This is a genomic window from Chloroflexaceae bacterium (assembly GCA_025057155.1).
Taxonomy (GTDB): Bacteria; Chloroflexota; Chloroflexia; order Chloroflexales; family Chloroflexaceae; genus JACAEO01.
Genome location: JANWYD010000003.1, coordinates 114,575 through 172,245, shown reverse-complemented (window position 1 = coordinate 172,245; position 57,671 = coordinate 114,575). Strand labels below are relative to the sequence as shown.

The 57,671-nt window shown below is 66.1% G+C and carries 48 protein-coding genes (2 of these 48 running past the window's edge); 15 read left to right on the top strand and 33 right to left on the bottom strand.

Translation table 11 applies throughout. The features are described 5' to 3' along the window. Nucleotides 1-412, top strand: the 3' portion of a protein-coding gene (locus NZU74_03385; GenBank protein ID MCS6880353.1) for a TlpA family protein disulfide reductase. 149 nt of this gene lie to the left of the window's left edge; only the last 412 of its 561 coding nucleotides appear in the window; its start codon lies off the left edge, out of view; it ends in the stop codon at nt 410-412. After that, nucleotides 409-1,257 carry a DUF2085 domain-containing protein gene (locus NZU74_03380; GenBank protein MCS6880352.1) on the top strand — a complete coding sequence of 283 codons (849 nt, stop codon included), beginning with the start codon at nt 409-411 and terminating at the stop codon, nt 1,255-1,257. Before NZU74_03385 ends, NZU74_03380 begins: the two co-directional genes overlap by 4 nt. 56 nt (nt 1,258-1,313) lie before the next feature. Here the strand turns inward: NZU74_03380 and NZU74_03375 are convergent, their stop codons facing one another. From NZU74_03375 to NZU74_03365, 3 genes are all read right to left on the bottom strand, one after another. Then, nucleotides 1,314-1,754 (bottom strand): Rrf2 family transcriptional regulator, encoded by a 441-nt coding sequence (locus NZU74_03375; protein ID MCS6880351.1) that lies wholly within the window; start codon nt 1,752-1,754, stop codon nt 1,314-1,316. A gap of 243 nt (nt 1,755-1,997) precedes the next feature. Continuing rightward, nucleotides 1,998-3,422, bottom strand: coding sequence for a VWA domain-containing protein (locus tag NZU74_03370; GenBank protein MCS6880350.1), 1,425 nt, complete (start codon nt 3,420-3,422; stop codon nt 1,998-2,000). A 21-nt stretch (nt 3,423-3,443) separates the two neighbouring features. Next, nucleotides 3,444-4,415 (bottom strand): MoxR family ATPase, encoded by a 972-nt coding sequence (locus tag NZU74_03365; protein ID MCS6880349.1) that lies wholly within the window; start codon nt 4,413-4,415, stop codon nt 3,444-3,446. Nucleotides 4,416-4,769: 354 nt separating this feature from the next. Here NZU74_03365 and NZU74_03360 point away from each other — a divergent pair, with 354 nt between their 5' ends. The 3 genes from NZU74_03360 to NZU74_03350 all read left to right on the top strand — a co-directional run bounded on the left by NZU74_03360 (nt 4,770) and on the right by NZU74_03350 (nt 7,083). Beyond that, complete coding sequence (locus NZU74_03360) at nt 4,770-5,426, top strand: HAD family hydrolase (protein MCS6880348.1); 657 nt, start codon at nt 4,770-4,772, stop codon at nt 5,424-5,426. An 83-nt stretch (nt 5,427-5,509) separates the two neighbouring features. Then, nucleotides 5,510-6,049, top strand: coding sequence for an NUDIX domain-containing protein (locus tag NZU74_03355; protein MCS6880347.1), 540 nt, complete (start codon nt 5,510-5,512; stop codon nt 6,047-6,049). Further along, nucleotides 5,995-7,083 (top strand): ABC transporter ATP-binding protein, encoded by a 1,089-nt coding sequence (locus NZU74_03350; GenBank protein ID MCS6880346.1) that lies wholly within the window; start codon nt 5,995-5,997, stop codon nt 7,081-7,083. Before NZU74_03355 ends, NZU74_03350 begins: the two co-directional genes overlap by 55 nt. Nucleotides 7,084-7,209: 126 nt before the next feature. On the opposite strand, the gene NZU74_03345 is transcribed toward NZU74_03350, so the two are convergent. The 7 genes from NZU74_03345 to NZU74_03315 all read right to left on the bottom strand — a co-directional run bounded on the left by NZU74_03345 (nt 7,210) and on the right by NZU74_03315 (nt 13,312). Then, a complete protein-coding gene (locus tag NZU74_03345; protein MCS6880345.1) occupies nt 7,210-7,425 on the bottom strand; it encodes a hypothetical protein in 216 nt (71 codons plus the stop codon). A gap of 45 nt (nt 7,426-7,470) precedes the next feature. Then, on the bottom strand, nt 7,471-8,247 hold the full coding sequence (locus NZU74_03340) for an MBL fold metallo-hydrolase (protein ID MCS6880344.1): 777 nt from the start codon (nt 8,245-8,247) through the stop codon (nt 7,471-7,473). Next, nucleotides 8,244-9,293, bottom strand: coding sequence for an ABC transporter ATP-binding protein (locus NZU74_03335; protein MCS6880343.1), 1,050 nt, complete (start codon nt 9,291-9,293; stop codon nt 8,244-8,246). Before NZU74_03335 ends, NZU74_03340 begins: the two co-directional genes overlap by 4 nt. After that, entirely contained in the window at nt 9,290-10,090 is an 801-nt protein-coding gene (locus NZU74_03330) for an ABC transporter permease subunit (protein MCS6880342.1), read from the bottom strand. The genes NZU74_03335 and NZU74_03330 overlap by 4 nt, the downstream gene beginning before the upstream one ends. A 66-nt stretch (nt 10,091-10,156) precedes the next feature. Continuing rightward, nucleotides 10,157-11,056, bottom strand: a complete 900-nt coding sequence (locus tag NZU74_03325) for an ABC transporter permease subunit (protein MCS6880341.1) — start codon at nt 11,054-11,056, stop codon at nt 10,157-10,159. Nucleotides 11,057-11,102: 46 nt separating this feature from the next. Then, a complete protein-coding gene (locus tag NZU74_03320) occupies nt 11,103-12,200 on the bottom strand; it encodes an extracellular solute-binding protein (protein MCS6880340.1) in 1,098 nt (365 codons plus the stop codon). 110 nt (nt 12,201-12,310) lie between these two features. Continuing rightward, the gene (locus NZU74_03315; protein MCS6880339.1) at nt 12,311-13,312 is read right to left on the bottom strand and encodes a LacI family transcriptional regulator; all 1,002 of its coding nucleotides are present in this window, start codon (nt 13,310-13,312) and stop codon (nt 12,311-12,313) included. 340 nt (nt 13,313-13,652) lie between these two features. Between NZU74_03315 and NZU74_03310 the strand changes: the two genes are divergently transcribed. Both NZU74_03310 and NZU74_03305 read left to right on the top strand, forming a co-directional pair. Then, nucleotides 13,653-16,082: a 3-hydroxyacyl-CoA dehydrogenase NAD-binding domain-containing protein gene (locus NZU74_03310; protein ID MCS6880338.1), complete on the top strand. Its 2,430-nt coding sequence runs from the start codon at nt 13,653-13,655 to the stop codon at nt 16,080-16,082. A gap of 197 nt (nt 16,083-16,279) precedes the next feature. Next, complete coding sequence (locus NZU74_03305; GenBank protein MCS6880337.1) at nt 16,280-17,461, top strand: acetyl-CoA C-acyltransferase; 1,182 nt, start codon at nt 16,280-16,282, stop codon at nt 17,459-17,461. 81 nt (nt 17,462-17,542) lie between these two features. On the opposite strand, the gene NZU74_03300 is transcribed toward NZU74_03305, so the two are convergent. Beyond that, complete coding sequence (locus NZU74_03300; GenBank protein MCS6880336.1) at nt 17,543-18,766, bottom strand: L,D-transpeptidase; 1,224 nt, start codon at nt 18,764-18,766, stop codon at nt 17,543-17,545. A gap of 410 nt (nt 18,767-19,176) precedes the next feature. Between NZU74_03300 and NZU74_03295 the strand changes: the two genes are divergently transcribed. From NZU74_03295 to NZU74_03280, 4 genes are all read left to right on the top strand, one after another. Then, the gene (locus NZU74_03295; protein ID MCS6880335.1) at nt 19,177-19,584 is read left to right on the top strand and encodes a cobalamin B12-binding domain-containing protein; all 408 of its coding nucleotides are present in this window, start codon (nt 19,177-19,179) and stop codon (nt 19,582-19,584) included. A 22-nt stretch (nt 19,585-19,606) separates the two neighbouring features. Then, nucleotides 19,607-20,545, top strand: coding sequence for a methylmalonyl Co-A mutase-associated GTPase MeaB (gene meaB, locus NZU74_03290; protein MCS6880334.1), 939 nt, complete (start codon nt 19,607-19,609; stop codon nt 20,543-20,545). Nucleotides 20,546-20,949: 404 nt separating this feature from the next. Beyond that, nucleotides 20,950-22,455 carry a cell wall metabolism sensor histidine kinase WalK gene (locus NZU74_03285; protein ID MCS6880333.1) on the top strand — a complete coding sequence of 502 codons (1,506 nt, stop codon included), beginning with the start codon at nt 20,950-20,952 and terminating at the stop codon, nt 22,453-22,455. Between the two features lie 155 nt (nt 22,456-22,610). After that, on the top strand, nt 22,611-23,486 hold the full coding sequence (locus NZU74_03280) for a nucleoside hydrolase (protein ID MCS6880332.1): 876 nt from the start codon (nt 22,611-22,613) through the stop codon (nt 23,484-23,486). A gap of 23 nt (nt 23,487-23,509) precedes the next feature. Here NZU74_03280 and NZU74_03275 read toward each other — a convergent pair whose 3' ends face one another. After that, nucleotides 23,510-24,286 carry a tryptophan-rich sensory protein gene (locus NZU74_03275; GenBank protein MCS6880331.1) on the bottom strand — a complete coding sequence of 259 codons (777 nt, stop codon included), beginning with the start codon at nt 24,284-24,286 and terminating at the stop codon, nt 23,510-23,512. Nucleotides 24,287-24,819: 533 nt separating this feature from the next. On the opposite strand from NZU74_03275, the gene NZU74_03270 reads away from it, so the two are divergent. Together NZU74_03270 and NZU74_03265 are read left to right on the top strand one after the other, a co-directional pair. Then, the gene (locus NZU74_03270; protein ID MCS6880330.1) at nt 24,820-26,187 is read left to right on the top strand and encodes a dipeptidase; all 1,368 of its coding nucleotides are present in this window, start codon (nt 24,820-24,822) and stop codon (nt 26,185-26,187) included. 608 nt (nt 26,188-26,795) lie between these two features. Beyond that, a complete protein-coding gene (locus NZU74_03265) occupies nt 26,796-27,671 on the top strand; it encodes a GGDEF domain-containing protein (GenBank protein MCS6880329.1) in 876 nt (291 codons plus the stop codon). A gap of 3 nt (nt 27,672-27,674) precedes the next feature. Here the strand turns inward: NZU74_03265 and NZU74_03260 are convergent, their stop codons facing one another. The 8 genes from NZU74_03260 to glpX form a co-directional block, all read right to left on the bottom strand. After that, nucleotides 27,675-29,132 (bottom strand): galactosyldiacylglycerol synthase, encoded by a 1,458-nt coding sequence (locus tag NZU74_03260; GenBank protein MCS6880328.1) that lies wholly within the window; start codon nt 29,130-29,132, stop codon nt 27,675-27,677. A gap of 511 nt (nt 29,133-29,643) precedes the next feature. Continuing rightward, on the bottom strand, nt 29,644-30,648 hold the full coding sequence (locus tag NZU74_03255) for an NAD(P)/FAD-dependent oxidoreductase (protein MCS6880327.1): 1,005 nt from the start codon (nt 30,646-30,648) through the stop codon (nt 29,644-29,646). Nucleotides 30,649-31,069: 421 nt separating this feature from the next. Continuing rightward, nucleotides 31,070-31,996 (bottom strand): DUF4349 domain-containing protein, encoded by a 927-nt coding sequence (locus NZU74_03250; GenBank protein MCS6880326.1) that lies wholly within the window; start codon nt 31,994-31,996, stop codon nt 31,070-31,072. A 509-nt stretch (nt 31,997-32,505) separates the two neighbouring features. Continuing rightward, entirely contained in the window at nt 32,506-34,779 is a 2,274-nt protein-coding gene (locus NZU74_03245; protein ID MCS6880325.1) for a hypothetical protein, read from the bottom strand. Between the two features lie 97 nt (nt 34,780-34,876). Continuing rightward, nucleotides 34,877-35,563, bottom strand: coding sequence for a response regulator transcription factor (locus NZU74_03240; GenBank protein MCS6880324.1), 687 nt, complete (start codon nt 35,561-35,563; stop codon nt 34,877-34,879). Between the two features lie 241 nt (nt 35,564-35,804). Beyond that, nucleotides 35,805-36,938 (bottom strand): DNA polymerase III subunit beta, encoded by a 1,134-nt coding sequence (dnaN, locus tag NZU74_03235; GenBank protein MCS6880323.1) that lies wholly within the window; start codon nt 36,936-36,938, stop codon nt 35,805-35,807. A 273-nt stretch (nt 36,939-37,211) separates the two neighbouring features. After that, a complete protein-coding gene (locus NZU74_03230) occupies nt 37,212-38,693 on the bottom strand; it encodes an O-antigen ligase family protein (GenBank protein ID MCS6880322.1) in 1,482 nt (493 codons plus the stop codon). Nucleotides 38,694-38,698: 5 nt separating this feature from the next. After that, nucleotides 38,699-39,679, bottom strand: a complete 981-nt coding sequence (gene glpX / locus NZU74_03225) for a class II fructose-bisphosphatase (protein MCS6880321.1) — start codon at nt 39,677-39,679, stop codon at nt 38,699-38,701. Nucleotides 39,680-39,963: 284 nt separating this feature from the next. Between glpX and NZU74_03220 the strand changes: the two genes are divergently transcribed. Beyond that, nucleotides 39,964-40,488, top strand: coding sequence for a hypothetical protein (locus NZU74_03220; protein MCS6880320.1), 525 nt, complete (start codon nt 39,964-39,966; stop codon nt 40,486-40,488). A 12-nt stretch (nt 40,489-40,500) separates the two neighbouring features. On the opposite strand, the gene NZU74_03215 is transcribed toward NZU74_03220, so the two are convergent. From NZU74_03215 to NZU74_03155, 13 genes are all read right to left on the bottom strand, one after another. After that, nucleotides 40,501-41,916, bottom strand: coding sequence for an LCP family protein (locus NZU74_03215; protein ID MCS6880319.1), 1,416 nt, complete (start codon nt 41,914-41,916; stop codon nt 40,501-40,503). A 280-nt stretch (nt 41,917-42,196) separates the two neighbouring features. Continuing rightward, nucleotides 42,197-44,788 (bottom strand): hypothetical protein, encoded by a 2,592-nt coding sequence (locus tag NZU74_03210; protein ID MCS6880318.1) that lies wholly within the window; start codon nt 44,786-44,788, stop codon nt 42,197-42,199. Next, nucleotides 44,785-46,026 (bottom strand): anaerobic glycerol-3-phosphate dehydrogenase subunit C, encoded by a 1,242-nt coding sequence (locus tag NZU74_03205; protein MCS6880317.1) that lies wholly within the window; start codon nt 46,024-46,026, stop codon nt 44,785-44,787. The genes NZU74_03210 and NZU74_03205 overlap by 4 nt, the downstream gene beginning before the upstream one ends. Before the next feature lie 268 nt (nt 46,027-46,294). Continuing rightward, nucleotides 46,295-47,536 (bottom strand): glycerol-3-phosphate dehydrogenase subunit GlpB, encoded by a 1,242-nt coding sequence (gene glpB, locus NZU74_03200; GenBank protein MCS6880316.1) that lies wholly within the window; start codon nt 47,534-47,536, stop codon nt 46,295-46,297. A gap of 308 nt (nt 47,537-47,844) precedes the next feature. After that, complete coding sequence (gene glpA, locus NZU74_03195) at nt 47,845-49,485, bottom strand: anaerobic glycerol-3-phosphate dehydrogenase subunit GlpA (protein ID MCS6880315.1); 1,641 nt, start codon at nt 49,483-49,485, stop codon at nt 47,845-47,847. A 48-nt stretch (nt 49,486-49,533) separates the two neighbouring features. Further along, a complete protein-coding gene (gene glpK / locus NZU74_03190) occupies nt 49,534-51,024 on the bottom strand; it encodes a glycerol kinase GlpK (GenBank protein ID MCS6880314.1) in 1,491 nt (496 codons plus the stop codon). A 206-nt stretch (nt 51,025-51,230) separates the two neighbouring features. Next, on the bottom strand, nt 51,231-51,875 hold the full coding sequence (gene dhaL, locus NZU74_03185; GenBank protein MCS6880313.1) for a dihydroxyacetone kinase subunit DhaL: 645 nt from the start codon (nt 51,873-51,875) through the stop codon (nt 51,231-51,233). Nucleotides 51,876-52,093: 218 nt separating this feature from the next. Next, complete coding sequence (dhaK, locus tag NZU74_03180; GenBank protein MCS6880312.1) at nt 52,094-53,095, bottom strand: dihydroxyacetone kinase subunit DhaK; 1,002 nt, start codon at nt 53,093-53,095, stop codon at nt 52,094-52,096. Between the two features lie 176 nt (nt 53,096-53,271). Next, a complete protein-coding gene (locus NZU74_03175; GenBank protein ID MCS6880311.1) occupies nt 53,272-53,613 on the bottom strand; it encodes a DUF86 domain-containing protein in 342 nt (113 codons plus the stop codon). Continuing rightward, a complete protein-coding gene (locus NZU74_03170) occupies nt 53,603-53,902 on the bottom strand; it encodes a nucleotidyltransferase family protein (protein MCS6880310.1) in 300 nt (99 codons plus the stop codon). Before NZU74_03170 ends, NZU74_03175 begins: the two co-directional genes overlap by 11 nt. A gap of 154 nt (nt 53,903-54,056) precedes the next feature. After that, entirely contained in the window at nt 54,057-54,869 is an 813-nt protein-coding gene (locus NZU74_03165; GenBank protein MCS6880309.1) for a ZIP family metal transporter, read from the bottom strand. Between the two features lie 657 nt (nt 54,870-55,526). After that, nucleotides 55,527-56,597, bottom strand: coding sequence for an agmatine deiminase family protein (locus tag NZU74_03160; GenBank protein MCS6880308.1), 1,071 nt, complete (start codon nt 56,595-56,597; stop codon nt 55,527-55,529). Further along, a complete protein-coding gene (locus NZU74_03155) occupies nt 56,594-57,481 on the bottom strand; it encodes a carbon-nitrogen hydrolase (protein ID MCS6880307.1) in 888 nt (295 codons plus the stop codon). The genes NZU74_03160 and NZU74_03155 overlap by 4 nt, the downstream gene beginning before the upstream one ends. 145 nt (nt 57,482-57,626) lie before the next feature. Between NZU74_03155 and NZU74_03150 the strand changes: the two genes are divergently transcribed. Continuing rightward, a protein-coding gene (locus tag NZU74_03150) for a VWA domain-containing protein (protein ID MCS6880306.1) crosses the window boundary here: on the top strand, nt 57,627-57,671 show its 5' portion. 1,359 nt of this gene lie beyond the right edge of the window; only the first 45 of its 1,404 coding nucleotides appear in the window; it begins with the start codon at nt 57,627-57,629; the stop codon falls past the right edge of the window.

Sequence of the window (57,671 nt, the reverse complement as noted above, 5' to 3'; positions counted from 1 at the left end):
CGCGAGCGGGGACCCGGCGCCCGATTTCAGCTACACGCTCCCCGATGGAGCGACGGTGCGCCTCAGCGACCTTCGCGGCACGCCGGTCGTACTCAACTTCTGGGCCACCTGGTGCCTGCCCTGCGTGGAAGAGATGCCTATCCTGCAGGCAGCCTACGAAGCCGCTGAAGGGGACCTGGCGGTGCTGGCGGTAAACCGCAATGAATTGCCGGCGGCCATTGCCCGTTTTACAGCAACGACGCCTGTCACCTTTCCGCTCATCGCGAACATCGGTGGTGACATCGGCGACCGCTACGCGGTCACCAGCCTGCCGATCACATATTTTATCCATCGCGACGGCACGATCAGCGCCCGGCACATCGGGGCGCTGAACGAGCGCGCGCTTGCGGAACAGATCAAGGCCATCCAATGACGTCTCCTTCTTCCGATTGGCAGCGCATCGGCGAGCGTCATAGCGCCGATGCGCGCATCGAGGCGCGTAGCGAACGGCCCTGGCGCTGGTTCCTCGGCGCGCTCGTCGCCGTGCTCCTGGCGGCGCTGTTCTTCTGGCCCGGCGCGCCCCTGGAATGGAAGATGTATGCTGTAGTTCACGGCGTCTGCGCTCAGCAACACAATATCTTCCTCGGCGATCTACAGTTTCCCCTCTGCGCCCGCAACAGCGGCATCTACCTGAGTTTTATGCTCACCATGCTTTATATCTACTCCATAGGCCGCGGACGCGCCGGGGGCCTGCCGCCCTGGTCCATTGTGGCGACCCTGCTGCTCTTCGTGGCGATTATGGCTGTGGACGGCTTCAATTCGCTGTTTGTGGACCTGGGACGGCCGCACCTCTACCCGCCGGACAATTTTCTGCGCACGCTGACCGGGATGGGCATGGGCATCTTCATCGCCGTGCTGCTGCACATCATCCTGGTAAAGACCCTGCGCAGGGACGTGGATGACCAGCAGCCAGTGCTGCGGAACTGGTGGGAACTGGGGGGCATCATCGCCGTCAATCTGCTGGCCCTGGCGGCCATCTACGGCAATCTGCAGGTGATGTTCTGGCCGCTGGCCTTCCTGGCCTTCTTCGGCATCACCGGCGTGCTCTACCTGATGGCCCTGTTATTGACCAGTCTGGTAATGGGCTATGAAGGCTCGGTAACTGACCTGCGGCAGCTCGCCCGTCCGGGGGTGGTAGCGATTGTTCCCACGCTGCTCATGCTGGGGAGCATGTCGTGGCTGCGCTTCTGGCTGGAGGGGTTGGGGCTGGGGTTGTGATGCAATAGCCGGGTGCAACCCGGAGGATTGCACCCCAGGCATAGTCTGCTTCCACCTCAGATGTAATACATCACCGAACCGGCCCGTTGCCGTTTCCGCTGGCAGAGGTCATCGAGAGTGGTGCGGCTCAGGAGGGCCTCGATCTCCGCCCGGAGTTCGCTCCAGACCTCGTCAATCAGGTCGTGATCCTCGGGGACGCCGGGGACCAGATCCTCGCGCGTGCCGTCGCCGGGGAGCAACGGCCCTTCCAGGGCGATGAGCACATCGCGCAGCGTGATCAGCTCAGGAGCGCGGGCGAGCATATGGCCGCCCTGCGGGCCGCGCAGGCTTTCGATCAGCCCCGCGCGGCGCATAGTGATCAGTAATTGATTAAGATAATTGATTGGAATACCCTGGCGTCTGGCGATGTCTTCACTCTGCACCGGCCCCTTGCCGTAGCGTTGGGCAAGGTCGAACAGAGCGCGCAGACCGTAATCGCCCTTGCTGGAGATGCGCATAGTGCAACCATAGTAGAGCAAATTGCTTAAGAATGCTTCTGTTATGGTACCATTCTGGCGTCGGAGTGTCAATGGGCGCCAGGAAGGCCGACGGAGCCGCTGTCAATCCGCCTCCAGGAGAGGATCTGGCGCGGCGTAGTCGCCTGATTCGGTCAGGAGTCCGGGGCAAGCCACAGAGACTCTGCGGCGGCCCTGGGAAGGCCGAAGCGCTGGCGCAGCCGATCCCTGGCGGCCAGAGCGGCCTCAACGCACGAAGAGGCGGTCAATGGCATCGGCCAACTGGCGCAGATTGGTGACCTCGTGCAGCGCGTCGCACATCGGCGCATAGCGATAGATGTCGCTGCTCAGCGAGCCGGGGTCATAGACCCCCCACTTCCAGCGCTCCTCGGTCGCGAACCAGACCACCCGCCGCGCCCGGCGGCTGATCTGCTCGAAAGCCTCCAGGTTCGGGTCGTTCTCATTATTGCGCGCGTCTCCCAGGACGATCACCGTGGTGCGATGATCAACCGCGCTTAGATGGTCGCGTACAAACTGGCCGAGGGCGTTGCCCAGGTCGGTGCTGTAGCTGCGGGTGGGGCGGATCTCGCGCATCACCCGCTCGATGGCCTCCTCAGGCCGGGACTCGGCGAAGTACATGGTCATATCATAGAGCCGGTCAATAAAGGCGAACGAGCGGGTGCGGCTGAGCTGGTCGTGCAACGAGTAGATCATCAGCAGCATGAAGGTCATCACATGCTGCGTGGAGACGCTCCGGTCGCAGAAAACCACCAGCTTTGGCTTCAGATGACGTTTGCGATGCCTGACGATCATGGGCACGCCGCCGAAGCGCTGGTTAGTGCGGATGGTGTTTTTGGCATCGAGGGTGCCCATCTTGCCGCGCCGCTGGCGCAGGGCGAGACGGGTGCGCAGACGGGCGGCCAGGCGATTGACGATCTTGCGCATATCGGCTAGATCGCACTCGTCGAGGCGCTCAAAGGGACGGTCGAGCAATTCGGCCTCGGAGCGCTGGCGGGGGCGAACGCGCCCCTCGCCGCGGGCCATGTCGGCCATTTCACGGGCCACCTCCTGGCCGATCTGCTCGGCGAGGGCCTGCTGGTTCTCGCGAGCGGCCTGCTCGATGGCCCGCAGGGTCTCCTCGGCCATGCCCTCCTGTCGCAACCGCTCAAGCAGGTCGCGCAGGGCCTGTTCGAGCCGGTTGAACTGCAACTCGCGCAGGGCCTGGCGGGTCATCCACTCGCGGTAGCGCTGGTTGCTCATCATCGGCGGCCCTGCCTGGCCGAGCATGGCCCGCAGCTCCTGCCCGGACACCGGCTCGCCCGTGAGCATCGAGCGGAACAGACTGGCAAGATGTTGAGGGCTGAGCTGGGCGAGCATCTGCTGGAGCTGGCGCAGCAACTGCTCACGCTGCTCATCGGAGAGCTGGCCCCCGCCGGCCGGTTGCAGCGGAGGCGGAGCTTCTCTGCCAAAGTAGAGGGGGAACAACTCCTGATACGTGCCAAAGTCCTTCGCGTCCTTGATCAGACTGGTCTGGAGGGCCAGGCGAAAATGGTCGCGGTTGGTAATGCCCGCCTGCTCGACGGCGCGCATCGCGTCGGCGGACTCGGCCAGGCTGATCCGCACCCCGGCAGCGCGCAGGGCGGCGATAAACTCAGTGATGCGACGATCCATGCTCACTCCGATCGGGCGATATCAATTCGTCCACTCGCCGCCCCGATAGCCGCCCCGGGGCCGGTCAGGCCGGTCGGGGCGCTCGGGCCGGTCGGGGCCGCCCTGGAGGGCGCGGCGGGCGCGGCGAATATCGCTCTCGTACTTCAGCAGCACGTTGAGGGTCGTGTCGAGGGTGGCCTTGTCGAGCTGGTGGCTGTTCAGTTCCACCAGCGCCCTGGCCCAGTCGAGCGTTTCACTGACGCTGGGGTGCTTCTTCAGATCCATCTCGCGGAGCCGCTGCACCAGCTCCACCGCCTGCCGCGCCAGGCGCGGCGCCAGGCCGGGCACCTTGAGCTGCACGACGCGGAGTTCGCTTTCCAGGTCGGGGTAATCAATATGGATATAGAGGCAGCGGCGCTTGAGGGCCTCGCTCAATTCGCGGGTGTTGTTAGAGGTCAGCAGCACCGTGGGCATATGCCGGGCCTTGATGGTGCCCAGTTCGGGCACGGAGACCTGGAAATCGCTGAGCACCTCCAGCAGAAAGGCCTCAAACTCGGCATCGGCCCGGTCAATCTCATCAATCAGCAGGACCACCGGGCGCTCGCTGGTCAGCGCCCGGAGCAGGGGGCGCGGCAGCAGAAAGCGTTCGGAGAAGAAGACATCCTCCTCGCCGGCCAGCCGGTCGGCGGCTTCGCGCAGCGTCCTGGCGTCGCCGAGCAGATCGCTCAACTTCTCCCGGAGCAACTGGGTATAGAGCAACTGCTTGGCATACTCCCACTCGTAGAGCGCCTTGGTCTCATCAAGGCCCTCGTAGCATTGCAGGCGGATCAACTCGCGGCCGGTCGCGCCGGCCCAACTCTTGGCCAGTTCGGTCTTGCCAACCCCGGCCGGCCCTTCGGCGAGCAGCGGTTTGCCGAGTTTGTCGGCCAGGAACATGGCGGTGGCGATCTCGTCGGAGGCAATATACTGCTGAGTGGCCAGCAGGTCGCGCACGTCGCTGATGGAAGAGAGCATGCCGTTGGATGCCTTTCTGTCGAAGTGGCGCCGGCGCCTGATGCGAGCGCGGGAGGATGGGGGAGGGGTTACGCTCTCAGGACCACGCTGTTGCACGCCGGTGTTTTGCGGCGCAGCCGCGTAAGCATCTGACGCAGATAACAGGGAGATATATATTTCAGTATACCATGATGCCGCCTGCCGCGCCGGGATTGTGACCCGGAAAATCGAGTGGTATAGTGAGACACGGCGCGCGTCGCGCCCGGCGACCCCTTACGAAGAGATACATCTGGTATAGCCCGCAAAGGCGGGCTTTGCATCGGCAGCCCGCAGCCTATATCGAACAGCGGCAATCCAACACCCAGAATCCACACCATGACCTTTTCCCGCTACCGCGCTGTCCTGTTCGATCTGGACGGCACGTTGACCGACCCCTACGAGGGCATCACGCGCACCTTTGTGTATGCGCTGGAGCGCCTGGGCGTCAACCCGCCCGATGATGCGACCCTGCGCTCATGGATCGGGCCGCCGCTGCACGAGAGCTTTCGCGCCTACCTTGGCGACGAAGAACTGGCCATGCGCGGCGTGCATGCGTATCGCGAACGCTACGGCGCGATCGGGATGTACGAGAACCGGGTCTACCCCGGCATTCCCGAACTCCTGCGCGACCTGCGGGCGGAGGGGCGCCGCCTCTTTCTGGCCACCTCCAAGCTGCACAGCATGGCCGAGGCGATCCTCGACCACTTCGGCCTGACGAGCTATTTCGACGCCTCTTTCGGGGCCTCGCCCGACGCCACTCTCAGCGCCAAGGCCGACATTATCGCCGCGGCGCTCGACCGCATGCGGCCCGAGGAGCGTGACGCCTGCGTGATGGTGGGCGATACGGTGTATGATGTGGCCGGCGCGCGGGCCAATGGCATCGCCTGCATTGCCGTGACCTATGGCTACGGCGCCCGCGAGGCGCTTGAAGCCGCCGAACCCGACGCGCTGGCCCATAGTGTCGGTGAGTTGCGCACGCTGTTGGGATTATAGATTTTGGATTTGGGATTTGGGATTTGGGATTTTCGATTTGCTATAATCCAAAATCTAAAATCCAAAATCCAAAATCCAAACCAATGCCTCTCCCAACGATCGAAGACTATCCCGAACGCTACCGCTTCCGCTTCTGTCCGCGCTGCGCTACCCCCCTGGAGGTGGCGCAGCTATTCGAGATGCGCCGGCAGCGCTGCCCGGCGTGCGGCTGGACGCACTACCCGCTGCCGAATATCGCCTCGACAGTAGTTATTTTTCACCAGGGCGGGGTGGTGCTGGTGCAGCGCGACATCGAGCCTGACCGGGGGATCTGGCACCTGCCGATCGGCCACGTTGAGTACGGTGAAGATCCCGCCGACGCGGCCATTCGCGAAGGCGAAGAGGAGACCGGCCTGCGTCTCGGCGCGCTGCGCTTTCTCACCTACACCCACGGCCCCTCGTATGGCGATCCGCGCATGTTCTACATCGTCTTCAGCTTCGCTGCCGATTCTGTCGGCGGCGCGTTAACCGGCAGTCACGAAGGACGCCATACCCGCGTGGTGCCCTTCGACGAACTGCCGCCGCTCAAATGGACCAGCCAGCAGGCCGCCATCAACGCGCTCCGCGCGAGTCGGGAGCGTTGACCTTTCTCGCCCTCGAGCGGATTTGCAAAACCTACGGTGACGCGCCGGTGCTGCGCGATGTAAGCCTTGAGGCGCCGGCGGGCGCGATTGTGGCGCTGCTTGGCCCCTCGGGGGGTGGCAAGACGACCCTGCTGCGCATCGTGGCGGGGCTGGAACCGGCGGATAGCGGAACAGTGCGCGTGGCGGGCGAGCCGGTTGACGGCGTGCCGCCGCACCGGCGGGGTTTCGGGCTGATGTTCCAGGATTATGCCCTCTTCCCGCACCTCGATGTGGCCGGCAACGTGGCCTTCGGGCTGCGCGACCTGGGGCGGGCGGAACGCGAGCGCCGCGTGGCCGACCTGCTCGACCTGGTGGGCCTGCGGGGCTACGGCGCGCGGCGGGTCTACGAGCTGTCGGGCGGAGAACGGCAGCGTGTGGCCCTGGCGCGCGCCCTGGCCCCGCGCCCGCGTCTGCTGATGCTCGACGAACCCCTGGCAGCCCTCGACCGCACCCTGCGCGAGCGCCTGCAGGACGATCTATGGCACATCCTCCGCGCGGTGGGGGTGACAACCCTGTATGTCACTCACGACCAGGAGGAGGCTTTTGCCCTGGCCGACGCGGTAGCGCTGCTCAACGCCGGGCGGGTTGAGCAGTTCGGCGCGCCAGAGGTAATATACCGGCAACCAGCAAGCGTGTGGGCCGCCCAGTTCCTCGGCTTGAGCAACATCCTCAGAGGAACCTTAGGCGCCGACGGGCGGGTGGAGACGCCTCTTGGGCCGCTGGCATGCCGCGCGGCAGCGGGCCTGCGTGCAGGCCAGACCGTGGCTGTGGTCATCTACCCCGACGCTGCGCGGGCAAGCGGCGATGGTAAGGGCGATTGGATCACGGGGACCGTTGGCGAGACGCAGTTCCGGGGCCGGTTCTACCGGGTCGAACTGCACTGCGCCGCAGGGCCGCGGTTGACATTTGAACTGCAAGCGCCGCCGGGCGTGCCGGGCGCGCCGGTGGCCTTGCGGCTGGCGCCGGAGGGCGTCTACGCGCTCCCCGCGAGGTGAGCCGGCGCACTGAGGGGCGCGCTGCATCTGTAGGCGCACGACCCCGGACAGACTCCGCGGCCAATCGTATCTTCTGCGGTGAATGCCAGAAACCCGTAATTTACGCTTCCGAGCGCAGCGCCGCGCTCACGACGCTGGTACAGGAGTTTTGAAGGCCAGCAACACGACGCCAAGCTCCTGCTCCAGCGCTTTGAGCCGCTGAAGCTGATCTTCGCTCAGGTGGGCGAAGGGGCTGTCAGTCTTGTAGGCCACAATCACGCTGCCAAGCTCCTGCTCCAGGTTCCGCAGACGTTCGAGGCTGTTCTCGTCCAGGTCGGCGGGCCGCACGGTGGGGGGAAGCATAGGAGGCGCTCCTTCCTGATAGAACATAACGCTACTATGCTACCATTATACTTCCAATGGCGCCCGCAATCCCGGCGTAACGACCGTAATCGCCCCGGCATAGCGCCGTGCGGCGGCCTGATACGTCTCGTCCGCATCCGCCGGGGCGGCCAGATGGGTGAGCAGCAAGCGTCCAGCGGCGGCGCGTTGGGCGAGTTCTCCGGCCTGGGCCGCGGTCATATGCCCGTGGCGCTCCAGGTCGCGCCCGGCGTCGGTGGGGTACGTCGCCTCGGCGAGCAGAACGGCGGCCCGGTCCATATGCTCGATCAGCGTCTCCGTCAGGGCCGTGTCAGCGGTATAGGCCAGACCCAGCTCAGGGAAGCGCATGGCGAGGGTAGGCACGGGATGGCAGGCCGCGCAGGTCTCGACCAGCACTCCCGCGGCGACAAAGGTGTCACCCGGCGTGACCGGATAGAACGCAAAGCTATGACGCAGGGGGCGGGTGAGCGCCGGCAGGCTTGGTATTCCAAACAGGCGATCAAGGCCATCGAGGATCGCAGCAAGGTCGGGCGGGCCAAACAGCGGCAGCGCAGAGTGCGGTTCAGGGAAGCAACGCTGGTAGGCGAGGGCCAGTAGATCGCCGCAGTGGTCGGCATGGCGATGGCTCACGATCACTGCGTCGAGGATGGGAGGAGGGTCCAGGCTGGCCAGGGTCAGGGCCACGCCAGGGCCACAGTCTACCAGAATGGTCGCGTGGTTGCTCTGAATGAGATAGCCCGACGCTGCCGCGCCGTTTGCCGGAGCGCCGGCGCGGCAGCCCAGGATGGTGAGGGTTGCGCTCATGTGCCAACAATCGTCGCCCGCATTGCCGGGCTCACGCCCACAGTGCCGACCGACCCGATAGGCGCGGGCTGATCGGCTACGCAGCGCAGCCGTAGCCCTCCTGGCAGGTCAACCAGCAAGAGATAGCCGCCCCCAACATACTCGACTCCGGCCACGGTTGCGCGGGCGCCTGGCCGGCCCCATTGCAGGTCAGCCGGGCGCAGGGCAATGGCAACCTGCGTTTCGTGTCCATCAAGGCGCTGCTCCGGCGCCTCCACCTGAAGTCCCGGCGCGATCTCCAGACGCGCAGCTCCAACGCGCCGGGCTTCGACGACCGTGGCTGCGCCAAGGAAGCGGGCGACAAAGGCGCTACGGGGGCGTTCCCATAGCTCACGCGGCGTTCCGAACTGCATAAGCTCCCCGGCATGCAGCACGGCGATACGGTCTGCCACGGCCAGGGCCTCGCTCTGATCATGCGTCACGAAGAGGGTTGTGACTCCGCTCGCCCGGATCAATTCGACGAGGCGACCGCGCAGTTCATGGCGGAGTTGCAGGTCGAGTGCGGCGAGCGGCTCGTCGAGAAGGAGGACGCGCGGGCGCACCGCCAGCGCGCGAGCAATGGCCACGCGCTGACGCTGGCCGCCCGACAGCGAGCGCACCGGTCGCTCAGCCAGTTCGGAGAGCTGGCAGAAGGCGAGCAACGCCGCCACCCGCTCGCGCTGCTCGGCGCGGCTACAACCCTGCATCCGCGGGCCGAAGGCAATGTTCTCAGCCACGCTCAGGTGCTCGAAAAGGGCATAGCTCTGCGGCACCCAGCCCACCTGGCGACGCTCGGGGGGCACGCCCGCAACATCAACATCGTCAAGCCGGATGCGACCGCTAGCGGGACGCAACAGCCCCGCCACCAGACGGAGCAAGGTTGACTTGCCGCAGCCTGAGGGACCTACCAGTACCACCAGTTCTCCAGGTTCCACCGCCAGCGAGACATCCCGGATCGTCGGCGCTTTGCCGTAGGCGAAAGACAGCCCTTCCAGCACCAGCGGAGCGGGCTTGGTCTGTACGCTCATACCTGTCCCACCCGTGCGCGTCCCAACCGCTCGATGGCAATCGTTGCCGGCATGACCAGCGCCAGAAACCAGACCGTGGCCGCGGCCGCGATCTCTAGCCGTCCGGTGATATAGGCGGCGTAAAGGTCAATTGGCAGCGTTTTAGCGGTTGGTGTGAAGAGAAAAAACGACACATTGAATTCGCCAAGCGACAGGGTGACGACGATGATCACCGCGGCCAGCACGGCCGGGCGCACCGCGGGCAAGGTCACCCGGGCGAACTGTTGCAGGCGATTGGCCCCCAGGGTGGCGGCGACCGCCTCACGCTCCTGCAACTCAGGCTGAGCCAGCGCGGGCGCGAGGGTCCCGATGAAGAAGGGAAGGGTGTAGAGCACATGCCCGGCAACCAGCAGCCAGCCCCCGGCGCGCCATGTGGGATAGGCCAGAATCAGGGCAAGGGCGAGAGCAATGCCGGGAACGGCCAGGGGCAGGTTAATCAGGGCCAGGAGCGCTCCCCGGCCCGGAAAGGCCGTGCGCGCGATGACCCAGGCCGCCGGCAGGCCGAGCAGGGTGTCAAGGACGAGGGTCAGCAGCGCCAGGCGCAGGCTGTAACTGGCGTAAGGACCGACGCTTGACCAGCTCTCGGCCAGCCAGCGCAGGGTGAAGCCGCCGGCCCAGGGTCCCTGCTGCCAGGCGGGTGTCGTTGCTACGGCGAGCAGCACCGGGATGGGCAGCAAGCAGATGGCCGCGGCGCTCAGCGCAAAGGCGCCGCCAATGCGCACCACCGGGTCGGCTGGTAGATGTGGTCTTCTAGACATAGCCGCTGGCACCTTCTACATTCAAAAGGCCAGGACCCTCCTGCGTGCGCCTGCGCATAGCGGGCGTCACCGGCGCTGCTCGGTACGACGAGGCGCGCCCAGCCGCCCCATGGTCCAGAGCAAAACGGTGGTGAAGAGCGCCAGCAAGAGGCTAAGGGTCGCCGCCAGTTGCGGCTCGAAGCGTTCTGTGAAGGCGGCGGCGATCTCCAGCGGCACCACGCGGTAGCCACGGCTGAGGGTGGCTGCGGTGCCGAAGGCCCCGAAGGCCGTTGCCATGCTCAGGCTGGCAGCGCCGAGGAGCGCCGGGCGCAGGACGGGCAGAATGACGGCGGTGTAGACCCGCCAGGGCGGCGCGCCCAGGGTGCGGGCCGCGTCGAGCGTGTCAGGCTCGATAGTGGCGACGGCGCCGCGCAGCACGAGCACGACCCGGGGGATCTGAAAGTAAATATAGCCGACGAGCAACCCCCAGAAGTTGTAGGCAAGCGGAGGGGGCCGCTCGCCGAGCAGCGCTCCGGCGAGGCTGACAACCACGCCCGTGCGGCCGAATAACAGGATAACGAAGAAGCCGATGACAATTCCCGGCAGGCTCAGCGGGATCGTCAGCAGCACGGCCAGCGCGCGACTCAACCTGCCACGCTGCCATTCCAGGTAGATCGCCGCCGGGGTGCAGAGCGCCAGGGCGCCAATGGTCGAGACCAGAGCCAGCAGGGCCGTATTGCCGAGGACGCGCCAGTAGCGTGGTTCACGCAGAACCGCCAGATACGTTGTTACAGAGACCCCCACCCCTTCCGGCGCGCCCAGGCTGCGCAGGGCAAGCACCACGAGCGGCCAGATGAGCAGGGCGAACAGGGTGAGGAGGAGAGGGGCGGCGAGAAGCGCCGCTCCCGCTCCAGCCCGCCACTGCCCGCCGCCCATGCTGGCCGCGGAAGCGGCGCCCCTGTTAATGCCGGCTGCAAGACCGCGCATAGCACGCCTGCGGTAATCAAGCCGGAACAACGACCCGGCCAGGCGATTACGACCTGGCCACCTCGTCGCGCCAGCGCTGAACGACCTGCTTCTGCACCGCGCGCATCCGGGCGTAGTCGGGCGTTTTGACGCGCTCATACTCGCTGGCAGGCAGCATCCCCGCCTTGATCTCCGGCGCCACTTCAACGCTGCGCACCGGGCGCAAATAGCTCTCGGCGAACAGCCGCTGGCCGGTATCAGAAAGAGCGAAGTCAATCAGCGCCTTGCCCGCATCAGGACGCGGCGCGCCGGCCACGAGCGACATTACGTAGGGGATGCTGATGCTGCCCTCACACGGCACTACCACCTCGACCGGCGCTTTATCGATGTTGCGCAGCTTGTAGCCGTTGAAGTCGGCGTCGATGAGGATAGGGATCTCGCCTTGCTGCACGAGGGCGGTGGCCGTCTGAGCGGGGAGACTCAGCCCGTTGGCGACGAGTTGCTTCAGGTAGGCGACGCCGGGATCGAAGTTCTCCAACGTGCCCCCCTGTGCCAGATTCGCCGCCGTGATCACCGAGTAGCCCACTGCAGCCTGGGTCGGGTCGAGAAAGCCGACCTTGCCAGCGTACTCGGCCTTGAGCAGGTCGGCCCAGCACTGTGGCGCCGGCGCACCGTCAAGGGCGTCGGTGTTGACCAGGAAGGCGATGGCCCCTTGATGCACAGTCATCCAGCGGCCCTCGGGGTCCTTCAAACCGGCAGGGATATCGGCGAAGCCAGGGGGTTGGTAGGGCGCGACCAGTCCTTTCTCCGCGGCCTCGATTCCGAAGACGATCCCGAAGTAGGCAACGTCGGCCTGCGGCGCTGCGGCCTCGGCTTCAAGGGCGGCCAGGGTCTGCCCGGAATTCTTCGGGTCAGACGGGGCCTGGATGCCGGTCTGCTGTGTAAAAGCCCGCAGGACAGCGCCCCAGTTGGCCCATTGTTCGGGGGTGTTGTATGAGACGACGAGTTTCGCCGCGCCAGTAGTGGGTTGAGCAGCGGCGGTCTGAGCAGGCGCCGTAGCGGCGCTCTGAGTCGGCGCCGGCTGCGGTACCGCGGAGGCGCAGGCGCCAAGCGCCAATCCAAAGAGAGCAATAAGTCCGACGCGAAACAGGGCGGCCTTCAGCATATGCGGTTCTCCTTCGTTTGCGGCGCCTTCTGGCCCTGCGCGCGGCACGCCGAGATCCAGCGCGCCAGACAGGATCAGGCGCGAACAATCAGGGGGACGGCGAGGGTCGCTCACCGCGCGGGCGGCGGAGCGGTGGTCTCACGGATCTGGAGTTCGGTCGGCAGAATAATCGTCGTCGTCGCGGGCGTTTCTCCTTTGATCAAGGAGCAGAGCAACTCACACGCCTTGACACCCATCATCAGGGCCGGCTGCGACACGGTGGTGAGGCGTGGATTGGTGATGACGGCCATCGGGCTGTCATCGAAACCGACGATCGAAAGTTCCTGCGGCACGCGCAGGCCATGGTCGAGCGCGGCGCGGATGGCCCCGAAGGCGAGGATATCGTTGGAGCAGAAGATCGCCGTCGGGGGCTCAGTGCGGCCCAGCAGCGCTCGGGCGCCGGCAACGCCGCCTTCGACGGTGTACGGAACTTCCACAAGCAGATCCGGATCCGCAGGGAGGCCATAGGCGGCCAGGGCGGCGCAGTAGCCCTGATAACGTGCATAGCTGCGGTCGGATTGGCTGAACGTGCCGGCGAGCATGGCGATGCGCCGGTGGCCAAGTTGCAACAGGTGACCGACGGCGCCTGCCGCGGCGGCGAAATTATCCACCCCCACACAGGGCAACGATGTGCGGAGACGCGACGAGTAGGTGAGCACCACGGGCGTGCCGTTTTCCTGGGCGGCGATCAGCGCCGGGCTTTCGGGGTGGGATGAGGTGACGATCAGGCCGTCAACCCGGTGCTGCCGAAAGGTCTGCACCAGGTGAGTCTCCTCATTGGCATCGTAATCGGTAGCGCCGATCAGGAGCGCGTAGCCATGGAGCGCGGCGGTCTGCTGAACGCCGCGGGTTGACTCGGCGAAGATCGGGTTGGTAAGCGCAGGCACGATCAGACCCAGGGTCATCGTGCGCCGGCGCGACAGCCCGCTGGCGATGGCATTGTAGCTGTAGCCGAGCTGGCGCATCGCTGCGTACACCCGATCCCGTGTGGCCGGGGCTACCCGCTCCGGGTTGTTCAACACCCGCGAGACCGTAGCAATGGAAACGTTTGCAAGCTCAGCAACACGCTCCATTGTGCTTCCCAATGACCGTGCCTGCCTTCCTAATGTAAACGTCTACATCGGCTGACGAAGTGTACCACCACGGTATTAATCGAGCGCGAGCAAAAGATTAACGGAAAGTAAAATCTTCATCAAACACACGGCATACGGTGACGCAGGCGCCGTGGGTGGTTAGAGCAGAGGCAACGTCTCCGGGGCCTGCTCCATGCCCCGCTGAAGAAGACGGACCCGCCTCGGGACCTGCCCGGAAAGCTGGCATTACTTTCGCATCCACGGCACTTGTGGTATCATGCCCACGTCCATGACGCGCTGCATATAACCTCGGTTTTTCGCCCCGGTCAAGGAGGACTCGATGCAGGACCAGTTGAAACGTGTCGCCGTCATTGGCGCCGGTACGATGGGCGCCGCCATCGCCGGCCTGGTCGCCGGCGCCGGCCTGCCCGTACTGCTGCTCGACGTGCCGCCCAATAAACTGACCCCGGAGGAGGAGGCGAAGGGGCTGACTCTCCAGCACCCCGCCGTTCGCAATCGTATTGTGCAGAGCGGCTTCGACCGCATGCGTAAGGCGCGCCCGTCGAATCTCTTCAGCGAGCGCACTGCGGAGTTGATCACCCTGGGCAATACCGAGGACGACTTCGCCAGGATTGCTGACTGCGACTGGATCGTCGAGGCGATCATCGAACAACTCGGTCCCAAGCAGGCGCTGATGGAGCGCCTGGACGCCATCCGTAAGCCGGGGGCCATCATCACCACCAACACCTCTGGCATCCCCATCGCTCTGATTGCCGAAGGTCGCAGCCCCGAGTTCAAGCGCCACTTCTTCGGCGCGCACTTCTTCAACCCGCCGCGCTACCTCAAGCTGCTCGAACTCATCCCCGGCGACGATGCCGATCCCGCTGTCGTAGCCGCCTTCCGCCGCTTCGCCGAGGATCGCCTGGGCAAGGGCGTGGTGATCTGCAAGGATCGCCCCAACTTCATCGGCAACCGCATCTTCTCCTACGCCGGCCAGGTGGTGCTCAATTACGCCCTGGCGAACGGGTATACGGTCGAGGAGGTGGACGCGCTCACCGGGCCGCTGATCGGGCGTCCCAATACCGCCAGCTTCCGCTTGCTCGACCAGGTTGGCGTAGATGTGATGCACTACGTCTGTTCGAACCTCTACGAGGCCGTCCCCGACGACGAGAGCCGCGGCGTCTACCGCGAGAACGACTTGCTCGCGCGCATGGTCGCCGACGGCAAGCTGGGCCGCAAGGTCGGCCAGGGCTTTTACAAAGAGGTGCGCGAGGGTGAGAAGCGCGAGTTCTGGCCCCTCGACCTGGCGACGCTGGAGTACGCGCCTCCGCGGGGCGCCGCCAGCGTGGACTCGCTGATCGAGGAGGCGAACAAGTACAAGAGCCTGCCTGAGCGCCTGCGCTTCCTGCTGCGCCGCAGCGCCGAACGGCCCGATGACCGCGGCGCCGCCCTGGTCGCTCAGGCCCTCCTGCCGATGATGGCCTACGCCGCCCGCCGCCTCCCCGAGATCGCCGACAGCATCGCCGATGTGGACAACGCCATTCGCTGGGGCTTCGCTCATCAGATGGGGCCGTTCCAGATCTGGGACGCCCTGGGCCTGGCCGAGACCGCCGATCTGATGCGCTCGCGGGGCCTGGAACTGCCGGCCTGGGTAGACCAGTTGGCGAAGGGGGATGCCCGCTTCTACAAGCAGGAGGCTGATGGCAAGCAGTCGGCGTACAATGTCACTACTGGCCGCCACGAGATCATCGAGCGCGATCCGCGGGCGATTGACCTGGCCGCGCTCAAGGAGGCCGGCAAGCTGGTGCACGGCAACGCCGCCGCCAGCCTGGTGGATCTGGGCGATGGCGTGCTGTGTCTGGAACTCCATTCCAAAGCCAACACCATCGGCGGCCAGGTGATCGAAATCATGCTGGCGGCGGTCGAGGAACTCAAGCACGACCGCTGGGTAGGCATGGTCGTCGGCAATCAGGGGGCGCGTTTCTCCGCCGGGGCGGATCTGAACGACTTTGGCGCCGCCGTCGAGGCCGGGGCCTGGGAGGATCTCGAAGAACTGCTCGGTCTGGTCCAGCAGGCTTACCAGGCGCTGCGCCATAACCCCAAACCAGTGGTGAGCGCTCCCTTTGGCCAGACCCTGGGCGGCGGAGCCGAACTGGCCATGCACAGCGCCGTCACCGTAGCCGCCGCCGAGACCTATATGGGCCTGCCCGAGTTCGCCGTGGGGTTGATCCCCGGCTGGGGCGGTTGCAAGGAGCTGAACCGGCGCATTATCGCCGAGGCGGCCAGCAGCGGCGGTGATGTGCTCAAAGCCTTCCAACGCGTCTTCGAGACGCTCGCGTTCGCCAAGGTGGCCACCAGCGCCCACGAGGCCCGCGAACTGGGCTTCCTGCGCCCCACCGACCGCATCGTCTTCAACCAGGACTACCTGCTCGGCGAGGCCAAGCGGGAGGTGCTGCGCCTGGCGGCCGAGGGCTACCTGCCCCCTCCGAGCACCAAAACGTGCTACGCCCTGGGGCGCGATGGCCTGGCCGCCGCGCGGATCGCCATCTTTCAACTGTCCCAGGGCGGCTACGCCACGGAGTACGATGCCGTCATCGCCGATAAACTGGCCTACATCCTCTGCGGCGGCGATCTGAGCAGTCCCCAGTTCGTTGATGAAGCCTACATCATGCAACTGGAGCGCGAGGCGATCCTGGCTCTGCTAAAAGACGAGCGCACCATGGCCCGCGCCCGCCATATGCTGGAGACCGGCAAGCCGCTGCGGAACTAGAGCGCTGACCGGAATGCCTTGATCCACTGAGGACACTGAACCGTGTGGCTCGCGGCGCTCGTGCCGCCATCGTTGCGGATCAACCGTTTCGAGGAACGCCATAGAGCGCCGGGCGCCGTGATTGAGCCACAATCAGCACCGGCCCGTGGCTCAAGTGTCAGACAAGCCGCAACTTTTCTCTGAGGAGTAATACACCCATGCGAGAAGCAGTCATTGTCAGCGCGGCGCGCACGGCGGTGGGCAAGGCCCCGCGGGGGACGCTGCGCACCGTGCGCCCCGACGAACTGGCGGCCGTGGTGGTCAAGGCAGCCATCGAGCGCGCGCCGGGGCTTGACCCGCGCGAGGTCGAGGATGTGATCATGGGCTGCGCGATGCCCGAGGGCGAGCAGGGCATGAACCTGGCGCGCATCGCCGCCCAGCGGGCCGGTCTGCCCGATACGGTCTGCGGCATCACGATCAATCGCTTCTGCGCCTCGGGGCTGCAAACGATCGCCACCGCGGCGCACCAGATCATGAGCGGCCAGGCCGATGTCATCGTCGCCGGTGGCGCCGAGAGCATGAGCATGGTGCCCATGGGCGGCAACAAGTTCGCGCCCAACCCCTACCTGGCCGTCCACGATCCCGCGGTCTACCTGGGTATGGGCCTCACCGCCGAAAACGTTGCGCGGGACTTCAAGGTCAGCCGCGAGGACCAGGACGCCTTCGCCCTGAGTTCGCACCAGAAGGCCCTGCGCGCCCAGCAGGAGGGCCGCTTCGCGCCGGGGATCGTGCCGGTCGAAGTGGACGTGGTGGAACTGGACGCCGAGGGCCGGCGCGTAGAGAAACGCTTCAGCTTCGATACCGACGAGGGGCCGCGGGCCGATACCTCGGCGGAGGCCCTGGCGAAGCTGAAGCCGGTCTTCGCCGCCAATGGCACGGTTACGGCGGGCAATAGCTCGCAGACCAGCGACGGGGCCGCGGCGGTGGTGGTGATGAGCCGCGAGAAGGCCGAGGCCCTGGGCCTCAAGCCCCGCGCGCGCTTCCTGAGCTTCGCCGTGGGTGGCGTGGCCCCCGAAGTGATGGGCATCGGTCCGGTGGTGGCCGTGCCGAAGGCGCTGAAACTGGCCGGGCTGAACCTCAGCGATATTGACCTGATCGAGCTCAACGAGGCCTTTGCCGCCCAGGCCCTGGCGGTGATCCGCGAACTGGGCATGGATATGGAGAAAGTCAATGTCAATGGCGGGGCGATCGCTCTCGGCCATCCCCTGGGCTGCACGGGCGCCAAGCTGACGGTGCAGATCCTCGACGAACTGGAGCGCCGCGGCGGACGCTACGGCCTGGTTACGATGTGCATCGGCGGAGGCATGGGCGCCGCGGGCATCTTCGAGCGCCTGGCGTGAACTCAGGGGAAACCCGGTCTCCCCACGCCCCGCTGAATGGGAAGAGGTGGGAAGGCTGCGCCTTCCCACCTCTTTTTCTGGCTAATACCTGATCACCACCCGCGTGCCCACATCGGCCCATTCATAGAGCCACTGGGCATCTTCGATGCGCAGGTTGATGCAGCCGTGCGAAGGGCGCGCGCCGGTGCCATGGCTGTTGTGCCAGTAGGTGCCGTGCAGGGCCACGCCGCCAACCACATACTGCACCCAGGGAATGTTCGGCACGTTCCAGCACTCGCCGCCCATGCAGCCGAACATGGTCTGCATATCATACTTGGCGTAGATGGCGTAGTCGCCGACGGGGGTGTTGAAGCCATCGCGTCCGGTCGCCACGGGCGCGCGAAAGACCAGCAGATCGCCTTCGTAGGCGCTGAGCCACTGCTCGCTCAGATTGACCTCGATCCGCCGCTCCCAGATCGCCGGGTCCCAGATCAGCGCGCCTTCGAGTTGGGGTACGGGCGCGAGGTTGAGGCCGCGGATCTGGGCCAGCTGGCGCCCCAGGTCGCTGAACCGCACCTCGAACAGGCTGCTGAGATCGAAGCCATTGGCGGCCTGCATGCTCTGAAAGAAGGGAGGGAGATCCTCGGGGAAGTAGACGAACTTTGCCCGCTCGAAGTACTGTACGCTGCGCCCTCCTTCGTCCACCACCTCGCTGAGCGGATAACCGAAGATGCGTAGATCGCCGCGACGCTCCCACACGCGGCGAAACTCGCCCCAGAGGGTGTGGCGCGTTTCGGGGAAATAGCGGGCGCCATTCTGGGGGTCGTCAATGCCTCCGGGGAAGCCCTGCACCTCGAGGATTTCGCGGCCCAGCAGCCCGAGCTGGACCTGATAGGGCGTGCCGGCATGCTCCGGGCTGTACTCAAAACGGGCGCGCTCGAAGTACTGCACGATGCGGCCCTGCTCAACAAACTCCTCGGTGATTGGATAGCCGAAGACATGCAGTTGACCGTTGGCGCGCCAGAAGTCGAGAAAGCCGCTACGATTGCTCAGATGGTGGCCGGTGGCGGGAAAGTAGATGGTCTGCAACAACGGCAACTGCGCCGGGTCAACCGTGGATACCTGCTGCCGGGCCGCCTCCCGGAGCGCCATCTCGCGCGCACGGGCGGTTTCGACGGCGCGGCGGGCCTCGGCGTAGCTCAGCGGGGCCGGAAAATCGGCGGCGGGATGGCGGGCGGCGACAGCGCGCGCCCAGCCCATTCCCGCGCCCAGCGCCAGGGCGACGAGTGTCAGGACAAGCGCCGGTAGCAAGCGGCGGCTCAGCATACGATCCTCGCACATTTGAGCGATGTTACACTTTACAGTTGTAACCATCGCCTCGGGATATTTTGCCCATTATATCTCATAAGAACGAAGAATCATAGAGGGTCTGACATAGATTCGGTGTAAAATTACTGCTGCATTCTCGTTTGAAGGAGGCGCGGCGAGCGGCGCCTCCTGCGAACTCCTACACCCTGGATCGTTCGGTGGTTTTGGGCGGCGTGCCCCCAAAAACCACCGAACCATGCCTTGCCGGGCGGGTATGCCGTCCCGGAGCCCGCTGCTGGAGGCGGAAGGGATAGCGCGCCACACGCCGCTCATCGCCGGGCGTGTTATAATTCAGCCCATTGTGAGAAGCGTTCAACACTGCGCCGGGCGGGCCGCGGCCCGCGCCGCACTGCCAGGAGGTCACCCCGATGGAGCGAAAGATCCGCGTGCTTGTCGCCAAACCCGGCCTCGATGGTCACGACCGCGGGGCCAAGGTGATCGCGCGCGCCCTGCGTGATGCGGGGATGGAGGTGATCTACACCGGATTGCAACAGACCCCTCAGATGATCGTCGAGGCCGCCTTGCAGGAAGACGTTGACGTCATCGGGTTGTCTATCCTGTCCGGCGCCCATATGACCCTCCTGCCAAAGGTGACCCAGTTGCTCAAAGAGCAGCAGATGGATGACGTGCTCGTCGTGGCCGGAGGCATCATCTCCGACGCGGACGCGGCTATCCTCAAGGCGCAGCATGGCATTGCCGAGGTCTTCGGGCCGGGCGCTTCGACCCAGGACATTATCAAGTTTATCCAGGATCATGTAAGCGTCTCCCGAAAATGAGACGGCGTTGCGCAGGAGTGGTGTGAATAGTCAGGAGCTTGTCGCACGACTGCGCGCGGGCGACCGGCGCGCTCTGGCCCGGGCGATCACCATAGTGGAGACAGGCGGCCCGCCGGCCCGCGAATTGCTGGCCGCAGCCTATCCTTATACCGGCAACGCTCACGTAGTCGGGATCACCGGGCCGCCCGGCGCGGGGAAGAGCACGCTGGTGACCGCCCTGGCGCTGGAGTGGCGCAGCCGGGGGGTCAGCGTTGGCATCGTGGCTGTGGACCCTACCTCGCCGTTCACCGGCGGAGCAGTGCTGGGAGATCGCATCCGGATGCAGGCCCTGAGCGGCGATTCCGGCGTGTTCATCCGCTCTATGGCCAGCCGCGGGCGCCTCGGCGGCCTGGCGCGCGCCACCGCCGATGCTGTGGCCCTGCTCGATGCGGCCGGCTTCCAGGTGGTGCTCGTCGAGACGGTCGGCGCCGGCCAGGGCGAGGTGGATATCGCCCGCGCCGCCCATACCACCCTGGTGGTCGAGGTGCCCGGCATGGGCGATGACGTGCAGAGCATCAAGGCCGGCGTGCTCGAGATCGCCGACGTGTTCGTGGTTAACAAGGCTGATCGCGAAGGGGCCGAGAAGACCGTGCGCCAGTTGCGCGCCATGTTGCATCTGGCCGACCGGCAACCCGGCGAATGGGAGCCGCCGGTGCTCACCGCCGTCGCCACCGCCTCCACCGGCAGCGCGGCGATTGTGGACGCGGCCACCCGTCACCTGGCATACCTGCGCGAGACGGGGCTGGCCGATGCGCGCGCACGCCACGCCGCCGAACGCGAACTGGCCGCGGCAGTGCAGGAACTGGCCCTCGAACGGCTGGGCGGTCCGGCCTGGCACGACCTGGTGGCCCGCATCGCCAGCCGCGAGCGCGACCCCTATGGCGGCGCCGAGGAGTTGTTTAACTCGATCCGCTCCGGGTAAGGATGGCGCGATCCCGTCACCCCCCTGCACGCAACCCTCCAGGTTGCGCACGCTGTATTGCCAATCCGGTATCGCCGAACGCTGCGGGCTAAAGCCCTTGCTGAGCTCCTGAAAGCCCCTGTGGGGCGTCCACGTTCTGAGCCCGCAGCGGGCGCTACCGTCGCAAGGATCAGCGTGGTATACCGGTTCAATTCTTAATGATATTTGCCTCGTTGATCTTCGGCCTGGATAGCGCAACCCGGAGGATCGCGCCACCCTACCCTGTTATTTGCCCCGTTGATCTTCGGCCTGGATAGCGCAACCCTCCGGGTTGCGCTACTTGCGCTGGACAGGCGATTCGCGCTACACTCACCATGGCGCCATAGACGGCGCTCTGCTGGATTCGGGTCTATGCGCTTGTTGTCATGCCGATGTCGTTCCGCGCCCGCCTGACGCTTGCCTACACCGGTTTCTTCGCCCTGGCCCTGCTGCTGCTGGGCTGCGGGATCTACTTTTCGGTGCGCCAGGCGCTGCTGGCCGGGGTGCAGCGCGATCTCTGGGCGGCCACGCGCCAGGTGCGCGCCATCTTCAACGCTGGCGGGCTGGAACCGGTGCGCACCCCCACCGGCGAACTCGATCCCTACCTGCGCAGCGAATTCATCCAGATCTTCAACAACCCCAACCTCGGCGCTCAGGTCTTTGACCGCAATGGCCGCCTGCTCAACAGCACGCCAAATCTTGACGGGCACAACCTGCCCCTCGCTCCCGAAGCCCTGTCCCTCGGCGCCGAGAGCGTCAGCACCGGGCTGACAGCCACGCACGAAATTGACGGCATCCACCTGGTGTCCCTGGTCACGCCGCTGGTGTTGCAGAGCAACAACCGGGTGGTCGGCTACCTGCAAGTCTGGCGTCCCCTGCGCGACGTGGAGACGACGCTGCGCACGCTTACCGGGATCTTGCTTGGCGGCGGGGCGATCGCCCTCCTGATGACCGCTGCCGGGACGGCGCTCCTCTCCCGGCGCGCCCTGTCGCCGATTGACGAGATCACCCGCACCGCCCAGAGCATCGTCCGGGCCGAGGATCTGGCCCAGCGCGTACCGGTGCCGCCGCAGCAGGACGAACTGCATCGCCTGGCGGTGACGATCAACGAACTGCTGGAGCGGCTGGAGAAGCTGTTTAACGCCCAGCGGCGCTTCGTAGCCGATGTTAGCCATGAGTTGCGCACTCCGCTGGCGGCCATGCAGGGCAACCTTGAGGTGCTGGAACGCGGCGGGTTGAGCGATCCTGAACTCGTCCGTGAAGCCCTGGCCGATATGCGCCGCGAAACCGGCCGTCTCATTCGCATGGTGAATGACCTGCTGCTGCTGGCGCAGAGCGACGCGCGGGTGCAGGTGCGCTTCGAGCCGGTTGAACTGGATACGTTGCTCCTGGAGGTCTATCGCGAATTGCGTCCTCTCGCTGGCGGCGTCGCCCTGCGCATCGGCGCGGAGGATCAGGTGACGGTGCTGGGCGATCGCGACCGGCTGAAACAGGCTCTGCTCAACCTTGGCGTGAACGGGTTGCAGTACACCCCGCCAGGCGGCACGGTTACCCTTGGGCTTGAGCAACGCGATGGTTTCGCCCTGCTGACCGTCTCCGACACCGGTGTGGGCATCAGCGAGGAAGATCTTCCGCATATCTTCGACCGCTTCTATCGAGCCGATCGCTCGCGTTCGCGCTACAGCGGCGGCGCCGGGCTGGGTCTATCGATTGTCAAGCGAGTCGCCGAGGCGCACCACGGCTACGCAACGGTTGCCAGCGTGCCCGGCCGGGGCAGCACGTTCGCCATCTGGCTGCCGCTCCCGCACCGCCACGCTCCTGCCGAGACCCAGGAGCAGCCCGCCCTGGAGATCGAGGCGAACGATGCGCCGGCTCTGCCCGTGTCGCGGTGAAGGCTTCCGGGCGGGGAGAAGCACGCACAACCAGGCATCCCCTACGCGCCACCTTGACCCGCAACGATGGCAGCGCGAGCGCAGCGAGCCACGGGGCTCAGGGCGCTCAGGGGATCAACTCTTCTGGTCAGCGCTCTAAAGCCCGGAGCTACTGTGTGACAATTGCCGTCATTTGTGACTGTGACAACACCATGCCCCTGCCGGGCATGCCTGTGGACGACGGGCAAACGCTGCTCTACCTGCTGGGACGGCCGGATGTAGAACTGCTTGGTGTTACCACCACGTTCGGCAACGGTAGCATTGACCAGGTATACGCAGCGACACAACGCCTGTTGCGCGCGGTCGGCCGGACAGATATCCCTCTGCTGCGCGGTGCGGAGCGGCGAGGCGCGCCACCGACCGAAGCCGCCCGTTTTCTGGCCGATATGGCCGCGGCCCACCCCGGCGAGATCAGCGTGCTGGTGCTTGGCCCCCACGGCAACCTGCGCGGAGCGGCCACCCTTGACCCCGCGTTCTACGCCAATCTGCGCCAGGTGGCCTGCATGGGCGGCTATCTGCGCCCCCTTCCCGGACCGTTCTGGAGCACGGTCCGGGAACTGAACCTCTCGGCTGACCCCGAGGGCGCCTGGATGACCCTCAATGCCCCCTGCCCGGTAACCCTTATGAACGCGCAGGTATGCCTCGACGCTCCGTTCGATGCTGCTGAATTAGCGCCACTGGCAGCCTTCGACCGGCGCATCTACGCCGCCCTGGCCGATTTTGTGCGCCGCGGCGCCGCGCAGGGTCGCGTACCTGCCGATTATCTCTGGGACCTGCTGCCCGCGGTCTACCTCTCGCACCCCGAATTCTTCTCCCATGAGCGCGTCTGGCTGCGTTCCACCGTCGCTGATCTCGAACGGGGGCAACTGGTCCTGGGCGAGCCGGGCGAAGGCGCGAAGATTGTCATGCCCGAACGCATCCGCGACCGGGAGGGCTTCTACCGGGTTCTCTACGCGGCCTGGGAGCGGGTTGCCACCGTGGCGCCGTTGTAGGGCGAGTTGTGACACCCGGCGCCTCACCGGCGCCGGGAGGCGCGCAGCAGCGCGATGACCGCTCCCGTCAGCGATGCCGCTGCCGCTCCCCATGCCACCGGCGCCACCGGCGAGGCGCCGGCCTGCTTCGTTGCGATTCCGGAAAAGGCCCAGGCAGCCACCGCCGGAACGGCTGGATCGCGCCGGACGATCCCCAGCGTCGCTCCCAGAGCCGCGCCCATGCTCAGCAACCCGGCGGTCCACACCTCGCGGCTCGCGGGGGTGCCCTCCCACCCTGCATCGTACAACGTTACCGCCGCATTGATGATCGTGGCCACAGTGATCCACCCCAGGTAAATGCTGAAGGGCAGGCGCACCAGCAGTCGCTCCATCCAGGGGCCACGGGCCTGGCCGAGGCGTAGATCAATCGTGATCAGCGCCAGCAACAGCCCTACAATCGCCCCAAAGTTTAACTGGAAACGGTTATAATGCCAGAGCACCAGCCAGGTTACATTGGCGGCGCAACTGGCCACAAAGGGCCAGGCGATGCGCCGCAGGCGCTCATTGTCGCGCTGTTGCGGCAGGGCTTGATAGACAGCGTAGCCGATCAGGCCGGAGTAAATCACCCCCCAGATGCCGAAGGTGTAGCGCGCGGGGATGATGGGCAGCGGGAACCGTGTGGCCACATCGCCGATGGTCTGCCCGTTGAGACGCACGATGTTGGTCAGCGCATTGGCGCCAATGGTCCCTGTCAGAGCGGCGACAACGGCAGCCTGCCGCGTCACATCGGCGGCTGTGGGGTGGGTGAGCGCGTTGGTCATACGTTCGACTCCCTGAATAAGGTGCGCGCGCAACCCTACGGGTCGCGTCAAAGGGAAACGGGTCTCTGCGCTCCCCGGCGGGCCGCGGATCTGTTATGATGGGCCAACCCCTGCTGGCGCCTTCTGGGGCCTGAACATACTATACCAATGCCTGTTAAACAGACTGCACGTGCATATGGCCGGGTCGTATGTGAACATGCCGTGCAGCCTGGCGGCTAATGAGTTTGTAAACAACGTTTTTCACTATACCCCCGCCCCCTCCCCAACCCTCCCCCGCCGGGGGAGGGGGCATGCCTCCTCCCCCCTGCGGGGGGAGGCTGGGAGGGGGGCGGAAAGGCGATGAAGATTAAGCATATAAACCGGTATTCGCCCTGTAGCCCGGCGGCTGAAGCCGCAGGCCACCGATGCAACGCCCGCCTGCGCAGGCTATCCGGGATTTGCGTCTTGACGATACAATCATATCAGGGCGCCATATCCGGCAATCGCCAATCCAAAATCCACAATCGGAAATGGTATGAGGAGTAGTATACGCCATGTCTGTCTGGGAGACGTACCTCGACACGCATCAGTCGCGCTTTCTCGATGAACTGGCGGAGTTTTTGCGCATTCCGAGCATTTCGGCCATTGCGGCCCATGCCCCCGATGTGCAGCGCGCGGCCGAGTGGGTTGCTGCGCGCGCCGCGCGCGCCGGCCTCGAACACGTCCAGATCCTGCCTACAGGGGGCCATCCCGTGGTCTATGCCGACTGGCTGCACGCCCCCGGCAAACCGACCGTGCTGATCTACGGCCACTTCGATGTGCAGCCGGTCGATCCCGTCGAACTCTGGACCCATCCGCCATTCGAGCCGCACATCGGCGATGGCCGGGTGTACGCCCGTGGCGCTTCGGACGACAAAGGCAACATGCTCGCGCCGCTGCTGGCGATTGACGCGCTGCTGCACGCCACGGGCGCCTTGCCGGTCAATGTCAAGGTTTTCTTTGAAGGGCAGGAAGAGATTGGCAGCCCCCAGATCGGCCCCTTCCTGGCGGCGCACAGGGAGCTTCTGGCCTGTGACATCGTGCTCAACGCCGACGGCGGCCAGCACAGCGAAACGGAACCGGCGCTCCTGGTGGGGCTGCGGGGCCTCTGCGGCCTCCAAATAGACGTCACCGGGCCGAAGATGGACCTGCACAGCGGCCTGTACGGCGGCGTGGTGATGAACCCCATCCATGCCCTGGTGATGATCCTCAACTCAATGCGCAGCGCCGAAGGGGTGATCACCGTCGAGGGTTTCTACGATGCCGTGCGCCCATTGAGCGTGGAGGAACGCCAGCGGATCGCCGCGATACCCTACGATGTCGAAGCCCTCAAGGCCGAACTGGGTATTCCCGCCACCTTCGGCGAGGCGGGCTACACCCCGCTCGAAGCCAGCTGGGTCCGGCCAACGCTGGAGGTGAACGGCATCTGGGGCGGGTTTCAGGGCGAAGGGCTCAAAACCGTGCTGCCGAGCACGGCGCACGCCAAGATCACCTGCCGGCTCGTGCCCGACCAGGATCCGGCAACCATTCTGCGGCTCCTGCAGACCCATATCGAGCGCCGCACCCCGCCCGGAGTGACTGTCAGCGTAACGCCCTTCGCCTCGATGGCCGCTCCCTACCTGGCGCCCGAAGACGACCCGGGCAACCGCGCCGCCCGCGCGTTGTTGACGGAACTCTACGGGCGCGAACCGTACATTGTGCGCAGCGGCGGCTCGATCCCGGTATGCACATTGTTCCGTGAGCACCTGGGCGTGTACCCGACCAGTTTCGGCTTCGGGCTGCCTGACGAACGGCAGCATGCCCCCGACGAGTTCTTGCGCCTGGCGAGCTTCCGTATGGCGCAGCGCGCCTACGGGTTGATGCTGGAGCGCCTGGGGGCGTGATGACCGCCAGGAAGGTCAGGGTAAGGGCGCGCCGTTCAGCCTTCCCAGGAGCGGGGGAACTATACGCTGGACCGCCAGGCCAACTCCCTTCACAGCCTGATGAGCCGCTGGATAAGGGTGACGCGCAAGATGTCTGTTTATACCCCGGTACGGTCTACGTGCTACGCTACCATCGCCTCTCGTCACATCCGGGCAATACCGGCAGCTTAACAACCAGCTATGACGCGTTTTCGAGGGCGCGCACCTGTCATGTTTACTCCACAACCTGTCAGCCATCAAGAAATGGTTGACTTCCTTGACCAGGAACGCCGTTGGTTTGAGACGCAGCGCCGGCGCGCCTACCGTGTCGCGGGAAGCCTTGGACTGCTGGTGGTTCTCTACGCGCAATACACGCTTCTGGTTGATGAGGTTTCGCCGTATATCGCTCGGGCCATCTATGCTCTGAACCATATCCTGCTGGCTGCCTTCACCGTCGCCGTCCTCTGGCAACTGGCCCGGCAGCGCGTCCCGATCGAGCAGATCGAACAGCGCACGCTGTTCTTTTTCATCTTTCAGGCCTTGTCTCCTTCAACGGCTTTGTCCCGGCGCTCTTCGGCCCAACGCCGGGCATGGTGCTGGGCGAAACCTACGGCGACGATATCTGGTTTCTCCTGGCCACCTGCGCCCTGGCGATCCATTTCTATCCCTCCTGGCGCGGCGTGGCGCTCGCGCTGGGGGTCTACGCCCTGGCATTCATCATTGTCGCCGCGCAGGTGATCCAGTGGCAGCTTCACGGGATTGATGACGGCAGCGGAGCCACGATCATCCAGATCTATGCTCTGGCCGGCATGTTTCTCGCCTTTATGGTCATCCTGGCAAGCTACCGCAACCGGCTGGACCGCCTTGGCGCCGAATATGAACTCCTGGCATCCATTGCCCGCACCGATGCGCTCACCGGGCTGCCCAATCGCGTCCAGATCTATGGTGACATGCGCCGTCTGATTGCCGAGGCGGAGCGCCATCGCCATAACTTTTGCGTTTGCTTGTTTGATGTGGATCACTTTAAGCGCTTCAATGACCGGTACGGCCACTTAGCCGGCGACCATGCGCTACGGGCCATCGGGCAGGCTGTCCGGGCGAACCTGCGCGCCACGGATTACTTCGGGCGCTGGGGCGGCGAGGAATACTGCATCCTGCTGCCGCACACAGGACTGGAGCAGGCCACTGGCGCGCTTGAACGGGCGCGCCTGGCGCTCAAAGAGATAACCCATCTTCCGGGGCCGATCAGCGCCAGCTTCGGCGTGGCCGCCTACCGCCCCGGCGATAGCGCGGAAACGCTCCTGCACCGCGCCGATGTGGCGCTGTACCGGGCCAAAGGGGCCGGGCGCGACCGTATCGAGATTGAAGCCTGCGAGGAAGCGCAGGGGAGCTATCCGGTTGGATTAACTCACGCCCATAGGCGCTCTGCGCTATTTGATCAGCAGACAGGTCAGGCAACGCTGTAAGTGTCACCTTTTGCCGGGGCGCGCGTAGCGCAGCTCCACATGGCCATGCGGCGCCATGGCGGCGCGCAGGGTCGCCACCAGATCGGCATCGGCGCCGCGGTCGGCGAGGAAATCCAGGGTGGGCGCGTTAATGTAGTACGTTACATCGTCGGCGCCCTCCTCTTCAAGGTGGTCAATCAGGAACTGCAACTGCTGCGGGGTGATCTCGCCAAGATAGACGCCGGTTTCGTCGTTGAACAGGGCGATCCCTTCCTCAAGCGGCGCCGGCGGGGACTGGGGTTCGGCCTCACCCCGGGCGACGGCCAGGATCTGCCGCTGCTCGGCCCGGCTGAAGCTCAAGGGGGCCAGCGAATCGCCCAGCAACGTCTCGACGATCACCCGGGCCGCGTCGGGACGAGCGAGGCGGGCGGTCGCGGCGCGCATTGCCTCAATGCGGCCCGGCTCGCCAAGTAAACGATCAATTTTGTAGCCAATCGTCAGCAGCGAGTTGCTCCGCGCAGCGGCGCCGTTTTCCAGCAAGTGGTCACTGTTGCGCTCCTCCTGGCCGGGGATCGGATTGACGATCAGCATCGGCAACCCGGCGGCCATGCACTCCGCCGAGGTCAGACCCCCCGGCTTGCCGATGAACAGCGTCGCCACCCGCATCAGCGCGTGCATCTCGTTGGTGAACCCCAGCACCCGGAACCGTTCGGCCTGCGCGGCGGTGAGCGCCATCACCTCCTCGCGGAGCAGGCGATTGCGCCCGCAGACCACCACCGTCTGCACTGGCGTCCCCATCTGCATGATCCGCGAGACAATCTCCTGAGCGGGGCCGCCGCCAAAGGCCCCTGCCGAGACCAGCAGCGTCGGCAGGTCGTCACGGAGCCGGTAGCGCGCGCGGATGGCGGCCACATCAACCGACGCGCTAAACTCCGCGGCGACCGGAATGCCTGAGACGGTGATTCGCTCCGCATCAATCCCCAGGGCGATCAACTGGGCGCGAGCCTCGTCCTGGGCGACAAAGTAACGGTTGAAGACGCGGCTCAGCCACATGCCCTGAAAATCGTAGTCGGTGGTGACGATCGCCAGCGTGGTATGCAGCCGGCCCTGGCTCAGCAACTGGGCCACCATCGCCGCAGGCATAAAATGGGTGCACACGGTGATGTCCGGATCATAGTCCTGAATGAAGCGCACCAGCGGCTGAGCATTGAGCATGGCCAGAAGGTTCATCAGCTCGACCTGGGTGCTGAACGGCGCATCGTTCTGGTCGTAGAGCCAGCCCACGGCCCACGGGTTATCCTTCACCATGGCGAAATAGGCGTCGGCGGCGGCGACCTGATACAGGCGTGAGGTGAGCTTCAGCGCGTCCTGGTTCTGAACTTCGATGCCGGGACGAGCGCGAAAGGCGCGTTCCACGGCGGCGGCGGCAACCTTATGCCCCGAGCCGACGCTCGCCGAGAGCACAAGAACCCGTGTGGTCATATCTGGCTCCACGCGAATGGCAGCAACGATTGTCGCGGGTAGTATACCGCAGATGAGGGACGGCATCGTATGGCTGCGCCGCGGGTTTCGTCACGACGCCGGTCGAGCGTCTGGCGTCGCCGAGCAAACCGACAGGCGCGACCGGCCGGTCGCCGCTGCCGGTCCGGAGAGGCGGGAAGGTCAGAAGCCGCCCCCTTTCTCAGGTTCAGGATTTTTCGAGCGAGAAGGGATTTTCGGCGTTCCAATGTGCTTACGGTCCTCATCCCCCCTCTCCCGCGCGCGGGAGAGGGGGGTGGGGGGCGTTCCAATGCTCCGCATGCGACGCGAGGATGGGCCGGAAAACCCTAAACTTGAGAACTGTCCCCCTCCCGGCGTGTTCTGTCCGCCTATGAGCCAGCAGGGGGGAAGGGACAAATCAGGTTTGCCCCTCACCCTACCTGCTGCACAAAAAGGCTCGGAGGGGTCCATTGCCCCCTCCGAGCAACGGCGGTAGAAACGCCTGCACAGCGGCTCACGCATCCTGCCCGGCGCCCCAGATCATACCCAGGCTCTGGCCGCTGCCGCGCATGGTGCGGGTCAGGAGGTAGAAATGGGCGCAGCGGGCGGCGCGGGCGCCATCGCCGATGGCGGTGAGCACCTGCTCGCCCTCGGGACGGGTCACATCACCCGCGGCGAACAGGCCGGGGACGGCAGTGGCGCCGTCGCGATCCACCTGTATAAAACCGCCAGGCCCGACCACTCCCAGGTCGCGCACCAGGGCGCTCGCCGGCTCGTAGCCCAGATCGGCGAAGGCCACGTCCGCCACCAGACGGCTCACCTCGTCGCCGCGGCGGACCACCAGCACCCGCATGTTGCCTTCAGCCGTCACGTCAATCACCTGGTAGCCCGGCAGAACAGCGATATTGGGCCGCTGCTGCAGCAGGCGCACCTCGGCGCGATCAGCCGCCGCCTCGGTGGGCAGCACCAGATAGACCTGCAGCGCGGTTGCAGCGAACTCGGCCACGCTGTAGAGCGCCTGCAGCGTGTCGCCCACCACCACCACTCGCTTGCCCGCGAGCGCGCTGGCGTGCTGCGTCGTACTATGGCCCAGATCGGCAAGCAGACCGGCGCTGCCGTTCAGCCGCATATCGCGGCGCGGGGTCACACCGGTGGCGACGATCACGGTAGCGGTGGGGATCGGCCCGGAACGCTCGGTTTCAACCAGGAAGGCATCGCCTTCCCGGCGGACGATCCTGACGCGGTCCTCGAGCATAAACTCCCGGTGCGAACGCAGCAGATCCTCGAACAGATGCACCGCCGAACTGCCGATCAACGCGCGCTCCTCATCCTCGGGATCGGGGCCATCATAGTGGACCAGAATGCTGCCGACCAGATAATCTTTCTCGACCGCCGCCGGTCGCTCAATGCGTCCGCCGAGGTGATCACAGATCAACAGAAAATCCAGATCCTTGCCCAGGGCGTACATCGCCGCTGCCTGACCCGCCGCACCACCGCCAATGATGACCAGGTCGCGCATACTTCCTCCCTGTGCGAGTAGTCGCACATTATCCACTTCCCGGTATAGCGTCAGGGCAGACTCTACCCTGCGCCTCGGAGGTTCCACTAAAAGCGTGACCACCTTGTCATCGCTTAAAGCCTGGTTAAGCTTTCACAACCGTGTGGGCCTATCTTAGCAGCATTCGATTGAGATTTCAATAATTTGGGCGGCTGATATCCAGGGGGTATGAAACATTCCGAAATCGCGTCTTTTTGCATAAATGTATTTATTTCAATGTAATTGCTAATTTCATGGCTATATAATATCGGTACGGGGCACACTGGCAAACCAGGTTGGCCCCGGGTAGAGCCGTCCCGGCGGGACGGCTCTACTCGACCCCCGCCGGAACGGCGCGCCCCCCGCCGGGACGGCGCGACCCCCGCCGGGACGGCGCGACCCCTCAGGCGGCGGCGCGCCCGCCCCGCCCGCCACGCAGCCGCAGCCAACCATAGCGGGCCAGCAACAGCACCGGCAACCAGACTGGCGACCAGACCAGCAAGATAATGCCGAGGTTCACCAGTTCCTGCCCGAAGGTGATCAGTCCGCGCAGAGCCTCCCGGGCCACGTGGAGTGGCTTCCAGCCATCTTCCTCGATGATGGCCGGCGGGGGCGGCACGGGTCGCACCTCAACCGTGATGGTCGAAAAGGCGGCGCTCTGTTGCAGGTACTTCATGCGCCCCTGGATCTGCTCGATCTGCCCCTGCACTTCGGTAAGAGCCTGGTTGACCTGCAAGGCGTCCTCTACCTCGCTGGCCCGTCCCAGGAGTTCGAGCAGGCGGTCACGGGTGGCTTCGAGGTTGCGCAATTGGGATTCGAGATCGACAAACTCTTCGGTTACATCATCGCCGCTGATCGTTCGCGAGAGGACCTTACGCGCCAGCCCTTCAACCCCGCTGAGGGCTTCGTCGAAGCGCTGCGCCGGCACGCGGACGGTGATCACTGCCATGCGTCCCGCCTCGGCGCCGTTGGTCTGCAAGGAGACGACGTAGCCGCCGAGTTCCTGGGCGCGGGCGCTAATGCGCCTTTCGGCTTCGGCCACGTCCTCTACTTCAATGCTGAGGGTTGCGGTTTTGATCACCAGACGCGGGAAGCCGGGTTGGACCGCTGTGTCTGGCGCGCCTGGCGCGCTGCCCGCGGTTTCATGGTAGGAAGACGACTCGATGGCCGCCGGCGCCGCTGTGGGCACGCTCATCGGCGCGCGCGCCTCGGTCGTGTCGCTCATCGCCATGCCCGCGGCCGGGGCGCCTTCGGGACGAGCTATAGCTCCACATCCAGCCAGAAACAGAGCCGCCAGGAGGAGGATGAGGAGAAGTCGCTGGTGTCGCATCGCGTGGCTCCTTTGGTGTGTGCTTGCAGCCGTTCGACTGATCAACGCTCCGGAGCGCCGAAATGTTCCTTCTTCCTCGTGCTGGATGATCTGGAGGGCAGAGGCAGGGGCGATTTGCGAACCACTCCTGCCGGCAAGGGCCTTCAGGGGTTCTCAGATGTAGGGTTTTCCAGCGCTTGCTCGCGTCGCATGGGCCATCCGGGGCATTAGGACGCCCAACGCCCCCCTCTCCCGCTCAGGGAGAGGGGGGCGGGGGGGTGAGGACCGTAAGCGCATTGGAATGCCGAAAACACCTTCTCGCTCGAAAAACCCTCTACCTGAGAAGCCTTCAGGGGCGGGTCTGGGAGGGCGTAGCCCTGAGCGATCTGTCCGGACCTGTCGCGGCTGTGCCAGGGGGCGCGCCCGCTGCGAGGGAAAATATGAGGTGGTTGCAGAGATACGCGGCCTCTCCGCGCCCTCCAGGGAGTAACGCAGGTGTCATGCTATCCGGCAGGCTGAGGCCCGTTGGGTCAGGGGGAACTGTTTAGCGCGGTAATGCCGCGCTCGCCGCGCAGCAGTTCGCCGCGCCGGCCGCCGGCAATGTCCCACGCCCAGAGACTGGACGAGCCGCGCGGGTGTTGCGCCTGCGGTCCACGGGGACCAGGAGGCGCCGTGTCACTGAGGACGTAGAGCAGTTGCTGGCCGTCCATCGTTGCCGCGCCGATGCCGCCCGGACTGCTTCCGGTCAGGATCAGCTCGCTGCGGCGCGCGCCGGCCCAGCGGTACACCTGGTACTCCTGCACGACCTGGCTCGGGCACAGAGTGGCGAGGTAGATCAGGCGTCCCTGGCCATCCCAGGCGAGGGGGCGCGTCCAGTACGGGCCTTCACGACGCGGTTCAGCCGGAGGCTCGGGTTCCGGCGTGGGCGAGGGCGATGGACTTGCCGCGGGTGTGCCGCCCTGGGCGGGGGTAGGGCTGGCGGTCGGCGTACCGGTAGCGGTAAGCGTCGGAGTTGCGCTGGCTGTTGCCGTTACTGCAGCCGCTGGCGAGGCGGCCACATTTGCGCGCGCGGTAGGGGTGGCGGCAGCCGCCGGACTGCCCCTGGCAGCGGGCGCGGTGGGGCTGCCGGCAGCGGCGCGCGCGGCAGGGGTGGCGGCAGCCGCCGGACTGCCCGTGGCAGCGGGCGCGGTGGGGCTGCCGGCAGCTCCTGGGGTGATCGCCGGTTCGCCGGTAGCGGCGGTTGTTGGGGTCGGCGATGAGGTTGGTGTAGGAGTGGGCGTTGGGAGCACCTCCCTGGCGGTCCCGATCACCTCAAGGATGCCGCCGCTGGCGTCAAACACGACCAGATCCGCTCCCAGGCCATCGGTGCGCAGAGCCTCGACGGCGAAGCGACTGCCGTCGGGCGCGGCGAGGGGCCGGCCCAGGGCGCGGTAGATTGCATCGCCATTGTCGTTCACCATCACCCTGGCGCCCACGTCACTGATCTCCCCGCGCGGATTGCGCAAAAAGAGGGTGCTGCGCCCATCCTGCGCCCTGGCGGCGAAGACCAGCGCCCCTCCTTCGAGCCACTGGGGCGCGAAGCGACTCCACTCATCATTGCCCTCTATCAGGCGCTGTGGCCGTCCGCCTTCGAGCGGCACGGCGTAGAGCGTGCGCTGGATCGGCGCGACGCCGGTCTCATCAACCGCGAAGGCGACGCGGGCGCCATCGGGGCTGAAGGCCGGGTCGGCGCAACCGACGCCCACCTGGGCCAGAAGACGCGCGTTGGAGCCATCGGCGTTCATTATCCAGAGCGCGCCGGGAACGGGCAGATCGACGTCGGCCGGGTCGAGGCCGGGCACGGAGCGACAGAAAGCCACCCGCTTGCCATCGGGGCTGACGGCCAGGGCAGTCTCGGTTTCCGGCGAAGCGGTCAGATTGGTCGCCCCCGCGGCGACGGGGGTCAGGCCCGTGCCAGCGTCCCGCAGCCCCGCCTCGACGCGCCAGATATCGCCGTCGAAGAGGATGAAGGCGGGGCCATCAAGGACGGGCGGGCCGCCCTGGGTTGGCGCTCGCAACTGGTTGCTGGCGGCGACGATCGGCGAGGTGCGGGCGACCGCCAGCGTCAGGCGGGAAGGATTCCGCTCAAGGGTCAGGCGAAACGGCAGAGGTTCGGCAAGGCCAATCAGCAGCTCAACGCCAGCGTCGGGGTCGGCAGCAGGAACCAGGCGCGCGCCGGTAAGCACGCGGGTGCCGCTAAAGGTCAGGGTCGAGGAAACGGGCGAGGAGCGGAAGGCGTCATCGCGGAGCCAGCCGGGGAGACGCACCCGCAGGGCATAGGCGCCGTCCAGGTTAACCGCAAGGGTCGCGTCCAGATCACCCGCCGGAGCGCAGCGCGCCTCGGCTCCGAGAGGCGCCGATCCCGGCGCCAGTTCAAAGCGCAACACGATCTGTTCAAAGGCAGGCGTACCACTGGCATCGGCGGCGAGCAGGCGCGCGGAGAAGCGCCCATCAAGCGTGCCAACGCGCTGGTTGCAGAAGCTGAACCCGATCAGGGCCGGGTTCGGAGTAGGCGTGGGGGGCAGCGGCGTAGGCGTGGGTGTTGCCGTGGGGCCAACAGTCGGGGTTGCCGTGGCGGTGGAGGTAGGCGTCAGGGTCGGCGTCGGCGTAGCAGTAGGCGAAGGCGTACCGGCGCGGATGGTCTCAATATTGGCGATCTGCTCGGTCTCGCCGACGGTGGTCAGATCACAGGCGGAGAGGACAAGGAGCAGGACGAGCGGGAGAACGAGCAGGGTGGGAGAGAGTCTCTGCGAAAACGGCTTCACGGGTCGGTAGCCTTTTCCCCCTGGCGGCGCCTCATCCAGGCAGGGCGCGGGGGGTATCGGGCGGCGCGCGTCCGCCCAGAGAGAGCCGCAAGCGCGCTCACTCGCCGGGCAGCGCCACTTTGATCCAGCCGCGGCGCATGGCGTAGACGACGGCCTGGGTACGGTCGTTCACGGCCAGTTTGCGCAAAATTGACGACACGTGGTTCTTTACCGTCTGGTTGCTGATATCCAGTTGCTGAGCGATCTCTTTATTGGTGCGGCCAGCCGCCACCAGTTCGAGCACCTCGAGTTCACGCGGCGAGAGGGGCGAATAGACGCTCTGAATGTCCTCGTCGGCGACCATCTGCCGGAAGGCGGCCAGCACCTCGGTGGCCACTTCAGGCAGAGAGAGCACCAGGTCGTTGATTGGATAGCCGCCGCGGCGCACCTCCTGCAAGGCGGCGAGCAGGGCGGCCCAATCAACGTTGCGCGGCAGATAGGCCGCCACCCCCGCGCGAATGGCCTTGACCACGTGGTCGCCGTCCATATCCGAGCTGAACAGGATGATCCCGATGTGTGGATGCGCGCGTTTAATGGCCCGTGAAACCTCCAGGCCGTTGACGCCGGGCAGATCCACTTCCATCAGAACAATATCAGGATCGCCGTAGTCAACCATCTGGATTGCCTGCTGCCCATTGCTCGCCTCACCCACGATCCGAAACTCCGGGTGAGCCAGGAGGTGTTGCCGCAAGCCTTCGCGGAACAGCGCGTGGGAATGTACAAGGACAATCGAGGTTACACTCACGACCGGCGTTCCTGTGATCAACCCGACGAGGCGCGATCAGACACACGGAGAGCCGCAGCACATGAAGCACATGAAACGGATGTACGCTGCTTCGGCTCTGCTCATTATAGCCGATCGCGTCATGTTCTACAAGGCGAATGCAGGAAAACCAGGTTTCGCTATCGCCCGCCCGGCGGTGGGGCCGGGAGAACTGCGCCTTCCTGGAAGCATCGTTTTCATCCCATTGCGGTGAACGTGCACCTCAACGAATACTCATGGGCATAATAATGTGCAGATACCCCTCCTGGCCCACCGGCTTGAACACGCCAGGGCTTTGCGGCGACTGCGTTTCGATCGCCAGTTGCGCGGTTTTGACCACCCCCAGCAAATCACTGAGATAACGCACATTCAGAGCGATCTGCCCGCCCGCGCCCTGCACCGTGCAATCGAGTTCGCCCCGGTTGTCGCCCACGTCGGCGGCGTTGGCGCTGATCACCAGGCGCCCGGGACCGAGTTCGCCGCCCGGTTCCATCGTCAGCTTGATCGCATTCTGGCTGGCGGTTGCGAAGTACGAGGCCAGTTTGACCGCCTTGGCCAGCTCCGCCGTGTCCACCACGACGCGAGTGGCGTACTGCTGGGGGATCACGCGCTCAATATCCGGGAACTTGCCGTCAATCAGACTGGACACGAACTCGGTCGTCGGGGTATGGAAGAGCGCCTGGCCGCCGCCAGGCGTCACAATCATCCCCACATCGCCCTCGGTTTCTCCGGCGATGCGCGCCAGCTCCAGCAGGGCGCGGGCTGGCACGATAAACTCCACCGCCTTGCTGACCGGCTCGGCGAGCGGAACCTGCCGGGTAGCGAGCCGGAAGCCGTCGGCGGCGGCCATGAACATCGTTTGCTCGCGGAGGCGCACCAGGACGCCCACCAGCACCGGGCGCGATTCGTCGGTCGCAGCGGCGAAGGCCACCTGCTCGATGGCCTGGCGCAGCACATCGGCGGGCAGGCTGGTCGTCGCCTCGCGATCGGCAATCGAAGGGATGGTGGGGAAATCATCGGCATCGGCGCCTTTAATGTTATTGACAAAGCGCCCGCACTCCACCCGCAGGGTCTGGGTGCGCGCGTCGAGGGTCAGCGTCACGCGATCGTTTGGCAGGCCGCCCACGACATCGGCGAGGAGCCTGGCTGGCGCCGTGATCGCCCCCTCCTCCTGCACCTGGGCCCCGATCCAGTGGGTGATGCCAATCTCCAGGTTGGTCGCGGCGAGCTTGAGCCGGCCACCATCGGTGGCCAGCAGCACGTTCGCGAGGATGGGCAGCGTGCTCTTGCCCGCCACAGCATGGCCGACGGTGGCGAGGCCGCGCTTCAGGTTCTCTTGCAGACAGGTCAGTTTCATTGGCGTAACTCCTCTGCCGCGACAGGAAAACCTGCGCCAGCGGAACGAGGCTCTTCCGGCGCAGAGGCATTGGCGCGCAGCGCGCCTCTCCTGGGAGGGCGTGGAACAGCGTCAGGATTATAGCATACCTGAAGTGGCGAATGAGAGGGGACGGGCGTGGCCCCGGGCTGGTCCAACGTCTTCGGGGCCAGTTTCAACTTGTTCGTTGATGTTGGCGGCATAGCCGCCAACGCCAATGAACAACGCCTCGCCGGACCGCGTAAGGGAGTATCGCTATTCTCGGTGTCGCAGGGCAAAGGAGACGTGGCGGCTTTCTCTATGCTCTTCAGGCCCCGGCAGGGCCGCAATCGCCATCCCCAACCCCAGCGTTCCCCAGAGCAGGGCGCTCATATGGCTGAACTCGATGTTGAAGAAGTAGTGGTCGGCCAGACCGACGGCCAGAGCGGCGACTACAGCGGCCTGGCAGCCGAGCAGCCAGTTGACCCGTTCATCATCCAGGGCGGGCAGGCTGCCGATGGTGCTGATGAACCAGGCTGCGACGATGCCGAGAAACGCCGCCAGGCCCACCAGGCCCATGCGCTGGGCAATCGCCAGGTAGATGCTGCTGACCCCGGCGGTCAGATCCAGATCGGGGGCCTGGCCAAAGCCGATGCCGAAGAAGGGGTAGCGCTGGATAATGGCGATGGCGTTGCGAAACTCGGCCAGGCGCATCTGCTGGGCCTGGTCGCGGAACTGCAAGCCGCTGATCAACCGCTCGATGAAGGCCCCGGCGTATCCCAGGCCGAAGAGCAGCGCGGCCCCCAGCAGCGTGGCGACGACCATCACCCACCACAGGCGGCGATAGCGCAGGGTGGCCAGGTAGGCCGCGGCGATAATCAGCCCGAGCAGCGCCGCCCGCGAGAAGGTCAGTAGCAGGGTCAGGAGCATCACGGCGACGAGGGCGCCCAGCATCCAGCGGCGCATCACCGGTTGATTGGCTACCAGTTGCGCCGCGGCCAGGGCCAGCACCAGGGCCAGCATCCCGCCGAAGCTGTTCGGGTCAACCGCAAAGCCGATGGCCCGCTCCAGCCCGGCGGGGTCGTCCTCGACGAAGCGCAGGACGCGCCCGCTAGTGGGATAGCCGAGCGGGCCGAGAGCGAGCAGGATGCGGAGAGTCAGGTCAGCGTTCAGCGCCCAGAGGATCAGGCCAATCGTGGCCGCGACGCCGCCGCAGAGGATCAGGCCGCGCAGGATCAGGCGCGCCTCGGCGCGGGTGCGCACGCAGTTGATCACGCTGAAGTAGAGCAGCACGCCCAGCACGTACTTGGCGTAGTTATGCAGCGTCGCCGGGTCGGGCAGGCCGCGGGCGCCCAGGTAGAGCGAGAAGAAGGTCAGGCCGAGGAAGGCCAGGATGGGCAACCCCAGGGGGCTGAGCCGCAATTCAAACTCGGCGGGGTGGGCCAGCATGCGCAGCACCCACACACCGAGCAGGGCGAGGAGGGCCAGGGTCAGAAAGTTAGGGGTGATAATCGCCTTGAAGGGCAGCGTGGCGAATGGCAGAATGGCGCTGACAGCGAATACGGCAAGCAGGCCGGCCGAGGTGGACACGAGCAGCGCATAGCCGGCCAGCACGGCGACGATACCGGCCAGGGCGTAGAGCGGCCCTAACGCGGCCGCTCCGCCCACGATCCCGCCGAGCGCGAGCGCGAGCGCCGCGACGACCCCGGATGATCGGGCCGGGTTCAGCCAGCGCGGCGCGCCAGTCTCAACGCGCACACCCATCAGGCATACGGCATATTCGAGATGCGCATGAGCTTATCCCAGCGATGGGTAGCGTCAATGTAGCGCACCGTGCCGGAGCGGGAGCGCATCACCACACTGTGGGTGCGGGCGCCGCCGCCGAAGTACTCCGTGCCCCGCAGGAACTCGCCAGGGGTAATGCCAGTCGCGGCGACATAGACATTCTCGCCTTTGACCAGGTCATTGGTCGTGTAGACCTTGTTGATGTCAAGACCCAGTTCGGCGACCCTGGCGCGCTCCTCGTCGTTGCGAGGCCAGATCTTGCACTGGATCTCGCCCCCCAGGCATTTGAGCGCCGCCGCGGTGATCACCGCCTCGGGCGCGCCGCCGATGCCCATGAGGATGTCGGCTGGCGGATTCTCGATAGCAGTCATGATCCCGGCGCTGACGTCGCCGTGCAGGATCAGTTTTATCCGCGCTCCCGTCTCGCGGATCTCGCGGATCAACTCCTTGTGGCGGGGGCGATCCAGCACCACCACGGTCACATCTTCCAGTTGCTTGCCGAGGGTGCGGGCGACGGCGCGCACGTTGTAGGCCACCGGCGCGTTAATGTCAATCACGCCCCTGGCGCGCTCGCCGACGGCCAGCTTGTCCATGTAGGCGATGCCCTGCCAGTTGTAGAACGATCCGCGTTCGGCAATGGCCACGATGGCGATGGCGCCGGGCATGCCTTCGGCCAGCAGCGTCGTGCCTTCAACCGGATCTACGGCAACGTCCATTTCGGGACCTTCGCCGCTGCCCACCCGTTCGCCAATATAGAGCATTGGCGCTTCGTCTTTTTCTCCCTCGCCGATCACCACCACGCCGTTCATCGGTACGCTGTCGAGCGCGAAGCGCATCGCATCAACGGCGGCCTGATCGGCGCGGTTCTTGTCGCCGCGTCCCATCCAGCGGCCGCTACGCAGCGCCGCGGCCTCTGTGGCACGCACCAGGTCCATGCCCAGATTATGCTCGATCCGCATGGGGTCCTCCATTTGCGCTTGACGGCACCACGGTTCTTGATTGTAGCACAGGCCCTGGTCGCTGTCGAACCGCGTCATGTGGGCGGCGCAGCTCCAGGCTTATCCTGTTTCCAGATTCCAGCGCCGGGGATTGATTTTACCGAGAGAACGCAGAGACTGGCACAATCCTCTGCGCCGCTCCGCCCTCTCGGCGCTGAAGCCGTTCGTAGCGGCAACGCCGCCTGGAACCTGTTGTAGTACAATAGCAGTGACGCTCCTTGTGGTAGATTGAAAGGATCTGCGCGATGGCAACCCTGGTGGCAACCTTTACCGACCCCCGCGACGCGGCGCAGGCGGCTGCGACCTTGCAGGCCAGTGGTTTTCGTGGTGTGACCGTCGGCGCCAGCGCTCCCGGTCCCAGTTCGTTCCTCGGCCTTGGCGAGACGGTGGAGAGTTTTAAGAACCGCGTCATCCTCGGCTCAACGATTGGCGGGGCGGCCACAGGCGCGGCGGCGCTGGGCTTTCTGGGCTTCGTCTCGATGGGGTTCACCGAGATCCGTAATATGGCCATGCTGGAAGACCTGCCCGGCGTGATCATCTGGGCGCTGACCTGGGCCATCGCGGGGTTGGTGATCGGCCTGGTGGCCGGCCTGCTGGCGGGGGTTATCGCTGCGCGCTTGCTTGCCGACGCCGCCGAGCGCGCCGCCGCCGAGGGCAAGGGGATCTCGCGCCCGCAGGTGCTGGTGCCGGTGTTCGACATGCAGACCGAGGAGGCCGCCCGCGCGATTCTTAAGGACGTGGGGCCCTTCGAAATCGCCTGGTGGCGCTGATGCTTCGGCGCCTCATCTGGCCGCGTCGGGGCCGAGGATGACCACTACCTGGGCTTCGCTCGCCAGCCCTGCGGGTGGCGGGCCGTTCACCAGTTCGGCGCCCAGCGTGCGCGCCACCCGACGGCTCGTGGCCGGGTTATCGGAGGGGTTGTACACCACCGTCCGCTCCACCATAAAAGGCGCATTGTCAGGCACAAGCACCGTGAACCCCGCCCGTTCGAGATCCAGGCTGACGCTGCGGGCCAGGCCCGGCACATCGGTGCCGTTGAAGACCTGCACAACGGCGCGCTCGGCGGCCTCGCTCGGCGGGCTTTGCCACCGGTCAAGCACCGCCTGCACCGCCGCCGGTTCAAAGACCAGGTTGCTCCCGTTTTCGTACTCGATCTGCTCCGGCCCGAGCTGATACTGCCCCAGCGTCTCAGGGTCCAGCCCGCCGGCCAGGATCATCAGGCTGAGGAGCACGTCGAGGCGGTCCACCGGCAGGGTGGTCACCACCGGCGGCGTCGCCCCTTCCTGGCCGCTCAGGGCGCGGAGCAAGCCGGGCAGGACCAGGACGCGGCCTGCCCAGCCCCTGCTCCGCACTTCTTCAAGCACCGCCCGCACTACCTGCTGCTGTCGCTGCGCCCGCCCAAAATCGCTATCGGCGTGACGGGTGCGGGCGTAGATCAGGGCCGTCCTGCCGTCCATGCGTTGCGGTCCGGGTTGAAACTCGACCCGCATGACGCCAAAGTCGTCCGTTGGATACTCCTCGTCGAGAATGTAACGCGGCACGTCAATGGTGACCCCGCCCAGGGCGTCAATGATGCCCTCGAAGCCGGCGAAGTTCACCGCGGCGATGAAATCCACGCGCCCGCCGCGCTCGCGCAGGTCGAGGAAATCCTCCACTGTGGCGGCTGCCAGGGCCATACCGCCTTCCTGCGGCGTCACGCCAGAGCCGTAGCGTTCCGCCGCCCGGGCGTGGCCCTGGCCATAGGCGACATTGATCTTGGCGACCCCAACGCCCTCCACCTCGACCTGGGCATCGCGGGGGATCGAGAGCAGCGACACCCAGCGCCTGCCTGCATCGAGGCGGGCGAGCAACAGCGTGTCGCCGCGCACCCCTTCCTGAGGGTAGCCGGCACGCTCGTCTACGCCGATAATCAGCACATTGGCGCCGAAGAGCGGCGTGGCGATGGGCGGGTTGTTGCGCACATCGCGAACGGTGATGGCCCTGGCCAGCGAGTAAACCTGCCAGTAGAACAGCCCTGCCACGACGAGGAGCGCCGCGACGCCGATCAGCAGCGCAAGGCGCACGCGCCCCCAGAAGGCGCTGCGGCGACGTGGCGCGGCGCGTCGTCCTGGCGACCCGCGATGGGGAAGGGCCACAGTCTGGTCGGTGTAGGCTTCGCTGCCTTCGCGGAGCGGGCGGGTTCTAGGCGGTTGCTTCACGCAGTTGCGTCCTTTAGAGCATTTCTCAGAAAGATTGACGCAAAGACGCAATGGCGCAACGTGTTCGCAGCGGTGATGCCAGTCCTCTGCGCCATTGCGTCCCGGCGGTCACGATTGATCAGGTCTCGGTTCAAGGTATGCGAGAAATGCCGCAGTTACGTTGAGAGAGCTTCGTTCTCTCCCCTTCCGTCCCTAAGGCGTTATTATATACCGTGCTTGCCTTACAGACACCTGAGGCGCACATCACCACGGGGCTGATGCAATCCTGGCATGAAGCGCCTCACCTGCCAGCGCGCACCAGCGGCAGAAGGACCGATTGGCAATCCGCCCTGGGAGCGGGCGCGAACGGTTCGCGGGTGACGGCATTGTAGAGCCAGGCGGTTGGCGCTACGCCCGCCCAGCGGGTGGTCCAGACGCCGCCGCCGCTGAACGCATCGGGCGATCCGGGCATGGCCCCGTCGGAGCGCTGCTGGGCAAGCAGCTCGCGCAGGTGCTCTAACGAGCCGGCGCCACCCAGGGCGATATACTGGGCCGTCCCTTCGTTCCACACTGACCAGGGGCCGCCCTGGCCATCGAAGCCGAAGGCATGACCGCCCTGGGCCGGCACGCGCAGAACCTCGCGCGCGTAGCTCAGGGCGCGCCGAGCGCGCTCTCGTTCGCCGCTGGCGGCCAGAAAAGCGGCCCCCCAGGTCTGGTTGTCGAGATAGGGCTGCCACCAGCCCTTGCCGCCTTTGAAGCGGCCCATCCCCTCGTCCCAGTAAGCCGTCAGCAGGCAGGTCTTCAGTCGCTCCGCTGCGCTGGCGCGACCAGCCGCGTGCAAGGCCCACCATGCATCAATCGTCGCCTCAGTATGATCGATCTGCAGGCAGCCGTCCGTCTGGCTCAGGCGATGTTCCAGCCAGTCAGCCGCGCGGTCGCGGGCGCTCACGATGGATGGGCGCGGCCCCCGTCGGGCGAGGTAGCGGCTAAGGGCATAGGTCGCCCAGGCAATGTCACCTTCCCACTTCTGAGGCGGCGCGCCAGCCGGCGCCAGGGTCTCACAATCGCGGCTCTGATACCAGGAGCCATCCGCATTTTGCGTCGCCGTCAGCGCATCGGCCAGGCGATCAGCCTGCGCCCACATCCGTTCGGCGCTGAAGACGATCAGCGCGAGGGCCTGATCGTAGGTGTAGGCCAGGCATGCGCTCTCACCCTCCCACGACTTCAGCAGACCGTTGGGGCGTTGCTGGCCGGCGAGCCACGCCGCTGCCGCCGCGGCGGCCCGCGGTTGACGGGGCACGGCCCGGAATGCGGCCGGCATGCTACGCGACGCGACGTTAAAGGCGCCGAGGTTGTCAATCGCCAGCGTACCGGCTCCGCCAGCGTCATCCTGCGGATCTTTCACGACCGATACAAAAAGGGCGCTCACACGGCGCGGATCAAACGCCGCACCGGCAGTCCAGGGCTTCAGAAAGGCGAAAGGCACGATCAACTGCCCCCACCAGCTATGCAGGGTGACGTGGTGATACCCGCGCGCAAAGATGCGTTCGCCTCCGGCTGCCGGGTTAATCAGGCCGATCTGAAGCGAGTTGCCGCCCGAGGCTGAGCCGCGCCACTCGATGCGCAGGTGGTCATAGGCGGAGAGATCGAGCGGAGGATCGAAGTTACAGCGTATCTGCGCCCAGCTTCCGTCGGCGGCGCCCAGATCATAGCTCAATTGCAGCGCGCGGTCGCTATACCCGGCGATGACCGCAACCCCCGCTGTCACGGGCGGGCCGGGGGTAACGGGCACGCAGGAGGCGCCGGCCTCGAAATCCAGAAAGGTGACGCCGGGCCGCAGGCCCAGCTCGGCCCAGGGATCGGGCGGGTCGTCCTGGGCCAGCAGCCAGTAGCCGATCCGCGCCTCCTGACCCGCCCGCCACGACACTGAAGCCGGCCCATCGTCGTGGATCCAGACGCCGACGTTGTCGTCGTCAGGGTTGGTCGTGGCAGCGATCCAGCCCTGCGCGGTGAGCGTTCGGTCCGCAGGAAGCTCGTCGAGGACAATGCGGACGTTGGGGGTATTCCCCTGCCAGCTCACATCGTCGGTATGCAGCACATCCAGCCAGTTGCTCCCCAGCGGAACCGGCGGGGAGATGATAAAGCCTGGCAGGGTTACGCTATCATAGGCCACCTGTCGCCGCGCGCCATCGGCGGCGATGAAGCGCAGCGCGTCGCTGTCGTGGCACTCCACGCGGCTGCCGTTGCAAGGCGTGCGCGGCAAGACGTACATCGAAGAGACCTGCACCAGCTTGAAGCCCTGGCGCTCGGCCCGGCGGTTCGCTGCGATGGTGATGGATCTCGTGGCGGTGACGCTCTGGGTCACATGCAGACGCGTCTGCCGGTCGCGCGGCGGCGGCAACTCCATCGTGTAGGTTATGGCGAAATCGCCGTTCGCGCCAGCAGCGCGCATTCGCAGGGGGCCGTCAGGCAGCCACGAGGTGTCAAAGTCCAGGTGCTGGAGTTGCGGGTTATGATAGTACACGCCCGCATCATTCCAGTATGCCGGGCCGAGCACGAAGGAGCTGCCGAAGGGGATAGGAGGGCTGGCGTCGGCGTTCTGCTTGAGGCGCACGTAGCCCGAAGCGTAGATGACGGCCACCTGAGGCATGCCCGTTCCCGTCTCGGCCCGATGGGCGATGCGCACAAACGACGCCTGGCCCTGCTCGGCGCCGTTCAGACGCACCAGCATTGATGCGGGGACGTTAGGGTCATTCGCGCAGCGTTCGATGAGCCAGCCTCCGGCGGAGAAGACCGGCGCGCAGTCCAGGGCGCTTGCCGTCCCTGGCGGGGATGCGCAGCTCAGCATGCCTCCAATGACAGCCGCGACCAGGACGAGCGGGAGGGTTTTCATCGCGCTTCTCCATACGCCTCTGCCAGGATCTCGATCGGGTGCTTGCTCGCCACCCCGGTGGCGTGGGTGATCTGCCAGCGGCAGGTCTCGCTGTCGCACAGGGCCAGGTCGGCGCCGAAGCCGCGCACGAAGGCGAAGAGCGGCGCGCCCACGTCCATGGCGATCTGGTACTTCTCGCGCTTGAGGCCGTAGGTGCCGGCGATGCCGCAGCAACTGGCGCGGCTGAGAACGAGGGTCAGGCCCGGAACGAGGCTGAGCACGTCCAGCGGCGGCAGGCCAAGGCGGTGGGCGCGGTACTGGCACGGGGGATGGTAGGGCAGCGCGCGCTCGATGGGCTTGAAGGCGGTGTCGAGTTCGCCGCGCTCGGCCAGGTTGCGCAGGAACTCGAAGATGTCGTAGGTCCCCTCGGCGACGGCGCGCACCTCGGCGTCGTGCATGCCGAGGATTTCGGGGGCCTCCTCTTTCAGCGTGAGGGTGCAACTGGTGCTGGCGCCGACCACGGGGATTCCCTGGCGCACATAGGGCAGCAGCTTGCGCACATTGGCCGCGTGGGCCTTGCGCGCGGCGGCGAAGTCGCCATTGGAGATCAGTGGCAGGCCACAGCAGTTCTGCGGCGCCAGGATGACCTCGAAGCCGTTGCGCTCCAGCACCGCTACCGCTGCCTGGCCCACCCGCGGCTCGTAGTAGTTGGTCGCGCAGCCGTGGAAGTAGACCACCCGCCGCTTCCCGTTCGCCTGCGGGCCGGACCCGCGCCGTCGCCGCCGCTTGAACCAGGCGCGGAAGCTGTAGGCGCTGGCTGCGGGCAGGGGCGCGGCACGGTGGATGCCGAGCGCGCGCTCTGCCAGCCAGCGGGCGGGGCCGAACCGCAGCCCGGCGTTCACCAGCGGCGCGTGGGGGCCGCAACTCAGACGGCCCACCAGTTCCGAACGGGCGATCAGCCAGTTGCGGAAGGGCAGGCCCCGCTCGGCCACGATGCGCGCCCGCGCCCGCGCGTTCAACTCGGCGATGCGCACCCCCGTCGGGCACACCTCGTTGCACACCCGGCACCCCGAGCAGTAGTCTACCGAGGCGTCGGGGACCGGCTGCCGCTCGTGGCGAAACCGTTGCGCCTGGGGGCCGACGTACTTCGGCCCGGGGAAGCGATCGGTGACCGCGGCCACCGGGCAGGCTGCTGTGCAGATGTTGCATTTGATGCAGTGATCGAGGGATTGTTCGAGGGAGAGTTCGATATGATCCATATATGATTTTCCAGGTGAATTGGTTACATATGGGACAACCCGGTTGCCCCACGCCCCTGCGCATCGGGCGAGCGGGGCAACCCGGTTGCCCCACGCCCCTGCGCATCGGGCGAGCAGGGAAACCCGGTTGCCCCACGCCCCCACCCGCCGGGAAAACCCGGTTGCCCGATGCCTCTGCCCGCCGGACGGGTGGAAGGCGCCCCAACGCCGGTTGGGAAAGCGGGGCGACCTGGTTGCCCCACGCCCTTGCCCGCCGGGGCAAGCGGTCTCACGTCGCGCCAGCGGCATAGCCGGTAGCAATCGCCACGCCCTCGAGACAGCCCTCACGGATGGGGTCGAATCCGGCGATGGCGCTGCCCGCCACGGCGACGTTGGCGTAGACCACGCGCCCGGCGGCGTCGAGGGGCCGCAGCGCCTCATCAACGGCAATGCCGGCGCTGAAGACGGGGTGGCCTGCCGGGTCGAGGAAGCGCCGGGCGAACCAGTCGGCGCGCCTGTTGGGAGCGCGCACCGGCAGGCCCAGGGCCGTCTCGCGCAGTTCCCCGTCCGGGGTGGCGCGTAGACCGCCACCGGCCAGGCCCCCCGTCGCCAGCACCCAGCGCCGCGCGACGTGACGCTGCTCGCGGGCCGCCGCCTCGGAGTACACCGCCTCCAGCACTATGTCGCGCCCTTCGCCCCGGCGGACAAAGGCGCCCAACTGGATGCGCCCGCCCAGGCGCAGCAGAGCCTCTTCCAAGACGTGGTAGAGACGCATACCCGGCACGGAGGGAGGCAAGGTAGGGATTTCAAAGATCAGGGCGCCGGCATGAGCCTGGAGGTCGCGAACCACCTCGGTTGCGTGGCGCAGGCCCAGGACGGCGGGCAGCCCCACCCGCGCATAGCCGCCACGGCGCACCTCCTCGGCCAGTTGCCGGCCCACCTCCGCCCGGAACTCCGCCGTCTCAAACAGCCGCGCCAGGACCACCGGGTCGAAGCTCTGCCGGCGGCCGCTCGGCGGCAGGGCGAGGTAGCAGCCATCGGCGGGGAAGCCCTGGGCGCGCAGGTTGGCCGCCGCCAGGGGCGGGAAGAAGTCGCGCAGTTCAGGGAAGCCGGCGATTAGCGTCGGGCGGCCATCGGCGAGTTGCCGCGATTCGCCGGCGACCATAGTGGCCGGGGCCAGGGCGGTGGGCCGCAGGGCGCCGAGGGCCGTGGGGAGCAGCAGGCGCTGGTGGAGGTTGCCCGCCAGGGGATAAGCAGCGTCGGCGCAGAGCGCTCGAAGATGCGCGATGCCCGCTTCCAGCGCCGGCATTCCCACGAGGGTGTAGGGATGCTCGGGGCGCTCGACCCTCAGGCGCTCCACCGCGGCCAGGGGATTGGCATCGCCGGCCAGAACATCAATCTGGCCCGAGGCCCAGTGGGTCGCCCCGTGTCCCTTTGCCAGCACCAGCACACGTTCGCCCTGCCCGGCGCGCCCGAGGGCGGCCATCAGCCCGGCCAGGCCGGCGCCTATGACGATGGTATCGTAGGGCATATTATTCGCTATATGGCCACGCCAGGCTCCACGCCAGCGCGGTCAAGAGGGAGCCTGGTTTCTCTGGATGCTTACCGCAGAGTACACGGAGGAGGGGCCTGTTGAAACCCTCTGCGGCAGGTTCATTAGTCTATGAACGAAGTTTTTCGCTTCACTCCCGACCCCTCCCCAACCCTCCCCCGCCGGGGGAGGGAGTCTGGCTCCTCCCCCCAACGGGGGGAGGCTGGGAGGGGGGCGGAAATGCAATGAACCCTGGTTCGCAGACTATATCGTGTTAGAAGATATAAATACTAGCGTTTCCCCACGCCTCACTCGGTCACTACCGCAGGATGCTCGGTGACCAGACCGCCGCCGGGTTCGGCGAATGGCTCGAGGTGCTGCACGCCGAGCACCCCGCGGTAGATCAACTCATCGAGGCGCGCCTGGCGCAACTGATCGCCCCAGAGCACCGGCAGCATACCCTTCCAGCGAGCCTGAAGCATGTGCAACACGGCCTGGTTGGCGTGGGCATGGCCAAGCCCGGCGGGGTGGCGCCGCTCGTAGAGCAGGGCCGCGGCGCGGTACACGCACCAGCCTCCCTGGCACGGCCCCATGCCCAGGCGCACGTCGCGGCGCAGATCGTCCAGGTTCTTCGCACCGCTGTCAATCGCCGCCAGAAGCCGCGCCCGGGTTACCAGTTCGCACTCGCAGATCAGCTCGCCGTAGGCGCGCTCCGCCTCCACCGCAGCCAGAGACTTGCCGAGCCAGTAGTGGCGCGCGCCGCCGGAGGCGGCGGGAGGGCCATGCTGCTCGAAGGGCGGGACCGGCAGCACCTCTATGGCGGTGCGGCAGGGCCGGGTGTTGCCCAGACGCCGAGCGACCAGATTGACCGTCTCTTCGGCCATGAGGCGGTAGGTGGTCCATTTGCCGCCGACAATGGAGACGATCCCGGCGACCCCGTCGCGGGTTTCGTGGTCGAGCAGCTTGAAGGTGCGCGGAATATCGCGGTCGCGCACCGCTTCACTCTCACGGTACAGCGGGCGCACCCCCGCCCAGGCCCGCAGGGCGCGATACTCTTTGAACCGCGGCACGAGTTTCTCGCCCTCATCGAGCATGAGCTGGATCTCCTCAGGCTCGATGCGGTACACGTCAGGGTCGGGTACAAGGGTATCGGTGGTGCCGATCACCGCGACGGTGTGAATGGGCACCAGGATGTCGCCGTCGTCGGGCGGTTTGCAGCGATTGATGACGGTGTTGACCATGCGGTGGTTCATCGCCACCATCGTGCCCTTGCCGGGGACCACGGTCACCGTTAGCCCGGCCATGCGCGCGATCTTGCCCGCCCAGGCGCCGGTGGCGTTCAACACGCAGGCGCAGGCGATCTGCTTGAGGGTCCCATCGCGCAGGTCCTCTACCCTCGCGCCCACAACCCGGTCGCCCACGCGGATCAGGTCCACGACGTGGTGGTAGGTCAGAATCTCCGCGCCGGCCTCGCGGGCGGCGAGGGCCACCGAGCGAGCCGCCAGGAAGGAGTCGGCAGCGGCGTCGGGCGCCTCGAAGACCCGCGAAATACGCGGATTGAGCAGCGGCTCGCGGCGCAGCATCTCGGCAAGGCTGATCTCGGTCACAGGCACGCCGGTGCGGCGACAATTAGCCACGAACACGTCCCCGTAGGCGGGGTCATCCCAGGGGGTGATGACGAAGAAACCCGAGGTGTCCTCGATGCAGTGGGGCATGATCCGGCGCAGAATGGCGTTCTCGCGGGCGCACTCGCTGGCTGATTGGGGGTCCTTCGTCACATAACGGCCCCCGGAGTGCAGCAAACCGTGGTAGCGTCCGGTAGTGCCGTGGGTCAGGTCGCCCTTTTCGACCAGGACGGCGCGTATGCCGCGCAGGGCCAGATCCAGGGCGCAGCCGAGACCGGTGGCGCCGCCGCCGATGACCAGGACTTCGGTTTCAATAGGTTGCATATAGCATGCCAGGGAGCGCCTGGCCCTCCCACACCCTCCCGGCGAGGGTCACGGCTCAAAAGTGCGCACAACGGCCTTTTTCCAGCCACGGTACAGGCGCTCGCGCCGGGCATCGTCCATCTGTGGGTGCCAGGTGCGGTCCACGCTCCAGTTGGCGCGCAATTCGTCGAGATGCCGCCAGTAGCCTGCCGCCAGCCCGGCGGCATAGGCCGCGCCCAGGGCGGTAGTTTCAATAACGCGCGGGCGCACGACCGGCACGTTGAGGATGTCGGCCTGGAACTGCATCAACAAGTTGTTTGCTGCCATGCCGCCATCTACCTTCAAGGCCGACAGGCGCACCCCCGAGTCCTGTTCCATCGCCTCCGTCACGTCGCGCACCTGGTAGGCGGTGGCCTCCAGCGCGGCGCGGGCCAGGTGGCTCTTGTTCGCATAGCGGGTCAGGCCGACAATCACCCCGCGTGCGTCGGAGCGCCAGTAGGGCGCGAACAGGCCCGAAAAGGCGGGCACGATGTAAACGCCGCCGCTGTCCTCCACCAGGCTCGCCAGCGCCTCCACCTCGGCGGCGGAGGTGATCAGGCCCAGATTGTCGCGGAGCCATTGTACCAGGGCGCCGGTGATGGCAATCGAGCCTTCCAGGGCATACACCGCTGGCGCGTCGCCAAATTGATAGCCGACCGTGGTGAGCAGGCCGTGCCGCGAGGCGACCGGCCTCGTGCCGGTGTTGAGCAGCAGGAACGAGCCGGTGCCATAGGTGTTCTTGGCCTCGCCGGGGGCAAAACAGGTCTGGCCGACCATGGCCGCCTGCTGATCGCCGAGCAGACCGGCCACAGGCGCCCCTTCCAACGGATCAACGGCGTGGCCGTAGACCGCGCTGCTGGGCATGATCCGGGGCAGCATGGCCCGCGGAATGCCCAGGATGCGTAGAATCTCCTCATCCCAGTCCAGCGCGGTCAGGTCCATCAGCATGGTACGGGAGGCATTGGTCACATCGGTGACGTGCACGCCGCCACGGGGACCGCCGGTGAGCCGCCAGGTCAGGAAGGTGTCAATCGTGCCGAAAATCAGGTCGCCCGCCTCGGCAGCGGCGCGCGCACCGGCAACATTGTCGAGGAGCCAGGCGATCTTGGTGCCGGAAAAGTAGGTCGCCAGGGGCAGCCCGGTGCGCGCACGGAAGCGGTCCTGGCCTCCGGCGCGGGTCAGCTCCTCGACCAGGGGCGCGGTGCGGGTATCCTGCCACACGAGCGCGTTAGAGATCGCCTGGCCGGTATAGCGGTTCCAGACCACCGTAGTTTCGCGCTGGTTGGTCACGCCAACGGCGACGAGATCGCCAGCGGTCAGGCCGCCGCTCCGCAGCGCGGCGCGGATCACCTCGCAGGTGCGCTGCCAGATCTCCTCAGGGTCATGCTCGACCCATCCCGGCTGAGGGTAAATCTGCCGGTGCTCACGCTGGTCAGAGGCAATCACTTGCCCGCCGTGGTCGAAGATCATACAGCGGGTACTGGTGGTGCCCTGGTCAATGGCGGCGACAAACCTGGACATAGGCCCTCGCTCTGTCTAACCGATCCGTGGAGGTGTGGAGCCGTAGAGCTGTGGCATGAAGACTAGACCGGCGCGGATGGCGGCAATGGCGCATCGCGCAGCTCATGTGGAGCTGTAGAGCTGTGGAGATGAAGACCAGACGGACACGTGCTCCACACCTCCACACCTCCACACCTCTACATCACAGTCACCGGAAGCGTCAATCATTACTCTGCGTTGCGCTCCTCGACCACATCCAGCATCGCGCGGGCCATCAGATAGGCCGAGGTCGCTCCGGGGTCCTGATGGCCGATGGAGCGTTCGCCCAGGTACGAGGCGCGACCCTTGGTGGCGAGCATCGGAATGGTGGCGCGCATGCCCTCCTCGCAAGCCGCCACGGCCTTTCGCAGTGCGATAAGCGGATCTTCATTCGCCTCTACGCCGGCCTTCAGAGTCTCCACAAAGGGAGCGATGGCGTCAAGCATTGTCTTCTCGCCGCGCGTCGCCTTCCCCCGCGTCTCGATGCCCCGCAGCGCCGCTTCCAGGACAACAACAAACTCGTAGGGGTCGAGTTGAAAGCGGTCAGCGGCAGCCGCTCCGGCGCGGATGAACGCCGTGCCGTACAGCGGCCCGCTCGCGCCGCCAACGGTCGAGACCAGGGTCGTGCCGACGGTCCGCAGGATCGAACCGATGTCACGGCCGGTCAGGGTGGGGAGCTTGCTCATCACTGCGCTGAAACCCCGGTCGAGGTTCACGCCGTGGTCGGCGTCGCCGATCGCCGCGTCCAACTCGGTGAGATAGTCACGCTGCTCCTTGATACGGGCGGCAACCACTTCAAGGAACTTGAGCACACAATCGGACTCGATCTGCATGGAAGCCACTCCTCTGTGGAACCATCAGCCGTCCATACGCTTCACGCACGCTCACGGCATGAAGAAAAGGGCGTTTCTGGGAGGGCGCATCCCTCCCAGACCCTCCCGCCGGGCGGGGTGCGCCTTCCCAGACCCTCCCCTCGGGCATCAACGCGACCCCCACCGCCCCGGACCCGCCCCGCCAAATCCAAAATCCAAAATCGAAAATCCAAAATCCCCTAGATGCCCCAGCGGAGCGCGGGGGTCAACACCGGCGCGTCCCACAACCTGGTCAACTCCTCATCGAGCTTGAGCAGGGTAAACGAACAGCCGGCCATTTCCAGCGAGGTGATGTAGTTACCCACCAGGCTGCGGCTGATGGTAATGCCCTCACCGGCGAGGATCTTGCTCAGTTCGTGGTACATGACGTACAGTTCAATCAGCGGCGTGCCGCCCATGCCGTTGACAAAGGCCAGGACCTGATCGCCGCGCTGGAAGGGCAGATCCTCCAGAATGGGCCGGGCCAGGAGTTCAGCGATGGCGGCGGCGGAAGCGAGTTGCTGGCGGGTGCGACCGGGTTCGCCGTGGATGCCAATGCCGATCTCCATCTGGTCATCGGGCAAATCGAAGGTGGGCCGGCCCACGTGGGGCACGGTGCAACTGGTGAGGGCCATGCCCATCGAGCGCCCCTGGGCGTTGACCTTCTCGGCGATGCGCTGGCAGGTCGCCAGATCAGCCCCGGCCCTGGCGGCCGCGCCGGCGATCTTCTCCACTAGCACCGTCACCCCCACCCCGCGCCGGCCGGCGGTGTAGAGACTATCGCGCACCGCCACGTCGTCGTTCGTCACCACCGAGGCCACGGGAATACCCTCGGCGGCAGCCAGTTCGGCGGCCAGTTCAAAGTTCATCACGTCGCCGGTATAGTTTTTCACAATAAAGAGGATGCCAGCATCGCCGTGGACGGCGCGGGCGGCGGCGAGCATCTGATCGGGCACCGGCGAGGTGAAGATTGCGCCAGGGCAGGCCGCGTCGAGCATGCCGTCGCCGACAAACCCGCCGTGCAGCGGTTCGTGGCCGGAGCCGCCGCCGGAGACGAGGGCCACCTTGCCCCGCACCGGGGCGTCGGCGCGCGCGATGTAGTCGGGGTCAACGTGCACCCGCAGCAAGTCCGGATGCGCCGCGGCCATGCCCGCCAGGGCTTCCCGAACGATGTTCTCGGGAGCGTTGATCAGCTTTTTCACTGTGGCTATCTCCCCTCGTGTAGGCGTAGAGTCGGGAATCAAGGTATAACGGACATCAGTTGAGTGTAACGTAACATCAAATAACGCTGGCGAACAGGCATCGCGGGCCGGCGACAATAGCACGTGTGTCGGACCCGACCCATCGCCGGCCGCCAGTTCAACCACGATTCGGAGGTTCAGCCATCATCGTCAACCCCCTCAATCAAGCGTCCGATCTGCTGTCGCAACAACGAGACCTCCTGCGTCGACGTCACCCAGACAATGCGCCAGTCTACAGCAAAATACTCGTGTATGGCGATATTAGCTACGATGTCCGGCCAGGGGATTTCGGAATGTGCTTCACAAAAAGCGCGGGGTAAACGAGCGGCTGCCTCTTCTATGACGATGAGTTTCTGCAGCACGGCGCTTTGCCGAAGTTCATCCTGCATAAAAGCAGCCTCATCTACACCGTGCAGGAAGCGGGCAATGGCGTCGGCAGCATCCACAATATCGGTCAGATAGAGACGCTCAGGCCGCATAGATTACCTGCTCTCCATGCAGCACGGCTTCGCGAATCGAGGGTTTGAGACCACTCCGGGGCACAAGGTCCACGGGTCTTCCCAACAGATCGGATAACTCACGCGCCATCCGGCTCAGAGTGAGAAACCCCACTGCAACCTCAGGCTCAAACTCGACCAGCATGTCCACATCGCTCTGCGGCCCAAAGTCTTCGCGCAGCGCCGAACCAAAGAGGGAAAGCCGCCTCACCCGATAACGACGACAAAACGCGACCAATTCAGCCTCAGGTATCATCAGAGCACTGCTCATTGCCTCTTTCTCATGAGTTGGAACCTATCTGGACATCTTCTGCGATCCCGGCAAGCCTCGTTCTCGCTGTAAGCATACACGAAGACGCTGTATGCGTCAGGAAGCATCGGTTGAAGGAGAGGGGAAACCAGGTTTCCCCGCACCCTGCCTCCACTCACCCCAGGGCTACATCGAGCACCATCATGACCGCGAAGCCAACGATGGTGGCGACGGTCACCATATCGGTGCGCCCGCCGCGCTGAGATTCGGGGATGAGTTCTTCGACGACGACATAGATCATCGCGCCAGCGGCGAAGGCCAGGGCGTAGGGCAGCAATGGGGCCATGATCTGCACCGCCCAGGCGCCCAGCACGGCGGCCGCCGGCTCGACCGCGGCCGAGAGCTGCCCCGCTTTAAAGCTGCGCGTCGCGGGAACCCCGGCGCGGCGCAGGGGCATGGCCACCGCCACCCCCTCTGGAAAGTTCTGCAAGCCGATGCCGATGGTGAGCGCCAGGGCCGCGCTAAGGAGGCCCTGGCTCCCGGTGGCGGCAGCGGCGCCGAAGGCCACCCCGACGGCCAGCCCTTCGGGAACGTTGTGCAGGGTGATCGCCAGCACCAGCAGGGTTGACTGCCGCCAGACGGTGGGCGGCCCCTCGGCGGCGGCGAGGGGCAGGCCGGGATGCAGGTGCGGCAGGAGCCGGTCGGCGACACGCAGAAAGGCTGTTCCGCTAAGGATGCCAACGGTGGCGGGCAACCAGGGCGGCGCGCCCTGCGCCTCCGCCAGTTCAATCGCCGGCTGCAACAGCGACCAGAAACTGGCCGCCAGCATCACTCCGGCGGCGAAGCCGAGCATGGCGTCGAGAAACGCCGCTGGCGGATCGCGCCGCAGGAAGACCGTCGCCGCGCCGAGGGCCGTGACGCCCCAGGTGAAGCACCCGCCGAGCAAGGCTTGCAGGATCGGGTCCAGGTTGATAAACCAGTCTACCATACCCGGGCCAGTGGGGCTACAGAAAGGGTGGCGCAGGGGTATGACGAAACTTTTTGCATGCGCCGCCCACCGGTCCGCGAGGCGCCTGATTGGTCTGTTAACAACGTTTCCTTGCCTTTCCACCCCCATCCCGACCCCTTTTCAGGTGCAGGGTTTTCCGGCGCATGCTCGCGTCGCATTCGCCATCCGGGGCATTCGGACGCCCAACTCCCCCCTCTCTCGCTCGCGGGAGAGGGGGGGCGGGGGGGTGAGGATCGTAAGCGCATTGGAATGCCGAAAACCCCTTCTCGCTCGAAAAACCCTGCACCTGAGAGCCCCCCGTTGGGGGAGGAGCCGGGCGCTCTCATCCAGCGGGGAAGGGTTGGTGAGGGGGTGGGGGGTTTAGCGAAAAACGTCGTTCACAGACTAATTATCCTCCGAGCGAGAGATGCCTGCAGAACGTTTCTTGGCGCCCGGTGCGCAGACAGGACTCGCGCGTCGTTCCCCTTCTCGTGGCGGGGTGCGCGGTAGAGACGCCGCCCGATGGTCAGGGACCCGCTGGAGCATCGCGCACAGGACCGGGCACACGAAGAGCGACTCACTCTCCAGGAAAACGGTTGAGAGGCGGATCAGGCACAGGCGACCGGCCGGTTGCCCCTGCCGCACCGCTGAACAGGGTTACGCCCTTTCGCCCACAGATGGCGGGCAACCCTGCCCCACCGCTGGCACCTGCTGGGTCAGACAGTGCCAGGCACCCAGACCCCAGACCACGACGGTGCTATCCAGACCCACGATCTCCCGGTCGGGAAAGCAGCGTTGCAGCACCTCGGCGGCCCGAGCGTCGCTGGCGCCGCCGAAGGTCGGCAGCAGCACCACCCGGTTGGCGATGTAGAAGTTGGCGTGCGAGGCCGGCAGTCGCTGGCCCTCGTACACCAGCGGCGGCGGCATAGGGATGGTCAGCACCGTCAGCGGGCGCCCCCGGAGGTCGGTCATGCGTTGCAGGCGGCGCAGGTTCTCCTGGAGCGGATGGTAGTTCTCGTCCAGCGGATCTTCCTCGACGGCGGCCAGCACCGTGCCGGGGGCGACGAAGCGCGCGATGTCGTCAATGTGCCCGTCGGTGTCGTCGCCGGCAATGCCCTCGCCAAGCCAGAGGATTTTCTCCACCCCCAGGTTCTCGCGCAGGCGCGTTTCGATCTCGTCCCGGCTGAGGTGCGGGTTGCGGTTGGGGTTGAGCAGGCACTGCTCGGTGGTCAACAGGAGACCGGTCCCGTCCACATCAATCGAGCCGCCTTCAAGAACCATGCCGCCGGGGAAGCAGATGGCGTCAAGGTAGGCGGCCATCTGCCGCGGGATCTCGTCGTCAAGATCGTAGGGCGGATACTTGTTGCCCCAGGCGTTAAAATCCCAGTCCACCGCGGCAAGCTTCGGGTCCTCTTCGCGCACCAGAAAGATCGCTCCGTGGTCGCGGCACCAGGCGTCGTTAGTCGGAAAGCGGTGAAAGCGGATGTCGCCCGTGGCGCCCGCCTCGGCGAGCAGCGCCCGCGCCGCGGCCTCCATCGCCGCGTCGTTCACGTTGATATGCACCGCCTCGGAGCGGCTGAGGGCGGCCACCGCCCGGGCATAGACCGGCAACACGTCCTGGAGCCGGCCCGGCCAGCTCTCCTCCTTATGCGGCCAGGAGAGCCAGGTCGCCTGGTGCGGGGCCCATTCGGGGGGCATGCGATAGCCAAGCTGCCGTGGTGTCTTCATTCGTCAATGAAACGCCGGGTTAGTTCCCCGTAGGCGTCAATACGGCGGTCTCGCAGGAAGGGCCAGTGGGTCCGCTGAACATCGAGCATGCCCAGGTCGAGCGGTTGCACGAGCACTGCCGGCTCGTCCGCGGGAGCGCGGACGAGCACTGTGCCGCGCGGATCACAGACGAAGCTCTGTCCCCAGAACTCGATCCCGCTGGCGGGGTCGCCCTCGTGGCCCACGCGGTTGACACTGACCACAAAGCATCCATTGGCGACGGCATGGGAGCGCTGGATCAACTCCCAGCTCTCGTGCTGGGCGGCCCCGTGCTCGGCCTTCTCGGCGGGATGCCAGCCAATCGCGGTGGGGTAGAAGAGGATATCGGCCCCGCGCAGGGCGGTCAGCCGGGCGCCCTCGGGGTACCACTGGTCCCAGCAGATCAACACTCCCAGACGCGCGAAGCGGGTCGGAAAGACCTTGAAGCCCAGGTCGCCGGGGGTGAAGTAGAACTTCTCATAGTAGAGCGGATCGTCGGGGATGTGCATCTTGCGGTACTTGCCGAGGTAGCTTCCATCGGCGTCGAGCACCGCGGCGGTGTTGTGGTAGAGGCCCTCGGCGCGCTTCTCGAAGAGGCTGGCGATGATTGCCACGCCCAGTTCGCGCGCCAGGGCGCCGAAGGTCGCGGTGCTGGGGCCGGGAACCGGCTCGGCCAGGGCGAAGGGGGCGTACTCCTCGCGCTGGCAGAAGTACAGCGAGCGAAACAACTCCGGCAGGCAGATCACCTGGGCGCCGCGGGCAGCAGCCTCGCGCACCCCGGCGATCGCCCGCGCCATGTTCTCCTCGGGATCGGCGGTGCAGCGCATCTGCACCAGACCGACGGTTACGACCGATCGCCTGGCCATACCTCTCCGCTTTCTACGACCGTCGCGGCCCTGGACGACGTGCCTGTATGATACCACAGACGCCGACGGGGCGAACGCATCGAGACGGCCCGCCCCCGCGCACCGACATTTGCGTATCGGAGCACAACCTGGTACGCTAAGTCGCATGGACGAACGCATCCTCGAGTTCATCGCCGCCCTGCGCGCGGCG

Coding starts and splice junctions, on each gene's coding strand:
- glpB (MCS6880316.1), bottom strand. CDS start 47,536: ATGCCCTACGATACCATCGTCATAGGCGCCGGCCTGGCCGGGCTGATG.
- NZU74_03265 (MCS6880329.1), top strand. CDS start 26,796: ATGGTGCTGGGCGAAACCTACGGCGACGATATCTGGTTTCTCCTGGCC.
- NZU74_03360 (MCS6880348.1), top strand. CDS start 4,770: ATGACCTTTTCCCGCTACCGCGCTGTCCTGTTCGATCTGGACGGCACG.
- NZU74_03370 (MCS6880350.1), bottom strand. CDS start 3,422: ATGGATCGTCGCATCACTGAGTTTATCGCCGCCCTGCGCGCTGCCGGG.
- NZU74_03325 (MCS6880341.1), bottom strand. CDS start 11,056: ATGCGCGGTCTTGCAGCCGGCATTAACAGGGGCGCCGCTTCCGCGGCC.
- NZU74_03380 (MCS6880352.1), top strand. CDS start 409: ATGACGTCTCCTTCTTCCGATTGGCAGCGCATCGGCGAGCGTCATAGC.
- NZU74_03175 (MCS6880311.1), bottom strand. CDS start 53,613: ATGCGGCCTGAGCGTCTCTATCTGACCGATATTGTGGATGCTGCCGAC.
- NZU74_03270 (MCS6880330.1), top strand. CDS start 24,820: ATGTCTGTCTGGGAGACGTACCTCGACACGCATCAGTCGCGCTTTCTC.
- NZU74_03350 (MCS6880346.1), top strand. CDS start 5,995: ATGGACCAGCCAGCAGGCCGCCATCAACGCGCTCCGCGCGAGTCGGGA.
- NZU74_03170 (MCS6880310.1), bottom strand. CDS start 53,902: ATGAGCAGTGCTCTGATGATACCTGAGGCTGAATTGGTCGCGTTTTGT.
- NZU74_03375 (MCS6880351.1), bottom strand. CDS start 1,754: ATGCGCATCTCCAGCAAGGGCGATTACGGTCTGCGCGCTCTGTTCGAC.
- NZU74_03355 (MCS6880347.1), top strand. CDS start 5,510: ATGCCTCTCCCAACGATCGAAGACTATCCCGAACGCTACCGCTTCCGC.
- NZU74_03305 (MCS6880337.1), top strand. CDS start 16,280: ATGCGAGAAGCAGTCATTGTCAGCGCGGCGCGCACGGCGGTGGGCAAG.
- NZU74_03160 (MCS6880308.1), bottom strand. CDS start 56,597: ATGAAGACACCACGGCAGCTTGGCTATCGCATGCCCCCCGAATGGGCC.
- NZU74_03295 (MCS6880335.1), top strand. CDS start 19,177: ATGGAGCGAAAGATCCGCGTGCTTGTCGCCAAACCCGGCCTCGATGGT.
- glpA (MCS6880315.1), bottom strand. CDS start 49,485: ATGCAACCTATTGAAACCGAAGTCCTGGTCATCGGCGGCGGCGCCACC.
- NZU74_03365 (MCS6880349.1), bottom strand. CDS start 4,415: ATGCTCTCTTCCATCAGCGACGTGCGCGACCTGCTGGCCACTCAGCAG.
- NZU74_03300 (MCS6880336.1), bottom strand. CDS start 18,766: ATGCTGAGCCGCCGCTTGCTACCGGCGCTTGTCCTGACACTCGTCGCC.
- dhaL (MCS6880313.1), bottom strand. CDS start 51,875: ATGCAGATCGAGTCCGATTGTGTGCTCAAGTTCCTTGAAGTGGTTGCC.
- NZU74_03255 (MCS6880327.1), bottom strand. CDS start 30,648: ATGCGCGACCTGGTCATCATTGGCGGTGGTGCGGCGGGTCAGGCAGCG.
- NZU74_03340 (MCS6880344.1), bottom strand. CDS start 8,247: ATGAGCGCAACCCTCACCATCCTGGGCTGCCGCGCCGGCGCTCCGGCA.
- NZU74_03210 (MCS6880318.1), bottom strand. CDS start 44,788: ATGAAAACCCTCCCGCTCGTCCTGGTCGCGGCTGTCATTGGAGGCATG.
- NZU74_03285 (MCS6880333.1), top strand. CDS start 20,950: ATGCCGATGTCGTTCCGCGCCCGCCTGACGCTTGCCTACACCGGTTTC.
- glpX (MCS6880321.1), bottom strand. CDS start 39,679: ATGCGGATCGAGCATAATCTGGGCATGGACCTGGTGCGTGCCACAGAG.
- NZU74_03205 (MCS6880317.1), bottom strand. CDS start 46,026: ATGGATCATATCGAACTCTCCCTCGAACAATCCCTCGATCACTGCATC.
- NZU74_03335 (MCS6880343.1), bottom strand. CDS start 9,293: ATGAGCGTACAGACCAAGCCCGCTCCGCTGGTGCTGGAAGGGCTGTCT.
- NZU74_03155 (MCS6880307.1), bottom strand. CDS start 57,481: ATGGCCAGGCGATCGGTCGTAACCGTCGGTCTGGTGCAGATGCGCTGC.
- dnaN (MCS6880323.1), bottom strand. CDS start 36,938: ATGAAACTGACCTGTCTGCAAGAGAACCTGAAGCGCGGCCTCGCCACC.
- NZU74_03320 (MCS6880340.1), bottom strand. CDS start 12,200: ATGCTGAAGGCCGCCCTGTTTCGCGTCGGACTTATTGCTCTCTTTGGA.
- NZU74_03310 (MCS6880338.1), top strand. CDS start 13,653: ATGCAGGACCAGTTGAAACGTGTCGCCGTCATTGGCGCCGGTACGATG.
- NZU74_03260 (MCS6880328.1), bottom strand. CDS start 29,132: ATGACCACACGGGTTCTTGTGCTCTCGGCGAGCGTCGGCTCGGGGCAT.
- NZU74_03330 (MCS6880342.1), bottom strand. CDS start 10,090: ATGTCTAGAAGACCACATCTACCAGCCGACCCGGTGGTGCGCATTGGC.
- NZU74_03250 (MCS6880326.1), bottom strand. CDS start 31,996: ATGCGACACCAGCGACTTCTCCTCATCCTCCTCCTGGCGGCTCTGTTT.
- NZU74_03220 (MCS6880320.1), top strand. CDS start 39,964: ATGGCAACCCTGGTGGCAACCTTTACCGACCCCCGCGACGCGGCGCAG.
- glpK (MCS6880314.1), bottom strand. CDS start 51,024: ATGTCCAGGTTTGTCGCCGCCATTGACCAGGGCACCACCAGTACCCGC.
- NZU74_03275 (MCS6880331.1), bottom strand. CDS start 24,286: ATGACCAACGCGCTCACCCACCCCACAGCCGCCGATGTGACGCGGCAG.
- NZU74_03315 (MCS6880339.1), bottom strand. CDS start 13,312: ATGGAGCGTGTTGCTGAGCTTGCAAACGTTTCCATTGCTACGGTCTCG.
- NZU74_03345 (MCS6880345.1), bottom strand. CDS start 7,425: ATGCTTCCCCCCACCGTGCGGCCCGCCGACCTGGACGAGAACAGCCTC.
- NZU74_03165 (MCS6880309.1), bottom strand. CDS start 54,869: ATGGTAGACTGGTTTATCAACCTGGACCCGATCCTGCAAGCCTTGCTC.